Consider the following 52,767-nt stretch of genomic DNA (forward strand, 5'->3'; position numbering starts at 1 on the left):
AAGCCTAAACATTGCTGAAGCCTTTTCTTGGTTAATTAACCTTTGCGCCAAAAGCAAATACGATAAATTTATGTCATAAATATGCTTAAGCAATTCAACCGTACTCATCTCTTTACATCCCGTCCGATTATATTGAACAAAGAGGATCTTCCTAATGAAAGATCCCGAGGAAATTAATATAAATGTAATATTAAATTTCCAGGCCCCATTTTATGAACATGACACGTAGTAACACTACCTTGTATTACTTAGTTACGGTCATTTTCAAAAGTAGCGAAAAAAACATTTAAATTAAAAGTAAACTTTAAATGCTCGCCAATATAGCTCGTTAAGAATAATCCTAACGCGACAACTTTACTCCTTAACGATTAAGTTATTCAACGGATAAAGTAGTCCAATTTAAATACTATGTGAGTCACATCACAAAAAGATAATCATTATTATGGAATTAGTTCATTAACTATTCAAGTGATAAAAGTAATAAAACTCTGTGTAAATTAATAAGCTAATCTACCCAAATTAAAATATTAATGATAATTTTTTATTTTATACGATCTATTAAACTTATAAACCTAAAAATACAGCATAAAAATTTGACAAATCCACAATTGAAGATTTTTTTGATCACAGTAACATATATTGCAATATCTACTCCTCATCTTTATCTAAACAAGCTCTTCCAGTTTAATAAATATTTCTACAGATATTATTTTTTTCATCATTTACTTAAACCCTCAGAAATGATCACTTTTTATTTACAATTTGTTTGAAAAATAGACTGTCATAATTATTTCTAGTTATTCTTTTTTTTATCTTAATTTAACCATTAATTTTTTCTTTTAAAATCAAAATGATAAATCCATGCTTTTATGATTCAGAAGGATAAGTCATATAAAATTAAATTCTTAGTTATGCACCATCCCCCTTAAATCATTGAATATTTATTTCCATAAGATTAAAGTTTCACGTGTAATAGTATAAATATACTTATGTTTAAAGATAACCTTTTAACACTTAAATTACAGAACTCTTAATAAGAGTTTTATTGACTGTAAATTAGTCACGACTAAATAATATCACCATATAAGTAAGTTTTATTTATGAATTATAGTCTATTTTATAAACAGGCAATATTTATGTTAGCTGGTTTTTTAATATTAAAGATAGAAATAAGAAAAAAGAAATTTAATAGTAAATATTTTCATACCAATCAAATTAATAAATTAGAATATAAATACAATACAATATTTGGCTTAAGAAAAATGTAAGAAATACTGAGTTAATTTATAAAAATAAGCCCTATTTAATTAAATTAAAAAAAGACAATTTAAAAATAAATATTTAAAAACAAAATTACATATATTGATAAAATAAATTGCAATAAACTATAGACATTATATTTAATGAAGAAAAATAAAAAAATTAAGAAGATCTTAATTTTTTATATTATAAAATTTACCTTTTTTATTATAAAAAATAGACTGAAATTGAAATATTAATTTCAGTTTTATAAAAAAAAGATTTAGAGTTCCCTAATATAAAGTGATTAATTCACAAAAGAACAGAATCGAATATAAATTTTGTTTCTTCTATTTGAGATTACAGCAAAATGTTGAAAAAGCCTGTACAGACAAACACACCATGCCATACTTAACACTTGTATACACAACCCTTTTAAATGTAAACAAGACAAAATGAATACGATCAAAATAACATCTTATTGATTACTCCATTATCATTAATACAAACTATAAAATATCAAATGTTACTTTTTATCATTGAAACTAACTTTCACCGTAATTTGTTTTACTCCTAGAAATGATGAGTATTGTTTCACTTTTCCTCCCCTTCAGTGTTCAGAACCTTCATTTCAACCTAGCTAGCACAAGTCTTAATGCATTATAGAGCTAAAAGTGCTGATATTAAGTAACACTATTGCTTAACAAAAGTTGATGTTGACAGAGTTAGACACAGGCTGATATTTAAGCATCGTTATATTTTTATTTAGATAGCTAAAATACATATCTAAATATTCATCTCTACTTATCACTAATTTAGCCCGTATTATTACTCTTTTTTTGAGTAATTTGGGGTTTTAAAAGACATTTTCTCTCCATAAAAAAGTAATAAAAATATTGATATATCTAAGTAATTTAGATCTATATCTCATTTATTAGATCAAGCTTAAAAAGCAATAACAAGGTTCCATCATTTATGCCCCAAAAGTGTTCTGTTTTTTGTGAAAAGAAAAATCAACAAAAATATTGTAACTTTATTTTTCAAATCGAAAATAATTGAGATTATTCATGCCGTGAATACAAATAGTTTGTGTATTGCTTTCAGTTCTATTGAAATGAGCCCTATCTTTTTGAGATTGCTATCGTGAAATGTTTATCATCTTTTTTTGATGACATTGTTTTTTAATTAATGGTAGTTCGAACTTGTTTTTATCTTTTTAAGTAAATCAAAAAAGGTCAATATCTCAATAATCCTTTATATTTATTTTCAGAATAAATGACAATGGCATAGCTATTTCACACTAAGATAATTCTCCTTCTGTAATAAGTAAGATTTACATCCTTGACAAAGTTACAAATAATAAAATCATGAAATTATTATTTTACACAAAGAAATGCTTGGTATGATTTTTCTATTCTCATTATAAGATTACTTATTGGTATCATTTTTCCTACATGCTTTTTACAAAAAAAATCACATTCTTTCAAAAAATTTTGCACACCACTGATGAGCAATTATAAACAGCATTACACTGCCATTCATCAGCTTTGCTGTAGCGGGCTAAACTTGCTATTTAACTACATTCGGCCCACTTTTTCTGGGCGCTAATTTGGTTAAATTAAAAATATTACTCAAAAATTGAAACTTAAACCAAACCTGATAAAAAACATTGATATATATTTCGCCAAATACATTGAAATAATTTGAGAGTATTATTTAGGTATTAAAAAAATTCCCAGTATAATCAATAGAAAACACGCTTTTCGACCCCAAATTCTATACTGCGCTAAGTCCCTTAATAACGACTTTTTGTCCTACAATACACCTAAGTACCTCATTTAATAAGTAAATAACTTGTGGCAAACGCTTACTTGATTTTGATGTTCATCGTTTATTCAAAATAAAATAAACAGTGATAAATCAAACCAATCTGAAATCAATAATTAATAAAAAAGGGAAACCATATCAAATACGCTTAAACTCCATTCAGTCATTTTCACTTAAAGCTCACAATATACGGGTTAACCACAATATAAATAATTGCATATTAATCAAATTACATAAAAATGGGTATTTAAAATAAAACGAGAATAATTCCTCTCTTTTTCTGTGTATTTCTAATTAGCCAGCTATGAATAAAAAGTCCTATTTTTTATTCCGCAGAGTAATAGTTACGTAAATAATAATTACATAAACAAAATACTTTATTTATATATGTCAGTAATAATACTTAATACATGATACAAATCTCACTACCTTCAATAAGGTACTTAGTTTTAAAATTAACCATTACGTTTATTTGCTCACAAACAATATGGTTATATGCTTATAACTTTCTATAATATTTATATTCTTTTTAAATTATTTTTTAATATTTTCCCTATATTAAGAAAACAAAAAACTCCCTATATAGAATATAGAGAGCCATCATAAGAAACACATTTAACGCAAACTATTGTTAGTTAAGCGGGGTGTTCAGCTGCAATTTTCCAATTAATAGCACTTACACTTTTTTCTAAGCTAACACGGCAGACAATAGCCTCTATCTCTTTTTGTTCAACGGGAGTTGCAAGCAGCTCAGCACAAACTTCTAGTTGGCTAGGCATCAATGTATCTGCACTACTCAAAGATTGTAATCGAACATGTAAACCATTTATTGCTTGCAAAATAAGGGTTCTCACTAAAACTTCATCTTCTTCATGACAAATAATTCGAATTGAGTAACGTTGCTCAATATCTATCGCTTGGTGTTGTGGCTGAGCATTAATACGTTGGGCGGCTTCTCGTAATAAAATATTCGCACAAAGAATTAGAAGTGTTGCTATAGTCGCCAATTGATACAAACCTAAACCACATAACACACCAATTCCGGCAGAACACCAAAGTGTTGCCGCGGTGTTTAATCCTCGAATATTCATTCCTTCACGCATAATTACACCAGCGCCCAGAAAGCCTATTCCCGAAACCACTTGAGCCGCTATTCGGCCAGGACTATCTGGTGAAGTCTCAATTGAACTTAAGATAAAAACAGCTGCTCCGGTGGCAACGAGTGCATTCGTTCTTAAACCAGCCATTCTTTGTCGCCATTGACGCTCAGCCCCAATCAAAGCACCAAGACACATGGCAATCACCAAATTTAAAATATAAGGTGTCATCGTCATGTTTATTTCCTCTACATGATGATTAAAAATAAGTATGAAAAATTTTCTCTAAATGTTCAGAGTATTGGAATTAACGTATCAACCTAGGTGGAGGAAATAGAGAGAAAAAAATGTAGCACATGCCTTTACCTTGTTTATTAGTAATATAAAGGAAATTTTTTGGGTAAGTGCAAACACCTGAATATATAAGAAAGGAATATTACAATGCACTGCCCACCAAAAATGGTAAGCAGTTTTAATGAAGAAAACAGCCTACCTATTGATTTGAACAAATCTATTTTGGGTTAACTGAGTTACCGTTAACCTACAACTTTGCGTATCCAAGGTGACTTCTCCTCACTAAAATTTAGCAAAAGTATAAGTAGCTGATTTAAAATTGTAAATGAACCGAACCTAAACACAAATCACTTTTCTTGTATTGGTCTAACAAATGTCCCTTCCCCACCTTCTTTTTCATTAAAAAACCAAATTCCTTTTGGATATTCAGGGAGTGACACTAAATACATAATACCTTCGTTAAATTCTTCAATAAGTAGGATGATCCCTTCACGATCGTCAACACCATCCGTTTTCACAACAACCTTATCATTAATCTGCATTTTCTCTCCTGATAAATATTATCATTCTCTTTTTCTTTATTTTACCCATAAAGAAAAAGCCTGCCACCATAAGGTGACAGGCTTGAAGAAAATTTTTAAAAGGCTTTAAATTACAGAGCTGTTACGTTAGCAGCTGCTGGACCTTTTGCACCGTTTTCAATTGTGAATTCTACGTTCTGACCTTCAGCCAGAGTTTTGAAACCGTTACCTTGAATGGCAGAAAAGTGAACGAATACGTCTTTGCTTCCGTCTGCTGGAGTAATAAAACCAAAGCCTTTAGACTCGTTGAACCACTTAACTTGACCTTTCATTTTGTCAGACATGTGACTTTCCTATATATCAATAAAACGTTGCCTTCTCGGCATCTACTGGCCTGAACTACCTATAACTTATGGGCACACATGAAGAAAACGGTCAAAAAGCGATGCTGTTTAAAACTCATTAACTTAGAATGTCAATCATAAATCAGGTCTGTATTGAGGCCTTACTCATTAACGCATGAGACAAGTTTAATAGCAATAGTTTTATGCGTCTAAAGATTAAAAAAATGCGAATTGCACATTAAAAATACAATTCTTCCTCTATTTTTATCACTGTGTATAAAATTTATTTGATATTTTATCTCTATTATTAACAGTGACTAAGAATAATCTTAGTGGCATTACAATAACAGTTAATGTCAGAATTTAAAAAAACTGTTCTACCTGCTTATCTTGTCTCCGTGATAATCTAGCAACAAGAAACAAGTTTGCAACATTCATCTCTTAAGGTGTTTACAATGAATGTATTAAAAGAAATCTTAGAGCGTGATTTAGACCGGATCAATAAAGCTGAAAAAAGAGACGGAAAGCCACACTTTAATAGTCAATTTTTGAAAAACCATATCTGGTTATGTATCAGCATGGTTCTCTCTTATATATTACTTGCCGCATTACTTATCTACTCTCCTTATTTTGGTATTATTTCACTAGTGCTGTTTACTTTGATGTTCCTGGTGATGGCCGGAGTGTTACTATTTGACATTAAGCCTATCTATAAATTTGAAGATATCGGCGTGCTTGATTTAAGAGTTTGCTATAACGGTGAATGGTATACTTTTGAGAAACTGTCTGATGAAGCAGTAAATGAAATTCAGCAACATCCCGCAATTTCGCCACAAATAAAAGAAGACATTCGTGAGATTATTAGTAAAAAACAAGAAATTCATTTTTATGATGTCTATTTGATGGCGTTCGATCCTGTCCAGCAATCTATTTCAGCATCACAATTATCTCCCCAATCTTGATCCATTCTCCGTGTTAACCGTAAAAACACGGAGAATAACTTCTATTATTTAACCACTTTGTCGATAAACCAACCAAACAGATATTTAATCCACTTTTAGCGTTGACACTCTGATATATCATCGTTATTATGCGCCTCGTTCTCAAGAAGAACACGCTTCCTCCATAGTTCAGTCGGTAGAACGGCGGACTGTTAATCCGTATGTCACTGGTTCGAGTCCAGTTGGAGGAGCCAAATTTAGAAAAGCCCGCGCTATCACAGTGCGGGCTTTTTGCTATTAACTATTTCAACAATATTTTTCTATTAAAATCAGCCACTTTCCCTCATTTTTTAATCTGTTTTTTCATTTCTATCGCATTGTGGCTGTTTAGGCTTCTTGTAAATAAGAGATAGCCCATAAATACGCTTGACTAAGTTTAACGGTACAAACCAATAATTTCTTGTTCTAAATGCTTTTTATACGCCTCAATATCTTTTTCAATTTGAGGTTGTTTTACCACATCAAACATTCCGAAGGTTTTTAATCCTTTCATACCTAAAAACTGATTTGCTTTGTGAAATGGAAAATACACGGCATCAATACCTTTTCCTTCAAAGAATTGCTCTTGTTCTTCAAAAGATTCAAATGGCGCATTCCAAGTCACAGAAAGTAAGTATTTTTTACCTTGTAGCAACCCTCCCGAACCATATTTTTTTGAAGGATCTTTTCGTGTGCGACCATCATCAATAAATAATTTATCGCTACCTGCACTAAATACATCATCAATATATTTTTTTAAGATCCAAGGCCCTTCCATCCACCACGCTGGCATTTGATAAATAATAACGTCAGCCCATAGATATTTATCAACTTCTTCATCATTATCGTAGCCATCATCAATACGAGTTGATTGCACATTTATCTGATGTGAAGATAGCAATGTTGTCGCAACTTGCGTTAAATGATCGTTGAGTTTTCCTTCAGAACCATCGAATTCTTTTGATGCATTAATAATAAATACGTTAGCCACTTCACACTCCTTTATATACCAAAATCTAATAGCATGACTGTAACGCAATCATTCATTATTGCTTTAACTCATTTCTCCATTATTCTTGCCTAATAATCCAAAGATACTCTTTCAGTGTCAGATTCTTTTAATCGTTGAATATCTTTTAAAGGAGCTAAGCCAAATAATCGATGATATTCACGACTAAATTGTGATGGGCTTTCATATCCCACTCTAAATGCAGCTTCAGAAACGTCTGCCATTTCAATTAACATAATGCGTCGGGCTTCATTAAGGCGTAGCCATTTTTGATACTGTAGTGGTGTCATACCCGTTCGATTTTTAAAGTGGAAATGAAATGAAGAGGTACTCATTCCTACTAACGTGGTCAAATCTTCAATACGAATAGTATTTCGATAATGCAGCTTAACCCAATCAAGAGCATGATTAATTTGGCGGCATTGAGGATGTTGCGATGCCAATAACTGCTGCCTTGCCCCACCATTTGATCGTAATAAGTAATAAAGGATCTCTTTTTGGATCAAAGGAGCAATAAAAGGCACATCTTCTGGTGTATCAATCAGTTTAATAAGTCTAGTGACTGCTTGTAATATTGGTGCTGTGGCGGGAACGACTTGTTGGGCTCTATGTTGATTGCTTTCTTGCAATAATTCAAATCGATTCTCTGCTAACAATTCAGGTAATAAAGAGAGATCTAATTTAAGTAAGATAGCTAAAAATGGCGCCTCTTTAGATGCTTCACAAACTTTAGCAAAAGTGGGTATATCAGATGATGTCAAAAGCATATTCATGGGACGATAACAATTTGTTTCTAAACCTATTGTTATTTGTTTTGCACCTTGAGCAGCAATAGCTAAACTTGGCTCATACATCCACCCTTCTGATTCTGTCGTTGTTGTATAGTGACACAGCGCTAATCCAGAAACAGCCGTATCCCAACCTCCTTCTTTATCTTTCGTATGGGAAAGGAGTGTTTTTTTAAATTCTTCGAACTCAATTAAAATCGGCGTTGATAAATCGGTGGTATTCATTATCTCTGGATCTTCTATTTAACCTCTGCATTACTTACATTGTATTATTAAACAGTATGAAAAACTTTCTTTTGAAAAGACCTCTTATTGTTTCTTATCGACTTTAGAATTACATCGCATAATAAAAATGTCTTATTGAACATAATCCCTACTGATAACCATTTATTTTTTATACATTTTTATCAAAAAAGAAACAACTTGATGCACTCTTGAGCAAACAGTATTTTTTTTCATTTTTTTACTTTACAAGGTGACAAAGGATAGCTATTATTCGCCTCGTTCTCACGAGAACACGCTTCCTCCATAGTTCAGTCGGTAGAACGGCGGACTGTTAATCCGTATGTCACTGGTTCGAGTCCAGTTGGAGGAGCCAAATTTAGAGAAGCCCGCGCTATTATAGTGCGGGCTTTTTGCTTTCTAACTTTTTATTTTCTTCTTTGGTTTTACTTGTCTCTTTTTCTTCAAGTTGTATCAATCGCTTTCTATAACTTAATGACTAATAAAAACACTCGTTTTCATGTTTTCCATTTTACCTAGTGTGATTTATTGAATTATTTTTATCTTAAAGTAGCTTTATTTGATTTAAAATCCATAAATTAGTTATTTTTTAACCACTTAAACTATTATTTTACTTTTTTTACTTTACAAAGTTCATCACCCTCGCTATTATCCGTCTCGTTCTCACGAGAACACGCTTCCTCCATAGTTCAGTCGGTAGAACGGCGGACTGTTAATCCGTATGTCACTGGTTCAAGTCCAGTTGGAGGAGCCAAATTTAGAAAAGCCCGCGCTATTATAGTGCGGGCTTTTTGCTTTCTATCTTCAGCATAATTCATTTCATTCTCTTCTCCGTTAATGTATTTTTTAAGATCTCCGTTTTTACAGTTGAGTACGTTATCTCTTTATTTTTATTCATTATTGCAGAAAATATCACCTCTTTATCAGAGCATCCGTTTTAGAAATGCACAAAATGTTGCTTATCTACGCACTTAAACAAATATCGAGGATTGTCCTTTGACATATCAAAACGACCGCTATATGATACACGCCACTTAGTGTTATTCCTCCATAGTTCAGTTGGTAGAACGGCGGACTGTTAATCCGTATGTCACTGGTTCGAGTCCAGTTGGAGGAGCCATTTCTATTTGTGTCACCCTCGTAACCTTTTGATTTTATTCTCTGTTTTCCCTTACAGCATTCTATAATACATAATAAAAAATACGATTAAATGGTAGCTATTTAATCGTTTTCGTATTAGCATTCGTTTCCGGCTTGACTACTTAGTCCAATCCAATCCTTGATCTTTCGATTTTCCTAAGACACACGGAGCCGGTATATGACCACTGCACAACCTATCACCCTCACTATTCGCCGTCCTGATGATTGGCATGTTCACTTTCGTGATGATGACATGCTAAAAACCGTTGTTCCTTATACCAGTCGTTATTTTGGCAGGGCCATTGTCATGCCAAACCTTGTTCCACCAGTGACAACTATTGAAGCAGCTCGCGCTTATCGTGATCGAATTAAAGCGGCTATTCCTGCTAGTGATAACTTCGAGCCTTTAATGACTTGTTATTTAACGGATAGCACGCTGCCTTCAGAAGTTGAACAAGGTTTTTTACAAGGTGTTTTCACCGCCTGTAAGCTTTATCCTGCAAATGCAACAACAAACTCAAGCCATGGTGTATCTGATATTACAAAGATTTATCCAATCTTAAGTGTGATGGAAAAAATCGGTATGCCATTGTTGATCCACGGCGAAGTTACTGCTTCACATATTGATATTTTTGATAGAGAAGCACGTTTCATTGATAGCGTCATGTCCCCTGTGCGCAAACAATTTCCTGAGCTAAAAATAGTTTTTGAACATATCACAACCAAAGAAGCGGCTCAGTATGTGTTAGAAGGAAATGAATTTCTTGGCGCCACCATTACTCCACAACATTTGATGTTTAACCGTAATCATATGTTAGTTGGCGGTGTTAAACCTCATCTCTATTGCCTACCAATTCTTAAACGTAATGTTCACCAAGAGGCATTAAGACAAGCAGTAGCATCTGGAAATTCTCGCTTTTTCTTAGGAACAGACTCTGCACCACATTTGCAACATCGAAAAGAGTCCTCTTGTGGCTGTGCGGGTGTATTTAATGCCCCTACTGCATTAGCCGCCTATGCAACCGTATTTAAAGAGCTTGATGCATTAGCGCACTTTGAAGCGTTCTGTTCACTCAATGGCCCACGTTTTTATGGGTTACCTGTAAATGAAGGCTCCATTACGCTAACAGAAAAAAATATTGAAGCACCTGCTCAAATTCTTTGTGGTAATGAAGCACTTATCCCATTCTTAGCGAATGAAAATATTCACTGGGATATTACTGTCGATTAATCTCACCCCTTGATATTTTTCTAAAATGCACCATATAACATTTGTTCGACTGTTAATGGTGCATTACTCTTTTATCAGAGCCAGCACACATTTTTTTGTTCCAACAAAAATTTATCTTTTTAATCATGATAAATCTCGTATACTGAAAAGTAACCACATTGCGTGGGAGCTTCTCTCTTAGTCAAAACCGGCTGTATGATTAGGAGGTATTATGAGTAGAAAAAATGAAGTTATACAGACACATCCTGTTGTAGGCTGGGATATCAGTACCGTTGACATCTACGATGCCATGATGTTGCGTTTACATTATCTTCCTGAAAACGAACATCATCCAGAAAATGCAGTTGTAGATAAGACACTTTGGCTCACAACAGACATAGCTAAACAGTTGATTCATATTCTTCAAGCAGGTATTGATAAAATTGAATCATCTGAAGATTCTGTTTCAGACAACACCAAGCACTAATAAAAAGATCGACAAAAAGATAGCGAACGCAAAGCAGGAGTACAATGTACTCCTGTTCTCATTTTTATCATTCCGCATAATCATTTCTTATATACTATCTATTTATAAATTTCATATCATAAAAAATAATTAACAACATTAATAAATAAATCATCATTTAATACAAGAGTAATAATAATTATTTTATTCGATATATCTTAAAAAAAATAATATATATGCCGAATTGACATAAAATGAAGTTATCTTTATTTTAATAAATTAATAAAATAGTAACAAACAAGGAAGTTATTTGTGAAAATATTAATTATTGATGAATGTTTCTTTACTCGTAACGGTATAAAACATTATTTCTCCAAAAGAAATATAAGACATGAAATTATTGATGCATCATCTATACAAGAAGCTAATAATTATATTAATCATTCTATGCCTGATATTATATTCATTGATCTTACTCGATATTGCCGAGAAATAGCACACTGCCAACATTTGCAGCTCTTTTTCATTTCAACAAGAAATTGCCGACTTTATCTCTACATTGATGCAAATTACCCTGACAAAGAAAGACCTATCGCTTTGACAAATAACTGTTTTATTCTGCCTAAAAGAGTGCTTCCTTGGGTGCTTGAAAAAACGTCTTTATTCACATCACGATGCCAAGTATTTTTTCCAACATATAAACACTCTATGTGCTCTATTTTCAGCACACAAGAACAAAAAATTATTAATTACTGGATGAATGAATTACCCAATCACCAAATAGCTAAAAAGCTATGTATTAGCAATAGTACGGTATATTCACACAAGAGACATATTACTGAGAAAATTAATGTAAAAAATAGAATTGAGCTATTTTTCATATATAACATTTTAAAGTACATATATGAAAAGTAGTCTTATGTTTTTATATTATAAAATAGACAGAAGAAAAAAGGAGTCCGATTCCTATTATTACTCTCTGTAAGCATGGTGACGAATAGGCGTGTTGGTCACCTTAAATTTATAATAATATTATGTATGTAGGGTACATGTGATATTAAAATAATTAAACTAATATTATATCTATTTTATAATATAAAAAATAAGCTATTTACTTTGTTATCACTTCACTCTCCATTTTGAAGAGTGAAGTGATGGATAAAAACTCAAGATAAATAATTAAGCGATACGTTCAATCTTAGCAGGCAAACCTTGACGAACAGAGGCACCAGATACCCAGTCTAACCAAGTGTTGGTTATCTCTCTTGTTGGATCAGCAAACCCTAAATCATTAAGATTTATACCATTACCAATACCTTTATCCATCGGTAAAGGTTGTTCATCTAAGTAATGTTGACGGGAGCCTAATTCTTGATGCCCATAGCCATGCTCAATCGCTAAAACACCGGGCATCACACCATCGAGTAAACTAATCTCAGCTTCAACTTGCCCACCAGGTGTTACAATACGAACCTTATCACCATGGTTAACACCCCATTTTTTACCATCTTGAGGATTAATTGCGACCAAGTTACTCGGTTTCACCATTCGTAAACGTTGTATCATACCCGTTGAACTACTCACCACATGAGACTTAAAGGACATTAATTTTAATGGCCATTGATTTTCAGGATAGTGCTGGTGAATATCGCTACCATCTGAAAGGCGTGGTGGATAATAAGTTGGGCAACCACTATAACGTTCACCCGTTATTGCATGATGGTTTTTCGCAACTTCTTCATTCCAAATTTGTAATGGTTTCTTCCACTGAGGTCCCGTTTCATCACCATTCCATGCTTTATCATAAGGCGCAAAACGACCACCTCGAGTGTAAATATATGCAACACGTAATACTTCTTCATTTTTTAATGTGGAAGTCATTACTGGCAAAATTCGATCAACACCACTTAATAAAATATCTTCATTAGTTGCAGGAGCAACCGGCTTTTCACCCATAAACGCCATATTAGCCGCAACACGTAAATAGTAATCTTCTGCACTGTTGATTGGATAGAAATTTCCATCCATATCTTCAATAGCTTTATCACCAAAACCTGGTAAATCTAAGGCTTTTGCAACAGCAATACAGAATGTTTCCATTGAGATTGGTTGGCCTTCCGCTGTTTTAGCAACACGAGGTTCAATAATCGGCCAACGTGCAGTACTTGCTTTCACTTGAACACCAGACCAAGGCGCGCTAAATCCCCAACTTTCAAAGTTGTGTGTATCAGGTACGATATAATCTGCCAGCGCAGTTGTTTCATTCATAAAGGCATCAATACCGATAATTAAAGGCAGATGCTTTGGATCTTTAAGGCGCTCTTCCATTACTTGACGAATACCAGCAATCCCATAAACAGGGTTGGTCATATTCGTGATCCATGCTTTTAATGAATAAGGATAACCCGCTAATGCAGAACCCAATTGCTCAGTTAATTGCCCCGCAGCAAACGGATACCAAGGCGCTTTGGCAGGGTATGGAGATTCTCCTTTCTCTACACGCTCACGATATTCATCGGATTTTTCATAGGCTGCTTTACTACGTGATAACACCATGCCTTTTGGCTTCACTTTACCTTTAAAGCTATCCATTTTGTAACAAGGGCCATCTGTTGCGCCATTAAATTTACCGCCACCAACAGATACCCCACCTTTAAGGTTTAAGTTACCTATTAGTGCATTGAGCATAATCACGCTCCAAGCAGTATAAAAACCATTTCCTCCCATCATACCGCCATGAGAGATAACAGCAGCCTTTCGCCCGTAAGCGGTGAATTCACGGCCTAATGCAGCAATGGTCGTTTCTGGTACTTTACAGCGCTCGCTATATTCAGCCAGAGTCATACGTTTAGCCGCTTCATCAAGTAATTGAAAACTTGATTTTACAGTCACTTCTGCGCCTGTTTTTAAAGTGACTTTATGCGTAGCAAATAATTGTGCTTTATCGACTTGTGTTGCGGGAACTAATTCACCATCTAGCGATAACACTAAGTTTTGTTCTTCCCCTTCAGCAACATCATTCAAATGTGCCGTAGTGAGCATTTGTCCTGAAAGTGGATGTTTTTCATCACTGATCACAAGGTGAGTCGCATTTGTCCAGCTCTTCTCACCCACATTTTTCATTGAAACTTCGCTTGGTACTGACAGATAGTCTGCATTGTAACGCTTATTTTCAATGATCCAGCGGATCATTCCCATCACTAAAGCAGCGTCCGTTCCTGGCTGAACAGGAACCCAATGCCCATGATCATTAGCTAATGTTGTTGTTAATGGTAAAGCTGGTGCAACAACCACATAATTAAACGAGTCACGAATACGTGCATTAGCTAACTGGCGACCTTGACGTTTAAATGGGTTACCTGATTGTGCTGGTGATGTTCCTAAGAACAGTGCAAATTCAACGTAATCCCAATCTGGTTTAACGTGGGCGTTTTTATCTAAATCGTTCATTAACGCACCAGAGCCAGCACGATACGCTAACCCACAATAAGAGCCATGAGCGCCAAAGTTTTTACTACCAAATGAGTTTTGAGCGAAACGACGAATAAATGTATCACGTCCATCATCACCCGCATTTGTCATTAATAATTGGTTAGCTTTAGGACCTAATGAGGGTTGTTTGGGATCAATCAGAGTGTCTAAATCACGGATCGCACGTAAACCATCAACATGACCTTCTCCGAATAAATCACCACCTTCAACAATTTCTTGGATCAATTGTTCAAAACTGATGCGTTTCCATTTACCTTCACCACGTTTACCAACTCGTTTCATCGGCTCTAGAATACGTGTTGGGCTATCAAGGCTTTCCATCATGGTTGCACCACGCGCACAGGCCGTAGAGCGATTTTCTAACCCACTTTCACCACCCATTTTTTCAAATGCTTCTTTAATTGGCATGTTGTAGCCAAAATGATGATCATGAGAAAGTGGATGATAAGGGTTACCTGCAATACGTAATACTTTATTGTTTGCTCTATCAACACGGGCACGAACACCGCATTGCGTCCAACAACCAAAACATTGGGTCATACAAACCGATTGATCAGTATTCGCTTGCCATTTGCTCTCTTTAACAACCTTACCTTCAGGTAATAATGAGTTGCCATTGATCCTGTCAAGTGTCACTTTACCTGATGTGCCATCAACTAAACCATCTACGGCACGTTTAGCAACATCACGGTAGCTGGCAGCAAATGCGGCAATACCACCGATAACCAATCCACCTTTAAGCCATTGACGTCTTGTAAACTTAGCCATGCTGCACTCTCCTGACAACCCAACGAATACTTTCTCTAAATATGATGGTTAACGCTATCCACAATCCAAATGTTCCGACGATTGCCATCAGTCCATCATTGCCTAGCGTAAATTCATAAGGATTTGTAATAATGTTATATTTTGGAATATATTGCGCTCCCATCAACATTAACCAGCGTAATACCCACGCAAGCCCCATTGATACAAATGCCATAATGGTAATAAATGCAATCGAACGGGCTTGTTTTGCCATCAAAAGTCCCATTGCAACAGAGATAACCCATAGTGCGATAACGCCCATGGCACTCCACCAGCCAAGACTTCCCATGGCTAATTGTTGTCTAATGGCCTGACCTGAGATCGTATCGCCAGCAACCCAAAAACCCGTACATACTGCTAATAACATTAATGAGCTTACAAACCACATCGCTAATTCACGTTGATGTACAGGTTCACGACGCGTTCCTAATGCCAACAATGTTGGTAGCACTTGCATTGCACTAAAGAACAGTAATATCGGTAACCAATAGGTATACAACACAGGTCTTGCTTTTAAGATAGAAGCTTCGCGACCTGTATATAACAGCAAACCAATTGCAGTTAATGAGCAAGCTAATGCAACCCAACGTGTTAATTTATATTCACGTTTCCACACTAAGCGAACAACCATTGCCGCAAAGTAAAGCATGCTAAACGCCGAGAACAATGGCAGCAATATTGAACCCCATGCCATCCACGACCACGGTGTTGGATAAGCATAAAAGTGCCATACACGCGCTGTTTGGTGTAAATCTGCAGTTAAAGCAAGCGGTGCTGTAATACCTGCGGTCACTGCAATAAATACCGCTACGGCTTCTAAACGTTGATTACCTGCACGGCCTTTCCAACACTGCCAACAGGCGTAAAGTGTTGCGCAACAAGCAATACCAATAAAAAAGAAATACTGCACAGCCCAAGGCAACCAAAAATATTCTTGCGGGATCGCAATGACTTCTTGAATTTGAGAGACTTGCGGGATCATGAGTGAACCTCCTGCTGCCATAATGCTGGTTGTCCTTGACCTGCTAACGGTTGTACAAATGCATCATCGAGGCCGAGATAGAAAACTTGTGGTAATGTGCCACTTTCTGGTTTTAATACTTTCAGCTCTTTTTCATGTGTACGCAGCATTTTACTGATAGTGCTATTAGGATCTTTCATATCACCAATAATACGCGCGCCGCCAACACAAGATTCGACACAGGCAGGTAATAAACCAACTTCAAGACGATGCGCACAGAAAGTACATTTATCCGCAGTTTGTGTTGAGTGATTAATAAAACGGGCATCGTAAGGACATGCTTGAACACAATAAGCACAACCAACACAACGTTCATTATCAACAACAACAATCCCATCTTTACGTTGGAAAGTTGCTTGGACAGGACAAACTGGCACACAAGGTGGTTCATCACAATGGTTACATAATCTAGGTAGCAAGACGTTGGTTATCCCCTCTTGCCCCTTGATAGCAACCTGATATTGGTTTACTGTCGTCCTAAATTGCCCTTGGGGTGTTTGATTTTCAATATTACAGCTCACAGTACAGGACTGGCATCCTACACAACGGCGTAAATCAATCAGCATGCCATAGCGTTTATCTTCTGAGCCTTCACGACGCTCAGGTGATAATTTAATGCCGGCTTCAGCTAAAGGAACCAGTGAAGCACCTGCAGTAAGGACCCCTAATTGTTGTAGAAATTTTCGTTTTCCAAGATCCATATTTGTCTCCAGCATCACTCAACAACACAATCTCACAATGAGTGAAGGAAATAGAAAGTAAAAAGTATGTGTTTTGTTATAAGTGCATTGTAAAAATTACTGAAGACAACACCTATTGTGGTTTACCACATACCGGGTATGAACTTGATCCAAAACAATATTTAACATTAGATATTTATGACGATAAAACAGACAATTGGGATAAGAAATGCAGTAAGTATCGGATTATTACTGCTCTTTTTTGTACTTCCTCTACATGCCATTGCAAAAGAGTGGAATATTGGCGTCTTGGCCTTACGGGGTGATGCTTCAACACAAAGGCACTGGTTACCTCTTGTTCAAACATTAAATGAACAATTACCTTCAGAAAATTTTGTGTTAGTTCCCTTAAACCTGGAAGAAATGAAGCTAGCAGTAGCGAAAAAAAAGGTTGATTTCTTACTAACAAATCCTGCGCAATTTATTCAATTGGATAATGCTTTTCCATTACGCTGGTTACTCTCTTTACGCTCTGGTTATGAGCCTGATAACACGACACGAAATGTGATTGGTAGTCTGATTTTAGTGCGTAATGACAGCCCAATTACTTCTGTTCACGAGCTCATAGGAAAGCGTGTTGGCGCTATTGCACCCGATGCTTTTGGTGGTTATCTTTTAGGTTATAAAACACTACGCGAAGAAGGTATCGATCCCGATAAAGATTTCACTCTACGTTTTACCGGTTTTCCTGCCGATGCCTTGCTTTATCTCTTACGAGATGAAGATATTAACGCGGCAATTATTCCCGTCTGCCTACTAGAAAATATGGATAATGAAGGGTTGATTCGAAAAAGTGATTATCGCCCAGTCATTTCCTATCAAACTAACACTCCGTGTTTAACCAGTACCCCCCTGTATCCTAATTGGTCATTTGCAGCATTAGACACTGTGCCTGATGAGTTAGTTGATAAAGTGACTCGCGTTTTACTCACTGATGACAGTAAACCCATGAAATGGGGAGCCCCTGCATCACATACACAAGTTGAAAACTTACTCAGGGAAGTCAACCAACATCCTCGACAACGCCAACTTTGGCAGGATGCAAAAAGCTGGGCAATTCAACACCAATTTATTATTGGTCTTTCGTTGGCTGCTATCTTTTTTCTTATTTTAAACCAAGTGTGGATTAGCTATTTAGTAAGACGCCGTAGTCAACAATTAGAGCATGCTCATAATCGATTAAGGCAGCAAAAAGAAGAGTTAGAACACGCTCAACGCTTAAATATATTGGGGGAGATGGCTTCAGGATTTGCTCACGAACTTAATCAGCCTCTTTCCGCCATAAAAAGTTATGCACAAGGTAGTGTTATTCGCCTTAAAAAAGAAAATGAGTCACACCCGCTATTACCTGCATTGCAACAAATAGACAAGCAAGCACAACGCGGTGCTGATATCATTAGAAATCTACGTTTATGGGTTGGAAAACAGACACCTAACACAGATACGATTACGCTTTCTCATCAGAATATTGCGGAATGTATCCACCATATTTGGAAACTTTTACGTGTAGAAGAAAAATACCCACAAGTTTCACTGAAAACCAATGTTGATGAACATGATACTCTGTGTTTACCTGAAACCTTATTAGAGCAAATTTTATCGAATTTAATCACCAATAGCCTGCAAGCGGGTGCAAAGCATTTGAAGATAAGTTCACACAAAGCACCAGATAGATTGCTTGTCGTTATTGAAGATGATGCAGGCGGAATGAGTCATAGTCAGCTTGAACAACCTTTTTCTCCATTCCAAACAACAAAAACGGAAGGACTTGGATTAGGTTTAGTGATTTGCCAGCGATTATTGCTTTCTCAAGGTGCAGATATTCATATTGAAAATCAACAAAATGAGCAAAATAATGTCGGATTAAAAATCACGCTTATTTTCCCTAATAAAAATAAATAACGGAGAAAAAATGCCCACTATTCACCTTGTTGATGATGATCTTGCTGTCACTGATGCTTGTCAGTTTTTATTAGAAAGCTTAGGTTATTCAGCCCATGTTTGGAATGATAGCGAATTCTTTATCAACAACGTCAATCTCTATCAACAAGGGGTTGTACTGTTAGATATGCGAATGCCAAAACCTGACGGTAGACAAGTCCACCAGCATTTAATTGACAAGCACAGTACACTTTCTGTGATTTTTTTAACAGGACATGGTGATATTCCTATGGCCGTTGAGGAGATCAAAAAAGGCGCTATTGATTTTTTACAAAAACCCGTTGATAGCAATGCACTGTTATCCGCCTTAGATGCCGCATTTCTTGAAACAAATACCCGTTTTACTGCGCATGATATTCGTCGTCGCTATGCATCATTAACCCCAAGAGAAAAAGACATTGCTTATTATGTTATTCAAGGTTTAATGAACCGGGAAATCGCTGAAGTTGCTTGTGTTTCAATAAGAACTGTTGAAGTTCATCGAGCCAAAGTGATGGACAAAATGGCCGCTAAAAATATTGCTGAATTGGTGACTGCGTTACAAGGCATTGAAATAATTTCACCTAATTTATGACAAAATTTCTTATCTGCGCCAAAAAGTGTCACAATATAAGATATTCATTGGAAAAATAGTAAATAGATAGGCTTATGATAAAGTCACCTCCATTTAAAAAATCATTTTTGCAGCCTAAGTATTGGCTGACTTGGTTTGGGATCGGATTACTCTATATTCTGGTTCTACTTCCTTATCCTGTCATTTATTGGCTAGGTACACGCCTAGGTCGTTTATCTAAAGTTTTTTTAAAAAAACGTGTCCAAATAGCGGAACGAAATCTTGAACTTTGTTTTCCACAAATGCCAAAAAGTGAACGCGAAGCTTTAGTTAATAAAAATTTTGAATCTGTTGGTATGGGATTGTTTGAGACTGGAATGGCTTGGTTTTGGCCTGAATGGCGAGTTAAGCGCTGGTTTAAAGTCAGCGGACTTGAAAACATTTCAGCGGTTCAAGAAAAAGGACAAGGCATCTTACTTATTGGGATACATTTTCTTACTCTTGAGCTAGGTGCTCGTATTTTTGGTATCTATAACCCAGGAGTTGGTGTTTACCGCCCTAACGATAATCCCGTTATGGACTGGCTACAAACATGGGGTCGATTACGTTCTAATAAATTTATGATCGACAGAAAAGATGTCAAAGGCATGATCCGTAGCTTAAAAGCGGGAGAAATTGTTTGGTATGCACCTGATCATGATTATGGTCCACGTAAAAGTGTTTTTGTACCTTTGTTTGCCGTTGATAAAGCGGCAACAACAACGGGAACTTATATTCTGACAAGAACCAGCAAACCTGCATTAATTCCATTTACGCCCAAACGCTTACCTGAAGGTAAGGGTTATGAGTTAATTATTTCTCCGGCTGTTGCCGATTTTCCTGTTGATAATGAGGAAAATACTGCTAAGGCGATGAATAAAGTGGTTGAACAAGAGATTTTACGTGCGCCAGACCAATATATGTGGTTGCATCGCCGCTTTAAAACCCGCCCAGAAGGTGACGCTTCTTTATATAATGAAATAAAGAAAGTACACTAATCACAAAGTGGCTGTTTTATTCCAAAGCAGCCACTTTGTAATATGACAACACGCTGAAACAACAATAATAAAATCAACAACAGCACAAGCTGTAAACTCCTGCAAAAACACATTATAAGAGCAAGACCTATCGCACTTATTCTGTATCATGGCTATATTCTTATTCACTATAAATAAGAAGACCGATGCGTTGTCACAATATTCAACATCACCACGGTTATGTTCAGCCTATTTTCTTGGTTTACTCTCTCGTTCTCGGCTAAAGGAGTAACATGGATCTCAAGCCCCGAAATAATTCTTGGAAACGTAATCTTTATATTGTCTGGTTTGGTTGTTTTCTAACTGGTGCAGGTTTTAGTTTAATTATGCCTTTTCTTCCTTTATATGTTGAAGAATTAGGTATAACCGATCATGAAGAGCTTAACCTTTGGACGGGTGTGGCATTTAGTATTACTTTTCTTTTTTCTGCTATCGCGGCCCCTTTCTGGGGAAAATTATCTGATAGGAAAGGTCGAAAATTAATGCTATTACGCTCTGCCCTTGGCATGGCAATTGTCATGGTATTAATTGGTTTTGCACAAAATATATGGCAGTTACTGGTATTACGTGCCTTGCTAGGTGTATTAGGTGGCTTTGTTCCTAATGCTAACGCATTAATTGCAACTCAAGTTCCTGTCAAAAAAAGTGGTTGGGCATTAGGTACTCTTTCAACAGGTGCTGTAAGTGGCGCTTTAATCGGTCCTTTAATTGGAGGAATGCTTGCCGACCTCTATGGTTTACGCCCTGTATTCTTTATTACTTCAGCAGTTTTATTTATTTGTTTTCTAGTCACCCTCTTTTTCGTGAGTGAAAACTTCACACCGGTTTCTAAAAAAGACGCACTAACTACAAAACAGGTTTTTTCATCACTTAAAAACAAAAGACTCGTTGTATGTCTATTTTTCACCACAATGATCATTCAAGTGGCAACGGGTTCAGTTACCCCTATTTTGACACTTTATATCCGTGAATTAACAGGATCAGTCAGTAACCTTGCCTTTATCAGTGGTGTTGTTGCCTCCGTACCCGGTATTGCTGCACTGATTAGTGCCCCTCGCTTTGGTAAGCTTGGTGACCGAATTGGCCCTGATAAAGTCCTTATTTTTACCCTCGGCCTCTCTATTTTTATGCTAATTCCAATGGCACTAGTCAGTAATTATTGGGAACTTGGTGCATTACGATTTTTACTTGGCGCAGTCAATGCGGCTATGTTACCTGCAGTGCAAACGCTTATTCTCTATAACATTACCCCAGCTATTGCGGGTCGAATTTTTAGTTATAACCAAGCACTAAGGGATGTTGGAAATGTTACAGGACCGTTAATGGGTGCTTTTGTTGCTGCAAGCTATGGATTTAGAGCTGTTTTTTATTTCACCGCAGCGGTTGTCTTTTTTAATCTAATTTATTCTTGGTTAAGCTTTAGAACGCCACAAGAAAAGTAGTCAGAAAACCCACAAATAAGATCAGTTAATAGTTTTTTTTCTTCAAAAAATTACACTTTTACATTTAAAGGCCTAATTGTTACTTTTTTTATTCTATTTTTTGTAATTTATTGTTTATTAAGAATATTCTCAACACCTATTTGTTAAGACCTCTAAAATTTTCTTGTCCTCTTTTTTCAAAAAATTGCAAGGTTAACTATTGCAAAATGAGATTTTTATCGACTTTTGCACCAAAAAATGGTTTATAAAGTATTAAATATACTTTTAGTCACTAAATTCTGACAAAAGTATGTTAAAAATATATTAATTAAATGCGGTGAATATTGATAACAGAATGAAATAGTTTTGTTTCATCACTTGCTAATATTTTGTTCTTTTTACTTGCAAACGACCTGTAGAGGTTTTTTTTGGGAATTTAAGATGCAATCTACTCACTCAAAATCTAGCCGAACTTTCTTTGGCCACCCATATCCATTAAGCTCCCTTTTCTTCACTGAAATGTGGGAACGCTTTTCTTTCTATGGTATTCGCCCATTATTAATTCTATTTATGGCGGCAACCGTTTATGAGGGTGGCATGGAAATCCCCAGAGAGCAGGCATCTGCTATTGTGGGTATTTTCGCAGGTGGTGTTTATTTAACATCGCTACCTGGAGGTTGGCTGGCTGATAACTGGTTAGGTCAACGCCTAGCTGTATGGTATGGCTCTATCTTTATCGCATTAGGGCACCTATCCATCGCACTTTCTGCGTTTTGGTCAGAAGATCTGTTCTTTATCGGTTTATTACTGATTGTATTGGGCACAGGATTATTTAAAACCTGCGTCACTGTAATGGTAGGAACCTTATATAAAAGGGATGATACTCGCCGTGATGGTGGATTCTCCTTATTTTATATGGGGATCAATATGGGCTCATTTATTGCACCACTCATCACCGGTTTCTTAGTGCGTGATTATGGCTGGCATTGGGGCTTTGGTATTGGTGGAATTGGTATGCTTGTTGCGTTACTGATTTTCCGCTTTTACGCAGTACCGACCATGCGTCGCTTTGATAGTGAAGTAGGTTTAGATTCAAGCTGGGATCGCCCAACGGTTGTTCGTCGTAATGTCGGGCAATGGGTTTTAGCGTTATCTGTCGTTCTTATGGCAATTGTTGGCCTTATCATTTCTGGTGTTATTCCTTTTAACCCAGTTGCTGTAGCTAACTTTATGGTCTATGTGATTTCCGGTAGTGTTATCGCCTATTTTATCTATTTATTCCTATTCGCTGGATTAAGTAGTAGTGACCGTTCTCGCTTATTTGTTTGTTTCCTTTTATTGGTTTCAGCCGCCCTTTTCTGGTCTGCATTCGAACAAAAACCGACATCATTTAACTTATTTGCCAATGACTATACAGACTTAAACTTTATGGGCTTTGAGATCCCTGCAGTTTGGTTCCAGTCTGTAAATGCCTTGTTTATTATTGTTCTTGCGCCTGTCTTTAGTTGGTTATGGCCAATGATGGCACGTAAGAATATGAATTTAAGCAGCATTACTAAGTTTGTGATTGGTATTTTATTTGCAGCGGGTGGCTTTACCGTCATGATGTTTGCATCTGAAAGCGTTATCGCAACAGGACAAGGTGTATCACCACTTTGGTTGATTGGTAGCATCTTATTGCTGACATTAGGCGAATTATGTCTAAGCCCAATAGGCCTTGCAACAATGACTATTTTAGCTCCAGCAAGAATGCGTGGGCAGGTCATGGGATTATGGTTCTGTGCAAGCGCATTAGGTAATTTAGCCGCTGGTTTAATGGGGGGAAATATTCGTCCAGACAAATTGGATGTAATGCCTGATTTCTTCTCTCATGTTTCTATCGCACTGGTTATTTGTGCCGTTGTTCTTGCTGCACTGATTATTCCAGTTCGTAAGATTTTACAAAGCGCAGATAGCAAAGAGAAAGCACAAGCTTAATTTCAGTTGCTCATTATTGAAGCCATGCCTCATTTACTTAGGCATGGCTTTTTGCTTTTATATCCTGTTATTTAAAGGTGATTTTTATATATTGCACCTAGTATTTAAAACACTTAATCTCATTATCTTCTATTTATTGATAATTTATCACTAAGGTAATGGAATGACTGTTCTTCCTATTTATTATGTTAATGCCTTTTCTTCTACACCTTTTTCAGGGAATCCCGCAGCTGTCGTTTTGTTAGAAGAATGGTTGCCAGATGCCACCTTAATTACACTTGCTAGTGAGATTAATTTACCTGAAACCGCTTTTTTAGTGGATGATCACATTCGCTGGTTTACACCCAAAATAGAAGTACCATTATGTGGACATGCCACATTAGCCACCGCATTTGTATTAAAGACGATCAAACACGCTCCAGATAATTTATTTAAATTTCATTCACTTTCAGGTGAGCTCACCGTCTCTTGCCAAGATTCATTTTTTACGCTTGATTTTCCAACCATTCCAGCAACGTTAAATAACGGCATAAAATCACAACTCGAAACACAACTTAATTTAACCATCAATGAAGTTTGGCAAGCGCGTGATAGATATGTTTGTTTTTTATCTGATCCTGAACGAGTGATTAATTATCAACCGGATTTTACTCAAATCGCACAGTTAGATTTACCTGGCGTTATTATTACTGCTAAAGGCAATGAACCTTTTGATTTTATTTCTCGTTTCTTTGCACCTGTAAAAGGGGTTAATGAAGATCCCGTTACTGGTACGTCTCATTGTATATTAGCTCCTATTTGGAGTGATAAGCTAAATAAAAAACAATTACACGCAAGACAAGTCTCCAAACGAGGTGGAAATATCGACTGTGAATTAAAAAATGGCCGTATTCTACTTACCGGTGACGCGACTCTTTTTCTAGCAGGCGAAATTACCTTTTAATTACTGACGACATTATCAGCCATTCATCTACTTTGCTTTCAATTTACTCTATTTTATACTGTGGGGAATATCTCCCTACAGTATCAAAAAGAAGAAGGCTTTATTGTTATGTCTATCTCTGACTTATCTCCTGAACTGCAAGATAAAATCAAAAATTCAGTTACTCGCGTTTCTAAAGTTATCTTTCCAACCACAACTAACCATCACTCCACACTCTTTGGTGGTACTGCATTAGCTTGGATGGACGAAGTGTCATTTATTACCGCCACACGCTTTAGTCGTAAACGCCTAGTGACTGTCTCAACCGAAAAGATTAACTTTAATCATCCGATCCCATCAGGCACGATTATTGAACTAGTCGGTGAAGTTATTCGTGTTGGACGTACTAGCTTAACGGTTAATGTCTCAATTTTTCTGGAAGATATGTATGCGGAAGGACGAGAAGAAGTGATCCATGGCCAATTTAATTTTGTAGCTGTCGATAATGCCGGCAAACCCACGCCATTATTCGACAAATAGCCTCTTATAAAGAGTACCATCTCTCTTTTGACCTACCTTAATTAAAAAGTACATGATTTTATTATGTCGTAAATTATTCTTAGTAATAACAAGACATTAAAATAATTAATTCAAATGGATATTTTTCAATCAATGATAAATATTCAATAAAATCAAATGGTAATAAGATTACTAACATGTAAGACAAGAGTTATCCACAGTTAATGTGGATAACTGTATACAACAGAGAATTAGAGAACACAGATCTTTATTACTGAAAATTCAATCTGACAAACTGTTAATTTCATTCCTATTTTTGCACTTTCAGCAATAACTATATCAACAGAGTGTGAATATCTTCGGCCCACTTCAAGCGCCAAATCGATGGAAGGTTCAATGAGCAATATTACGCCAACATCCTCATTATCCCCAGAGAGGTCAGTAAGCGATCTTATTTGAATGAGTGGTTTCATTATATTGTTAGCAATTTCTTGCGCTTTATCTGTTGCGGCTTGATTTACTCTTACTTGCTTTTCTATACAGCCACCACCAGAATGAAGATAGATCATAATAGTCTCATTATAAAAACAAAGGTCGTTATCCTTATTATTCAAATCGACGGCATAAAAGCCAGTCAATCCTATAAGAAAAAACGACCTTATTTCTCATTATTATCCTAAGCAATATTATTTAGTAGACACTTACCAGCCATAAGAAACACCACCACCGACAACACCGCGATCTTCCGTATTCCATGAAGCTGAAACACGAATAATTGCACTTTCTGTTATTTGATACTGAGCACCTGTTGCAAGTGCATTAGCATCTCGATAATTACCAACCCCCACACCTAAACTAAAAGTGTGAGCCGTCACATAGGGAATATTCGCCATAGCTGCAACGGAAGCGATACCAGCACTTGCTCTCTTATCTGCCTTATCAATTTTATTATCCATATTTTTTAGTGCAATATCGTTATCAATAAAGATATTTTTAATTTTATTATTGGTATATTCATTTGCAATAGAGATAGAGTCATGTTTTGATTTTTCTATATATTCCTTCAACGATTCATCTCTATCACTAATAATGCTATTAGTGATATTAATATACTCATTTCCTTTTTGAGTAATATACTTCTCACGCTCCTTTATTATTTTTTCATTATTTTTTCCAATAAGCCCTTCCATACCCGATGCTATTTTACTAATTTCTATATCCGTATAAGTATTAGCATTTTTTTCTGATGCTTTAACTTGCCCTTCTGTTGATATTGTAATTTCATTTCTAACATTATCAATATGCTCAACTATTTTTACATCATGCTGATTAACTTTAAAATCAGTATACTCTTTACCACTATTTTCAACTTCAATAAATCTATTATTTGTGTAATTTTTAATATCCGTTTCAGACTCACTAATTTTATTATCAGTATAAGACTCAACACCGGCTTTCATATCTGAAAGTTTATCTTCGGTATAAAGGTAGAATTCATTTTTTTCTTCATTGATATAATTAATAATTGTATCTTGATATTCGTTTATTTTACTATCGGTATATTGATTTGATTTTTTATTTGCATCATCAGCCAATGCCTTTGCTTTAGATTCACTTTGTTTTAATACAGCTTCACTTGCTTTAGAGATATCATTTTGTATTACTTTGTTATTTTCATTTATTTGAGTTGTGGTTGCTTTGAGTAGAGTATTTTTTTCTTGCTCAATTTTATCATTGATGACGACATTATTGTCACGAATACGCTTATCAGCTTCAATAAGAATATTATTTTTCTCTTCTTGCAGTTGAGAAACATTCACCGCATCTGTATCTTGTGTTCCTGCTGCAACATTAATAATTTGTCGCTGATTTTTATCACTACCTATTGATAGCGTATTATCTCGATTATTACTGCTTTTATCACCTAATATAATAGCATTACTTGCTGTTCCTGATGACTTACTCCCAATAAGGACCGAATTTTCAGCGCTATCTGAAAGGCGGCTTCCACTACCTAATATCACCCCATTTTCCGCATTATTTATTGCACCTTTACCTATACTAATTGCATCCTTACCTTCACTATAAGCTTGAGAGCCAATAGATAGTGAACCTTCACCAATAGCCATTGCCCCACTTCCTAATGACAATGCATTATCCCCTATTGCCGTACTTTTATGACCGATTGCCGTTGCATTTTTACCCTCAGCGCCAGCATTAGCTCCAATCGCTGTTGATTGGTCTGAATGTGCCCACGTATTATATCCAACTGCTGTCGCCTCATTACCATCGGCTTTACTATCTCCACCTAATAAAGTGGTATTATTGGCATAAGAAAATGTAGATGAAAATAATATAATAGCCAATAATTTCATCTTAAAACTTATATTACAAATCATATTTATATCACTCCATAATTAATAAACTCATACATAGAGTAATATGTATTTTATTTTTTACACATTATATATCTTACAAAATAATTTAATTACCCTTATGAATTTCATTATAAATGAATAATAACATTGATATATAATTATATAATCAATAAAAAAATAAATTACTATTTTTTATTTTCAAAATAAAATCAACCACTAAAGAAAAAAGACAAATAATAAAAAAATAAGAATGGTTTTTAATATTAAAAACAAGATCTATTTTAATAAAATTAAAATATTTTAAATTTTGAGATAAAGATCAAATAATAATAACGCTATTTTTTTATATTTTAATGGCATTATAAATTTATATTACAACAATAGCTAAGTATAAATCCCTAAACATTTTTATGTTTAGGGATTTATGTTTATTCAATAAAAGTCGCTTCTGCGATTAATAATTTATCAATTGAGGATTGACATAAATAAGGCCTAAGAGCTTCAAATTTCTTCTCTGACCATTGATAAATTTTTAACGATAAAAGTTGCTCAATCACATTTGGATCAAAACGGAATTTAAGATGTTTCGCTGGCGTTCCACCTACAATACTATAAGGCTCCACATCTTTGGAAACAACACTATTAGCAGCAACAATAGCCCCTTCACCAACAGTGACTCCAGGCATTATCATTGCACGCATTCCTATCCATGCACCATCCTGAATATGAGTATCACCTTTACCTATATAAGCTTCTTCAATTTTATCCATAAAAGGATATAGAGAGAACCAGTCCATACGATGAGTATGGTTTCCGCCCATTAATATAACGGCTTGTGCACCAATACAAACATAGTCACCGATATATAATTTATCAATTTCCCATAATGGTTCCCATTGCAGGCTAACTTCATCACCATAAAGATAGCGCACAACAGAAGCTTCAAAACCCTCATCCCAACAATCACTGTAATAACTATGTTGTCCTTTGATGATAATGTTTTTATTTTTTACTGTTTCATGTAGATATTCTACACGTGACCAATGCTTATTTTTCATAATATGACTCGCTATAAATTAATGAGTCATCAAAGAATGCTTAATTCTCTGATGATGTGTTCGCATTCAAAACACATCGCCTTAAGCTATCCTAGGTTGAAGTAATAAAGGATTTTGTTTCATTTTACTTTATTATCCTGTCTCTTTATTCAATAAACTTATACCACTATTGTTATCTGTCATCATAAGCTTTATTGACGAAAAAACCACGGATAATCTACATAACATTTTATGACTATCCATGGTTTAAGAAATGACTATTTAAAAAAATCTTTACTACCATGAGGCGCACAACGTAAATATTGAGGCGCTACTTTTATGGTTTGCTTCAGTTTTTCTGCCGCATGCCAAGGCCAACGAGGATCGTATAAAATACCTCGACCTAGTGCAATAAAGTCAGCTTGCTCTGTTAATAAAATAGCTTCAGCTTGTTCTGGCTCGGTAATAAGTCCAACCGTAATAACTGGCAATTGTGTTTCATTATAAATAGCCTGAGCAAATGGCACTTGATAATTAGGGCCTAGTTTAATATTTTGCTTATCAGATAAACCACCAGAAGAAACATGAATATAATGGCAACCTAACTCTTCAAGATGTTGCGTTAAAGCAACTGCGCTTTCCAGATCCCAGCCACCGTCAACCCAATCTGTTGCAGAAATTCTCACGCCAACGCAAACATTATCAGAAACAGCATTTTTCACCCCAACAAAAACATCTGCTAATAACCGACTACGATTATTAAAATCACCACCATACTGATCTGTTCTATCATTTGATAATGGGGATAAGAATTCATGTAATAAATATCCATGAGCGCCATGAATTTCAATAACATCAAAACCTGCTGATTCTGCTCTTTTCGCTGCCTCAATAAAGGATTGCTTTATCTCTTCAATTTCTTCAATAGTCAGAGCATGAGGCTGATGATTTTTTCCAAAAGGAATTGCTGAAGGTGCAACTTTTTGCCAACCATAAGGAGAATCTGGTGCTAATGATCCGCCACCATTCCAAGGCAAATCAGTTGATGCTTTGCGCCCCGCATGGGCGATTTGTATACCAATTTTAGCAGAGGAATATTGCTTAATATTATCAACCAGTTTTTTTAATTCACTGCCATGCTGATCAGACCAAATGCCTAAATCTTTATAGCTAATACGGCCCCTCGGTTCAACAGCAGTTGCTTCCACAATCACAAGCGAAGCACCTGATAATGCAAGCTGCCCATAATGCATAATGTGCCACGTTGTCGGATAACCATCTTGTGCCGAATATTGGCACATTGGCGCAACAATAATACGATTATCTAACTGATGGGGGCCTAATTTTTTAGGGGAAAACAACAAACTCATATAAAGCCTCCTGCTACCAATAAGAATTTATGCAAAGAAAATTACTTTGCTTATAAATAAATGGATTTAATATACAAGTTTAAGGCTATCGGATCTTATCCATCAAGGCGATGCCCTACTTCACATTGTGATGATAAATACTTTATTTCTTAGTTATTATTTATTCTTACCTAAACCTTATAGTTATTAAAATAATATAAAAGTTACTCAATAAACTATCACCTTATTTTAATCTGCTACAACGTAATAAGATATTATTTGAAACGTATAAAACAAGAAATGAACAAGATGAAAAAGATCAGCACTAAATGCTGATCTTTTTTCTAATTAGTCATTCGATTTTGCAGGCTTAACCAGTAACAGAGAGAAACGTCTTGCGATAGGCAACACAAATAAGACGGTTGGAAAAGCAATCATCCAAGAGATCCCCCAAGAGCTTAACCATGGGGAGATAACATACATACCCATTCCTAACGATTTGACGGTACTAATAAAAGCAACAATACCTGACATAATAAAAGAAAGGAAAAAAGGAACAAGAAAAATCATTGCTCGAGTAGGCAGTTTAGGAATACCTAAAAAATAATTTTTGTCATGAAAAGACATAGTGAAAGACTCCAATAATACGATTGTACAACGGCACATAACTGCCAATACAACAGGCTAAAACTAAGTTATATGCGTTGATTAACGTAAACGCTTACGAGTCTTATTGACTAAACTGTAGGCTAGTTTATTAATAAATATTTTTTTGTCAACTAAATTATTCTATTCTCATCTAGAGAATAAATGATATGAGATAAATATAGGTTTCTTTTGTTTTATATAAAATTTATTTATATAATTAAACAATTAAAAATAATAGAAATGAGAAAACATTATCTTGTTTTCTCACACTTTTTTACCAATCTCTTGTTGCAATTAATTCTTCTATATCAGCATTTTTAAAACCATATTCATCAGCAATAATACCAAAATCTTCTGCAATACACTCTCTTGCAACTGTTTCAATATCACTACCTTCTTCACAAAACTCCTCAGCAAGATCATTAAATTGATCTGTTGTTTTTTGAGTTAAAATATAAAGCTCTGATAAATCTTTAGGTGAAGTTGCTTCAATTTTAAAACACAGTGTTTTAAGTAAATCTTGTCCTTTTTTTACCAGGTGAGCTGGATAATACTCATCATTTTCCATCTCTTTTAAAAAAGAGTGTGAAGCCAAAACTGAATTTTTGATCATGGTGAAATCCTATTTAAGTATTTACCTTAATGACATTAAATACATGTCCTTTTTCTGGTAAGGATATATTACTTTCTTTAATTAAATGATTCATTTCTGTTACACTGAATTTATACAACTTTAAGAGTAAATAGAAAATAGGCAATAAAGTAAAATGACTAAAAAAATACGAATTATTTTTCTTTTTTTGACTATTGCTTTGCTTTCTTTTTTTATTCTTAATGCCTATTTTAAGCACTCCCCTTTAGCAACATGGAAATTTTATGGCAATAATGGTGAATACATTACAGGTCATTACTACCCACCAGCAAAAGACAGTGCAACAGATCTCATCATTTCAATTCCAGAAGTTCCAGAAAAAAACGGTTTAAAAATAACAAAATGGGATAATTGTCATTTAAAATTAAACAATGATAACAAAATATTGGATATCTCTTATTTTACAAATGGGCTCGTTCAAGCCTCATTTTCCACCGATAATCCAATTTCTATACCTCTAATAGAGCTTAATTTTTATCAGCCTGATGATATGCATTGGTCGATAACTCGTTTAACTGATGGCACTTATAAAGGCTGGATCTGGGATAATGTCGCTAATCAATTAATTCCCATACATTACCAATCTGATAGAACAACATTAATTGAAGGCACTAACTATACACTGATGCCTGGTAGTTATTGGCTATTTCAGCGTTGGGATAATGGAGTATTAGTGGAAGAATACAATTTAGATGATTTACCAGCAAAAGATAACTTTATTCCTGAAAGCGATAAACAACGTCTAGAACACGCAAAAGCAGAATTTCAGAATATAGCGAATGAACTAGCAAAACCGTTAAATTTACCATTTGATTTACATTTATGGGATAACTCATTTTGTGAGTAACAACCACCATGTGAAATGCTCCCAGAGGGATGGGAGCATTTCTGACACAGAATGATTTAATTTATACTAAATAACACCATCTAATTTCATATAAATTCCTTTTAATAAAAATCAAATTCCTTTTAAAACACGAAGTTCTATTGCAAGAGTATAGATGAATAGAGTAAATAATTTAAATCTAATAAAATGTTGTACAACAGGGATATAATAATTCCATTATTTTATTTCAATAAAACAATAAAGCATCATTTTAATAGACATATTAATCAATGAAATTATTTTTTTATATTTATATTATCTTAAATACGCCATCACATTTAATCATTCTTAACTAATGTTATATTTCATTTTAAAATAGCAAGCATCTTAGGTAAATCATTTAAGTTAACTTAGCATAATAATGTGAGAATATACTACCTATAACAAACCAAGAATAATAATTCTAACTTAATTCGTTTTTAAAAATTAACATTAAATGCCTTAAAATAATAAAATACAAAACAAAATTATCTAGAAACTCCATTCATATTAATACTTTATTTTTGAAGTCGCCTATTTTTAGTAAAAAAAAATATTAAATAAAATCTTATCTTACATTAAGAGTTCATTAATCAAACTTGATTTTACATTTTATTATATTGCTCAATTTTTATTTGGCTCTTATACTTTCTTAAGACGATTTTAGATAGGTATTATTATGAATATTTTATTGGTTGAAGACGATCTACAACTCGGTAAAGCGCTTTGTCGCGGGCTTGAAATTGCCGGTTTTCACCCATGTTGGGTTAGGTTACTTGCTGATGCTCGTGTTCAACTGAGCCAGCGCCCTTTTGATTTAATGCTATTAGATTTGGGTCTACCAGATGGCGATGGACAAGATGAACTTATTGCACTTAGAAAGAATGGCGAAAAAATTCCGATCATCATTTTAACGGCTCGAACTCAAATCGACAATTTAGTACAAACTTTAGATTCAGGGGCTGATGATTTTTTACCGAAGCCTTTCGCTATGCCTGAACTTATTTCCCGTGTAAAAGCAGTTAGCCGTAGAATGGCTGGTTTTTCATCACAAATATGGTCTATTGGGGATTTACAGCTTAATCCTGCAAACCATCAAGTCACCTTAAATGACGAACTGCTTTTATTATCAGGTAAAGAATATCAGTTGTTATACGAATTAATGCGTAATACTGATAATGTAGTGCGTAAATCTGAGTTAGAACAACGCCTATTTGGTTTAGATGATAAAATTGAAAGTAATTCACTTGAAGTCCACATGCATAATTTGCGTAGAAAAATAGGAAAAGAGCGAATTATCACTGTGCGTGGTGTGGGTTATTTATTAAAAAAAGATGCTAACTAAATGAAGATCCGTTCTTTCTTTATTTACACCATTGTTCTTCAAATTATCTCTATTGTTATGCTTTGGGGCGTATGGTTAGCTTGGATACAATTTGATTATCTTGCTGAGTTTGAAAAAATTTATAATAAACAGCAAGAAATTATTGCTGAGGGTTTTGCTAATACCTTAGAGAGTGTTGCTGACCAACCTGAAGTACTCAAAGAAATCGCACATAACTTACAGGGTATGTATATCGACGCTATGCTTAATGGTGAAGATGATGAATTACAATATTTACCTTGGTTTATCGCCTTAGATGAAAATAATACCCTTATTTATACTAATCGCCCTGAATTACCTATTCCAACCAGAGTGCTTTCATTAGCATCCGAAAAAGTCTCTGTTGCAGGAGAAAAATGGATACTCTCTTTTAGTTGGGGAGAAAAACACAAAATAAAAGTGTTTATTGGTGAATCCGTTGAAGATAGGGGTCATGTTATAGGTAACCCTGTTGAAGGAACATTTGTGCCCTTTCTGTTTATTCTAGCAACAGTTATTTTTGCTATTTTAATTACAGCTTATTTTAGCTTACGTCCGTTAAGGCAAGCTGCAGAACTAATTTCTAATCGTAAACCTCGTAACTTAACGCCCATTAATGTCGGTCAACAATTTAAAGAGATACGTCCAATCTTTAAAGAATTAAACCAGTTAATGGCAAGAATCGATGCAGCTAATATTCGTGAAAAACAATTTATGGCAGATGCCGCCCATGAATTAAGAACACCTATTGCAGCCGTTATTGCTCAATTACATCTACTCTCTTTAGTAGATGATCAACATGAGCGCGAAGAAATTATTGATGATATGAAACAATCACTTGATAGAGCCGCAGCTCTTTCTCATCAAGTAATTGATTTAGCACGATTAGAATGTGATGATTTTCCACTTAAAATAGAAACCCTTGATATCTATAACATCATTGGGAATGCAATAGCACAACGTGTTCCCTATGCAATTAGTAAAAATATTGAACTATCACTAAATGAAGGGCATCCATTGCCCCTTAAAACTGATAAACAGGCATTACTCTCTATATTTAATAATCTACTTGATAATGCTATTAAATATTGTCCTAAAGGTAGCCAAGTAGAAGTTACTATTGAAAATAGATATGCAGAAGGGGTTAACATTTTTGTGCGTGACGATGGGCCAGGAGTGGCAAAAGAACATATTAATGCCCTTTTTTCACGTTTTTATCGTGTTCCTGGTTCAAATGAAACGGGTAGTGGCTTAGGCTTATCTATTGCACAAAACCTCGCTAATAAAATTCAAGCCTCATTAATTGTGACTGAAGGACTTAATAATAGAGGTATCGGTTTTATTATCATGCTGCCGTTAGAAATAAAACCATCAGAAAATGATTAATTACTTATTAATTAACAAAATATTAGAAAGGAGGCATTAATGCCTCCTTTTCTTTTATCACCGTAGCGTTAATTGTTGATTTATTCCCAAAGCTTTATTAGCCAACGTAACCCAGCAGTCACTATTGCGGCACTAAGCACAATCATAATAAATGGCTTTTTTTGCCAAGTGAAAACACCCGCTACCCCAACGCCAATAATTTTTGATATATCAGCAAGTTGATTGCCATCAAAAAATGTTGAGGTCGTTGCCACTGAAAATAAAATAACAATTGCTGATAATGAAAGTATCTCTTTTACACGAGGCGAAACACCAGACCTATTGTTAAGCAATATTCCGGAAAGACGCATTGCATATGTGCCAACAGCAAGAATAATAATTCCTGTAATAATAGATGCGGTGGACATTAAATTCTCCTTAGCACAAATAACACGCCAATTAATGACAACAAAACGGGTATCCCTACAGGTAAAAATAGTGTTGTTATAAGAGCAATGGCACTACCAATAATCGCAGTATTACGTGTTAGTTTATTTTTTAATGCTGGTAAACTTAGTGCCAAGATAATAGCGGGAAACATCGCATCTAACCCTAACATCTTAATATCAACAATAAATGATCCTAAATAAACGCCTATCATAGTTCCTAAAGGCCAAACAAGTAAAATGCTCAACCCACATGCCCAAAATGCAAGTTTATTCTGTTCAGCTGTTCGTTGAGATAAACCAAATACAACACTTTCATCATTTAATATATGAAAGCCTAATAATGATTTAAGCCCTTTTCCGGGTAAATCTTTTACAGCCATACTGAAGGGAATATGTCGTGCATTAACCATCAATCCAGCAAGCGCTGCATAAATTGCACTTCCTCCCATCGCCACTACACCAATAAAAAGAAACTCAGAAGCACCGGCTAAAACGAAAATGGATAACACTAATGGCACCCAAAAATCAAACCCTTGTGTATGAGCCAAAGCACCATAAGAGATACCAACAATACCATCTGCTAATGAAACAAGCAGAATGTCTCTAAGTACGTTATTATCAAGCCGACTGTTAATTTGCATAGAATATCGTATTTTTTATTGAACATATCGTTCATTATGTTGAACGGTTTATTTTTTTGCAAGATGATTTTAAAGGAAGCTATGATGTCATCGCCTTGTGCGCCTATTGAAATTATTTCTCAGGCCCTTGCCCGAGAGAGAAAAAAAGCGGGCCTTTCGCTTGCTGAAATTGCAAGACGAGCCGGTGTTGCAAAATCCACATTATCTCAATTAGAAGCAGGCCAAGGAAACCCTAGTATTGAAACACTCTGGGCGATTTGTGTTGCATTAAACATTCCGTTTTCTCAACTTATTTCAGCACCACAATCTGAAATCAAAGTTATTCGCAAAGGTGATGGCTTTAAAATTAGCGCTGAAAAAGCGTATTACCATGCTTTTTTACTTTCATCCTGCCCAATAGGGGCAAAACGCGATATATATACCGTAATTGCTCAACCGGGAAAAGATAGGGTGTCAGATCCTCACAGTAAAAATGTGACTGAACATATTATTATTATTAGTGGTAGTGCAATGGTGGGAACGCTAGATAATCAACAAGAATTGCAACCCGGTGATTATATTTGCTATCCCGGTGATGTTACTCATGTATTACGGGCTTTAGAGCCAGATACAACCGCTGTAATGATCATTGAACATCATAATTAATACAATAAATGATAAATTTACCGCACTGTTATATTGCAATAAAAATCTAAAAACAGTGCGATAAATTTTATTAAATATATTTGTCTATTCAATTATTTTTTAAGTACTTTATCAAGGTAGATCTCACGTAGACGTTGAGACAAATGCCCAACTTTCCCCTGATTTATCTCTTCATTATCGATTGAAATTACAGGCCAAATTAACGTGGTAGCTGAGCTAATAAAAGCTTCTTTTGCTTTTTTAGCTTCATCAAGCGTAAATAAACGCTCAATAACTTTAAGCCCCTCTTCTTGCGCTAATTGAATAATTGCTTGGCGCGTGATACCTGGCAAAATGTCCTGACTCAAAGGTCGTGTAATAATTTCATTATCATGATTTACAATAAAAAAATTACTTGAACTACCTTCTGTTATATAGCCATCTTTTATTAAAATAGCATCATCAGCACCTTGCTGATGTGCATAATGTTTCGCTAAACATGCGGCTAATAATGCAACAGTTTTAATATCACAACGCTGCCAGCGAATATCGTCAACACTGACTACCGAAATACCTTTTTTGGCATTAGGATGATTAATTACTGTGGAGTGCTGAACGAAGGCAACAACTGTAGAAGGAATAGATGAAGACGGAAAATCAAAAAAGCGAGATGAATCAGTACCTCGGGTTATTTGTAAATAAATAAGCCCTTCATGCAGATGATTGCTTTCAATAAGTTTTTGATGAATATCGATTAATTGTAATTTCGTGATAGGAAGGGATAATCCTAATTCTTTGCACGAACGCTGTAAACGTTGGAAATGCCCGTCAAAGTCAATGAGTTGACTATCAATAACTGCGGTAACTTCATAAACCGCGTCTGCAAATAAAAAACCACGGTCAAAAACAGATATTTTAGCCTGCTCTTTAGGTACAAACTGATTATTTAAATACACAACATCAGACATTTTACCTCCGTTATAACTTTTATTAACATTTAACCTTAGCCACTACCTTACTCCTTCAATTTTATATTTCAAAGATGATTTATCACCTTCCCTACCTCTTTTTAATTATAGTTTTATTTAAAGAAGTCATGTTATATAAGCAAAAATTGCTATAATTTAACTTATATCCAAAATATAAGCGTAAAGAGGTTGCTATGTTAGATATTAATAAAAATAATTTATCTCAGCTAACAGAAAAACTGGTTAAAAGACAATGTACCTTAATGAACATTATCGCCACATTGGGCTTTATTGCAGGTTTTATCTGTATTATTAACCCTCTCTCTTCTGGTGTTGTTATCAGTGTATTACTCGGTATCGTTTTCTTTGCCTGTGCAATATCCAGCATTATTGGTGGCTTCAATTCTCAAGTCTCTTCAGGCTGGTCAATGCTCATCACATTATTAGCTGGTTTTATTTATCTTTTACTGGGCTATATTTTTATTACTGATCCGCTAAACGGTATGCTTAGCCTGGCTTTTTTTATCGGTTTTCTCTTTATTTTTGCGGGGATATTGCGCCTAAATATCGGCTTCAAGCAAATTAAAGATAACTTTTATGGGTGGTTTAATATCTTGGTAGGATTTTTAGATCTCGTTATCGCCTATTTTTTACTTGCGTTTGGGCCTGAAACATCCGTAGCTCTGGTAATGGCATTGATTGGTATACAGCTTATTTTAAGCTCACTCACCATTTTATCGATAACCAGTGCAATAAAAAGAATGACTCGTTAATAGGCTATACAATAATCATATTTTTATTAGTTTTTGCTAAGCAAAGAGCCACATAATGTGGCTCTTGAGCAGAAAACTATTCTCTATATTAAGTGTGAATATTAAGCACAAGGCAAGCGCAGAGATACTGTATACATATTCTCACCACAAAGATAACAATTCCCTGTATTCTCAAATATCATCACTTGGATACCTAATTGCCCCACTTCAATATTAGGCAGTGCATCAGCCAAAATACTTTCTAACACTGGTTCTAGTATTTCAACCATATTTATAGGTTCATTATTTGGTGTTATATCATGCAAGAAGTTACCTAAACGAGGATCATCTGCATAAATTTCCAATGTTGAACGATACACTAACGTTCTTTCACTGCTATTCATTTTAGAATAACCATTAAAAATGATAACCATTTTCTGGATATGCATTTTTGCAACACGGTTTTTAATTTGTAAACATAAAGAAGGTACAAGCCTAATATTGACAGAATTAAAATAGCGATCGCAAATTTGTGGAATAGTGACACTAACGCAAGGTTTAGGTGCAATATTTTTAATTTGCTTATTACACTCTCCCGTTAAAGAGTTATCAACAATAATACGCTCACGGCGAGAAAAACAAATATTATCGAATATATCAACAGTGAAGAAAGAGATGTAATGGATACCATTTGTTAATGCTTGATTTTCCAATCTAACAGAAACTGCAGATTTATCAGTGCAAGGCAACATTTTTAATTGGTCATTAAAATAAAAACCAACCTGAGTACTTTCACTAATATCTCGTCCTAAAATAAGATTTGCATTCACACAATAATTTTCACTGTAATAACTTAAAATCCCATTTAATGTTGCAGGCACTTTCGGAGAGGGTAGCTTCTCCGTGGTTAATTCAACATAATAATCTCTTGATTTAATGGGCTTGGTAGGCTCGTCACTATTTTCAGATTCAGCATGAAAAATGGCAATTTGTTTTGGCTCACTCTTTTTAAACCTTACTTTAAAATTCGCAATACCATATTTATTCGTTTTGCCAACATTAACCATTTCGCCATCTGCGTTATAAATTTCGGGTTCAACATCAAGAGTACTATTATCAACATCATAGACTAATTTAACTTCTTTATTTGACGCATCCTCCCCCTCTTTATCCTGTAAATGCACGACAAAGCTTTTAGAGACACTTTCCCATTTACTTGGCCACTGCATAGACTCAGAACGTATTGTCAGTAAATCATCAAATCGCTCACAGTTAGTCGTTGTGCAGTCAGTATTAGGATTGGCTTTTGGCGGTGTAACGCGAATTTGTATCGGTGTTGCGTAATATACGATATTTTCATCATCTTCATCTTTTAATATCAATTGTAATGACGCCACACCATTACGATTTCCCGTTAATGAGATCTCTGTTGTATTGTTATCAACTATCGTAATGTAGACATCTTTATTATTGGGTAAAATTAAAATCCCTTTCGGGCTGGTACGCCATTCCGCCAAACGCAAATTAATCCCAGTTATAACAACCTCATATTTAATAACTCGATTTATCTTTACTTCATTATCCACTTCATCAGGCGATGCCTTGATCTGATTAAATTCAATCTTCACATCCGCATCAACAGCTTGAGCCTGAGCACTATAGGCAGGCGGCTGAGACGCTAGCGTTTCTTTCTCACCTTGTAAGATTTTTTGCAAACGTTCTTCTTTTGTTTCGATATCCATTGAGTGATTTCCTTTCTTTTTCCGATTCCATTTTTAGCTTAAAGCAAAAAAAATAAGTGAAAATCACAATAGAAAAAAGTCAACTGAGTATTGTTAACAAACGGAAATAAAAAACAATTAATAAACAATAAGATAAATAGGTTCACCAATAAGGCACCACTGCTTAAATAGGCAGAAAATGCCTTCAGCATAAAAAATAATTTAAAATTTAAAATATTTTTGTATAAAGCTATTGACTGTTATGAAAATGTGATTAAAATCAATCTTAGAAAATATTTGTGACGTGAATCACATTTTATTAATAGGATACTTAATATGAAATCAATGACTTCTTTTATTACTCACCTGCACCAAGTTGTTGTACAATTATCATCAACTCGCTTACTGTAATTATTTGATTTAAAATAATAAACAGCTCAAAGCCAGAAATAGTTCTCTCATCGCAAAAAAGACTATTTCTGGCTTTTACTCTATATATTTTCTTTTTCCTTACCTTATTTACCCGCGCACCTTTCGTAACAAAAAATTCACCTTCTTGAACTAAGATCTCTTTTCTGTACTCTTAATACACAATACACATTAACTATGAGGATATTTTATGCAGCAGCAACTGCTTACATGGATACGTCAATTCAATGAAGAATACGCTCAAGTCGCTTCTTTATTACTCGTTTTAGTTATTATTTTTCTTGTTGCCCTTGTTCTTCATTTTATTTTACACAAATTAGTCCTACCTCGAATTTCGAGCGCCATCAATCAATATGACCAAAAATGGCAAGTTTCATTAGAAATAAACAAACTATTTAGCCGTTTTGCTTTTTTAATCCAAGGTGTCGTTGTTAATATCCAAGCACTTGTTTGGATGGGTTCAGGTAAAACACAAGAAGTCCTCACCACCAGCGCCCAAGCTTGGTGTTTAATTTTCGGCTTATTGATGCTTTTCTCTATTATGGATCTGTGCATGCAGATCATGAGAAATTCATCCTCCTTTGGCCGATTACCGTTGAAAGGTATTTTTCAAAGTTTAAAACTCGCCGCTTCAGTCCTAATTGGGATAATGATTATTTCCCTACTCATTGGAAAATCTCCCCTTATTTTACTCAGTGGTTTAGGGGCAATGACGGCAGTATTAATGTTGGTGTTTAAAGATCCCATAATGGGATTGGTGGCTGGTATTCAGTTATCCGCAAACAACATGATAAGCTTAGGTGATTGGTTAGAAATGCCTAAATATGGCGCTGATGGTGCGGTTATCGATATTAGTTTAACAACCGTTAAAGTCCGTAATTGGGATAATACTGTTACCACTATCCCAACTTACTCACTTATTTCAGACTCATTTAAGAATTGGCAAGCTATGACAAAATCGGGAGGACGTCGTATTAAACGAAGCCTTGCTCTTGATATTAATAGCATTCATTTCTTAGATAAAAAACAACTTGATGATTTAGAAAAAGCTCATTTATTAGCGCCTTATATCAAAAATAAGGAAAGTGAAATTAGTGAATTCAATGCGACTTTAGGCAATGAATGTCAAACACCATTAAACCAACGTGGCATGACCAATATCGGAACCTTCCGTGCATATGTTGAAGCGTATTTAAAAAATCACCCTAATGTTCATCAGCAAATGACCATTATGGTAAGACAATTAGCACCAACCTCAGATGGGCTTCCTATTGAAATTTATGCGTTTACCAATACAACTGTTTGGGTACAATACGAGGCGATTCAATCCGATATTTTTGATCATATTTTTGCTATTTTGCCCCAATTTGGTTTAAGAGTGCATCAATCCCCAACGGGAAATGATGTAAGAGCACTGAGATTTCCTGTAGAGAATAATCAGCAATAAATCATTTTTATCGAAAATCAGAAAGGAGATAAATTCTCCTTTTTGACTTTTTGTATTAACAAATATTTTGAATCTCTTATTTTGTTATCATATTAACAATCTTGTTTAATTATAATGTATTTAAAATCGCTATGTTATTTTTTATATATCGATTGATTGTTAAATCCTATTTAATCTATATTTCATTTACCACTAAAGTGGTATTTATCAAAAAATGTAACCATTTGTTTAATAATTATTTTTTTAGATAACGTTATTAACATTTTTTATATTGATATAAATCATTATAGGTAGAAGGGTTATAACTTAACATATATATACAACTTTACTTGTTGTGAAAAATGTTAGGGTAATGTCAATGTCAAAAATTAAAAATAATACTTCTATTACTGAAATGAGTCGGCGTGGATTCATTCAGTCTGCAGCAGTTATTTCTGGTGCTGCTGCTGTTGCAGGAACGGTTTCATTACCATTCGCTGCTAATGCTCAAACCCCCCAGGGTATTCGTCCTGATGAGACTTCAGAAACTATCAAATACAGTGCATGCTTAGTGAACTGTGGTAGCCGTTGTCCATTAAAGGTTCATGTGAAAGATGGCGTTATCCGTCGCATTTCTAATGAAACTATGTATGACGATTCAACATTCGGTCTTCACCAAATTCGTCCTTGTCTGCGTGGTCGTTCTGTTCGTTGGAAAACCTACAATCCAGACCGTTTAAAATATCCAATGAAGCGTGTTGGTAAACGTGGTGAAGGTAAATTTGAACGTATTTCTTGGGATGAAGCCACATCAATCATCGCCGAAAAATTAAAATACACCATCGAAAAGTATGGTAATGAAGCAATTTATTATCAATACGGTACAGGCTCTACCGGCGCAAACTTACACGGTAGAACCGCATGTAAACGTTTATTAAGCACTGTGGGTGGCTTTTTAAGTGATTACGGTACTTATTCTTACTCTCAATTAACAGGTATCGTTCCTTATGTTTATGGCGATATGTTGGAATCTCTGTTAACAGAAATTGAGAATTCAGATCTCGTTGTGATGTTTGGTCATAACCTTGCTGAAACTCGTATGTCGGGTGGTGGCCAGTTCTATGAAACGCTAAATGCGTTAGATAAGAGCAAAAGTAAAGTTATCATCATTGACCCTCGCCGTACTGACAGTGTGACAACACTGGGTGCAGAATGGATACCAATTTATCCAGGTACCGATGCCGCATTAGTTGCTGCACTAGGTTATGTGATGATCCAAGAAGGTATCACCGATGAAGATTTCTTACGTGAATATTGCGTCGGTTGGGATAAGCAAACACTTCCAGCATCAGCACCTGAAAATGGCTCTTACAAAGATTACATTTTAGGTAATGGTCCTGATGGTATTGCTAAAACTCCTGAATGGGCGAGTAAATTAACCGGTATTTCTGTTGCACGTATTATCCAATTGGCACGTGAAATTGGTGGTGCAAGAGCTGCGTGGATCTCTCAAGGTTGGGGTATTCAACGTACTACCAATGGTGAACAAGCCTGCCGTTCTATTATGATGCTGCCATTAATGTCTGGTCATATTGGCCGTCCAGGTACAAATACTGGCTGTTGGGGCGGTAACGTTGCTTATCCTGTAGCAAGCTTTGCACTTCCTAACCCTGTAAAAACGCTGATCCCAACATTTATGTGGTCTGAAGCGATTGCACGTGGCGAAGAATTAACGAGTAAAAATGCAGGTGTTAGAAATAAAGATAAACTCGATACTGGCATTAAATTTATGTGGTGTTATTCCAGTAACGTGATTGGTAACCAACACGCTGATCTGAATAAAACCCATGATTTGCTGCAAGATGAATCAAAATGTGAGTTTATTTTAGTGTGGGATAACCACATGACACCTTCTGCAAAATACGCAGATATTCTACTACCAGACGTAACAACGGTTGAAACAAACGATCTTATCAATAACTCTTACGCAAGTGGTGCTTACCACTATGTTGTCCGCTTACAAAATGCGATTAAACCACTTTGGGAAAACCGCCCTTGCTATGATGTCTTAACCGACATTGCAGAAAAAATGGGTACCAAAGCACAATTCACCGAAGGTCGGACTTACGAAGAGTGGATTGAATATTGCTATAACCAAATGCGTGAGAAAAACCCTGCATTGCCTACTTTTGCAGAAACCAATGATATGGGGATTATCGATCGTAAATTACCTAATCGTAATCAATACGTAGCACTTGAAGCATTCCGTCAAGATCCTATCGCTAACCCATTAAAAACAGCGTCAGGTAAGATTGAAATTTATTCTGAAAAATTAATGCAAGATACTGAAGGCTGGGTTTTACCTGAAGGCGACCGTATTCCTGCTATTCCAGAATATTGTAAGAATGAAGAAGGTGTTGAAAACGTTAAGCTTAAAGAAAAATTCCCTCTGCAAATGACGGGTTTCCACGATAAAGGCCACGTTCACTCAAGCTATTATAACGTTGCTATGTTACGTGAAGCTATCCCACATCAATTCTGGTTAAACCCAATTGATGCGCAAGAACGCGGATTAAAATCAGGCGATATCGCTGAAATTTATAATGAACGTGGTCGCTTAAATATTCTTGTCAAAGTTACTGATCGTGTATTACCTGGTGTGATTGCAGTACCGCAAGGTGCATGGCGTTCACTTGATACAACAGGTGTAGATACAGGTGGATGTATTAATACATTAACAAGCTGGCACCCTTCGCCGTTTGCTAAAGGAAATCCACAACATACAAACCTTGTTGAAGTGAAACGTGCATAAGGAGTTAACTCATGAAGCAATATGGTTTTTATTTTGACTCCACTAAATGCACTGGCTGTAAAACATGTCAAGTCAGTTGCAAGGATGAAAAAGATTTAGATTTAGGCCCTAAATTCCGCCGTGTTTATGAATACGGTGGCGGTAGCTGGGCAAAACAAGACGGGATCTGGACACAAAACATTTATAGTTATTATTTATCCATTTCTTGTAACCATTGTTCAAACCCTACTTGCGTTGCAGGTTGCCCAACTGGCGCTATGCATAAACGTGAAGAAGATGGTTTAGTGGTTGTTAACCAAGATATTTGTGTTGGTTGCCGTTATTGCGAATTGCGTTGCCCTTATGGTGCGCCACAATTCGATGAGAAGAAAAAACTCATGTCTAAGTGTGATGGTTGCTATGAACGTGTAGCACAAGGCATGAAACCGGTTTGTGTTGAGTCTTGTCCTCAACGCGCACTTGATTTTGATGATATTGAAGTGATCAGAGCGAAACATGGCACAGAGTGCGGTATTGCACCAATGCCAGACCCAAGCCTGACTAATCCAAATATCGTTATCAAAGCACACAAAGAAGCAAAACCTTCTGGTGATAAAACCGGCTCAGTTCAAAATGCGGCGGAGGTATAAACCATGCATGAACTTCCTCTAGTCTTTTTTACTGTTTTAGGTTCTTCAGCAGCAGGCCTGTTTCTTATTGCTTATATCAGTAAAAAATTAGGTCAGATTGATGAGAACCAACTGCGTAATGCCAATATTTTAGCTTTAGTCTTAACATTAATTGGCTTAGGTATTGGTGGATTACACGTTGGTCAACCACTGCGTTTTTTCAATATGCTCTTAGGGGTTGGCCGTTCTCCAATGAGTAACGAAGCCTTTCTAAGTGGTGTGTTTACGGGATTTGCTTTTGCAACTGTCGCACTCACTATAATGAAAAAATGGAAAGGTTTACGTGAAATTTGTAATCTACTTACTGTTATTTTTGGTTTAGCCTTTGTTTGGTCAATCCCTCAGGTTTACCACATTCCAACTATTGCTAACTGGAATACAGATTACACTACCTTGCAATTTTGGATGACTCTCTTAGTAGGTGGCGGTGTACTGGCAATGGCAACAGGCGCAAGACGTTTAGGCGCACTGTCCTTTATTATCGGGGCTATTATCACTTTTGCTACACGCTCAGGTTATGTCAGCTTCCTTGGCTTTACCGGCCCTCAACTGAGTGCTGATCAATCTCTTTTTTGGGGATTCCAATTAGCGGTATTAGCATTGGGTATTGTTATCGTAGGATTTACTGCCCTAAAAGCACAGGCGTCAAAAATGACACTAGTCACTTGCGCCACTGCGGTGATTATTGCTGAGTTATCAGGCCGTATCGCTTTCTATAATTTATGGCATATTACAATGTAATATCAATTTTATGGCTGATTAATCAACCATAAAAAAGAAACCAAAATGCATACCTTTTTAGGTATGCATTTTTTTAGAATGAAGAGCCAGGTTGCTGTAAAAAATCTAATTCTTCAGGTGTCGATGTACGACCTAAAATTTGATTACGGTGAGGATAACGACCATATTTATCGATAATTTCTTTATGTCGTAATTCATATTGATACGTATTTTCGTCGTTAAGTTGAGAAAATAATACGACTGCATCTTGGTGTATTTTAGCTGATTCTGAATGCATAAATGGCATTATCATAAATTTACGCTTAACGGGAGTTAGCGTCAGGTATTCAGGTAAACGAATAGCTTCCTGCGCTAAAATTAAAGCCATATTATCTTGTGCAAAGGCTTTTGGTGTATCACGCCAAATATTACGAGAAAATTGGTCAAGGATAATTATTTCAGCTAAGCGCCCTTCTATAGTTTCACGCCATGATGCAAGTTCACCACGACTTGCACTTAAACATAATTCACCAAACCTACGGCTAATTTCTTTATCAAACTGCAGATCTTTTTTAAACCATTGCTCTGCTGTGCATTCTTCAAACCAAAACGTCAAAGTTGATTGATAAGGGATCATAAAAACCACCACACTTGTTGTTTATTAATCAAAACAGCGTTTATTTTCATTAAAATAAACGTCATTGACGGGTTACTACTTTGATAAGTTACCATTTTAATATAGTGACGGCTATTAACCCCAATCCGAAACAGATATAAAAATAAATCCCCTTTAAACATTGAAAAGGGGATTTAAAATGCTTCCTAGCTAACGCTTAAATCCATTAAGTCGCGCCATCCATAAGCTAATTTATCTACAAGCATGTATAAATGACATTCATTTCATTTGTTACATTCTGTTGATATTGTGATGTAATATAATTAACCCGTACATTTTACAACCATAGAACTTATCTCTGCCTCACTACCCTGCCTTAAAAATCAGCATTTGCAAATTTCATTATTTATAGTGAAGCCACTAAAAAAGATCTATGCCGTCTTGTACTGTTTTTTTAGTGAGTATCATTTCAAGACAATAAAGATTGTTATAAGTAATAATTTAAATCAATAACTTACATTTCATTTTTTGATTTTTCGGCTTTAGCCTTGTTATTATCTTGTGTGATTACATCTAAAAGAAACCAGAGATCAAAAGTGAGATGAATGTTTAAAATTTGCACATTAGTAATGACATTTATTGAAAAGTTTGCCCTATTCCTCTGTTTCTTTAACAATTTTGGAGTACAATTGCCACAGTCTATTTACTGAATGATCTGTTATGTCTGCTATCTCTGTTATTGGAATAAGCTACCTTATTGGAGCTGTGATCTCGTTTATTATTACTTTCTTTTTAACCAAAGATCCCAGTTTTGCTATGCGCCTTCTCAGTGCATTATTAATCGCACTCACTTGGCCTCTTAGCTTTCCTATGGCGCTTATTTTTTCTATTTTCAGCTAGTTTTTAATCTTATGTTTAATAAACATAGTTATATTCTATTAAATTAGAATAATAACTATTTACTGTTTTAAATTTAAATAAGAAATTAATTATTTTATAAAAATAACACTTTTAGCTTAGATTTTATTTAAAAAAGAATATCTAATTGCTCGTTACTTTATTCAGCGCAAACAACATTTACCGAGCAATATCATAGAGTTATAAATAAGCTTCATTTTTTTAAAAATAAAACGTTATTTTAGAACCTGATATAAAATAAGTGTTTTTATAAATTTACATTAATTATAAAAAATAAGATAAACTCACTCAAAACCATCTATCTCTAGATGGTTTTTTGTTTAAATACTTTGTAATAATTTATTATTTTTTAATAAAACAGTAAATTATTTCAGGATCGTTTTCATCAAGATTTTCAATACAACCGCTTTCAATAAAGCCTAACTTAATTAACATATTTCGCATTGCATGATTAGATTTATTGGTTGATGTAAATAGCTTATCTCCTTGTGTGTTTTCTTGAAAATAAGTGATCAAGTATTTTCCATAACCTTTTTGACGATACTTTTTATCTATCATCACTAGTTCAATAAATGGCTGATTAAAAAAGTGATGATGAATAACACCATAACCCACAATCTGCGCATTCACTTCAAGAAGATAAACAGCTTGGCTATCAAGCCAAGCTTTAATTTCTTCAATACGTGAAGCATCCTGTTGAGCATAGGTATCTAACTCAATAAGGGCAGAAAGATGATGATGTGTAGCGGAGATGATTTTCATGATTTTATTGTTAAACTGTCTCTAATATTTAGAGGTTAAGTTTATATTATCAAATTACTTTTTGCAGGAAAATCTATAACTAGAATTGGTATAGTTTAGAACTTTTTCATAGCTCACAACCACTATAAGATTAGCGAGCTAGTTATAAAAAACTAAAATGAATAATATAGACTTAATTTGGTTCCTCTGGCTATTCTATATTTTCACCATCATTTATATCATACCCTTCTATAAAATATTTTATTAATTTATTCCTTCTTACTTTTTCATCTGACGAAATAACTCCCAACTCCATAGAGCAATCTAATAATTTTAATGCATCAATGACCCATTTTAGATTTCTTCTTTTATTTCCTTTTGTAGCTAAAACCAAGTTATCATTATTTATTAAACCAATCAGTATTGGATATCCATTTTCATCTGCTTGAATTTTTTTATTACCATTCTGAGCGATGCAAAGCTCAACATAATATTAATTAGTTATTTTTATTTCATAAGTCGTATAAAAATATTTTCAATTAATACACTCTTGGCGAATATAATCCTGTAAACCTAGAATGATCTGTTCTGACTGCGCAATTCGTTCTCGGAGTAACCAATAATTTCGGATAGCGGTGTCAGTAGGTCTGGCGGTGTTTGCATCATCCAAGCTGGAGGAGGAAGTGATTGACGCTTTGGAGCACTCTGCGTTGATGTACACCCGCTCAGGAATACGCTCACTAATATCACGCAATCGACCAATTTCATTTTTCGCATGAACAAGTTCCTGTGTATGCTGATTATCAAGTTGATTAAGTCGATTAATTCTTAATTGATAATCTTTATTCTCTGCAATTTGTTGAATAAGAGATTGATAGATATCATCGTATTCACCTTTCAAAGATTTATTTTTATCAATTAACCAAACCAATCCTGTACCTAGGCATAAAATAACTATTACCATTATTCTCGATAAATAAGTCATAATAATAACCAAGCCTCTTCAAAGACTTTTTCGGAATAAGGTTGGTAGCCAAGTTCAATATTAACAATCGCTATTGCTAAAGGAATGGTGACATTTTTTAATTGTGTATTAATAGGAGTGTCAATTCCGATACCGATCTCTTTTGAAGCACGGTTAATATAGTCTATTGTATTATTTTCGTTAGGTGGAGCATAACGATTGATAATGGTTTTAATAGTATTTAAGCCATATTTTTTTTGGTACGTTTGCAATAATTTGTAGATGGCTCTTATTCCATATTCTGGTGAAATAAATTGGCAAAAGTCTTTATCTGTTTGTTCAACAGATAACCCTTGCCATTTTGAACCATGTCGGATATTGCCAGGGTTATTATTACGCTCACCTCGCGCTATTTTAGCCATTTTTAACTCCTGCTCTTCCTTTTAAAAGTTTGCTCACGGAATCTACTCCGATATAACCAATAAACACACTGGCTAAATAAGCAAACTCATGATTAATATTAAATAAAATTAAGATGTCTTTTACGAACCAAGCAAACATTGCACACATCAGCCCATCTATAGAGGTTTGTTTCCATCCTCCGCCGTTATATAAACCTCGAAGAATAGCCATTCCTCCAGCTAGAGAGGCTGATATTCCTTGTTCTTTCATTGAAGAAAGGGCAATAAATATCTGTTCCCATAAATCTGGATTTTCTTTCATTGTTTCTCATGGCTTACCTCCAAATAGGAGGAAATGTAATAAATAAGAGACTCATCTACCGCGCTTAAATTTAAGTACAGTTTTAACATGAGTATGTTTATGTTTTATTTATCTAATTAGATAAATGGCGGATATAAAAAAAGACCACATTGTGGTCTTCAATTGAAAATAAGCTTTAACAAATATTGTTACTTTGTATTTGTTAAGAAAATGCAGATACAAAAAAACCCCACCGAAGTGAGGCTCTTTATATTCTGCTGTGAGGTCTTTAGATACAAATCTCTCACTATGGGGATAGTGTATGTTTATTTTTCCTGAAAGTCAATAATTAGTTGCTATAAAAATAAATAAAGATAGAAAATTATCACTTAACAGTCACTTCTTGAAGAATTTTTTCTGACAAAGACTCTTCTTTAAAGCATTCTTCCACTAAATGTTCAAATAATACCTTGTAGTTACTGTATGCAACTGTTTTAGAAACACTCACCACCGTTTGTACTTGCGCTAATACTTCACTGAATTTTAAACGAGGATATCCGCGTCCTGCACATTTACTACAAGGTTTAAAAACTGATATACCCTGTTTTTCACTCTCTTTTTTATCTAAAACTTGACCACGGCCATGACAACGACAGGCCAAGCGAATTTCAGCTTTCCCTTTACAAGTAGGGCAAACAACTCGAGTTGTTTCTCTCACTTCTCGGTAAGAAGTATTACCTATAGGTTTGGCTTTAAGTTCATTTTTAAGGTTTCGCTCAAAGCCTTTAACTATTTTTGATGTATGGCTTTTGGTAGTGAAAACATCAACGTCAATAAATCCATTACTGCAATCAGGACAAACTTTTTTGCTTGCTGCACTTCTTGCATAATCTTGAAAGGCATAATTGGCAATAATATGTAAAACCTTGGCTTTATCATTTTCAGTTAGTTTATCAATGGCTTTATATTGGTATGCCTGAGTTAACGCGTATTGATAAAGACTTTCTATTGCTTCATCTGGGTGACTAATATTATGTTTAGCTAAAAACAACTCTATGCCCATCCGCCCTTTTCGCGTAACTAGGCAAATTGATGTCATCACATCAGTCACAGAAAGCGAATCTACTGCTTTAACAGTTCTTACATCACTTAATACAATGCTTTTTGGTGAAAAATATTTAGGTAAGTCTGCTAGTCTCATTTAATGCTCCTTTTGATTTCCTATCATTACTAATTTGGTCATCCATGTACCACGACAAGGCATGGCATTTATGCATCTAAATCACCCGCATTTTACGGCGTTATCTCAACGTGATTTTTACTTACCACTCTTGCATTGGTTTATTTAGTTACTATTTTGTACTTTTCGTACTTTTATTAACTACTGGTTAATGCTATATTTTAACCAAAGTAGCGTCAAGTGGTAAGAGATATTAACCAATGGTTAAAAATGATAATAAAACGGAGTTCACAAAAAGGCTTCAAGAAGCATGCTTAGATTCAGGAATTGCTGGTCGTGGGCTGGGTAAAAGAATTGCAGATGCGTTAGCTCAACAAGGTATAAAAGTCAGCGCCCCTGCAGTATGGAAATGGTTAAACAGTGAATCGATTCCTGATCCAACTAACATTTTAGCATTAAGTCAATGGTTAGATATTCGACCAGAATGGTTAGAATATGGGCGAGGAGCAAAAAGAAATGACGGCGTTTCAGTAAATGAAATGACTCCGGTTGATGATTGGGATAATAATACACCGATAGAACGAGATGAAGTTGAAATCCCCTTCTATACTACTATTGAATTAGCTGCCGGTTTCGGAAGTTGTACCACTGATAATCAAAAGGTGGAATTGTTGAGATTTTCTCGTTCTACGTTTAATCGCTATGGTGTACAACCTAGTGATGCCGTTGCTTTTAAAGTGCATGGCGACAGTATGTCTCCTGTTATTCCTGATGGCTCTATAGTAACTATCAGCACAGGACATACAAAAATTGTTGATGGTGGTATTTATGCTATTCAACAAGGCGATCTTTTAAGAGTTAAAATTTTACATCGACTCCCCAATAACACTATTATCATTCGTAGTTATAATACGATTGATTATCCTGATGAACGTTCCACATTAGAAGAAGTGAAAATCTTGGGGCGTGTATTTAACTGGTCGGTTATGGGCTGGTAATCATTGTAATACCTAAAAACACCACCATCTTTTTATGAACTGACCCCAGTTTATTGGACAGTTTAAATTAGTTAGGTTAAAGACTGAGTTCGGTATTGAACCGGACTCAGTCCTTTTAATTTTATCTTGATCCGTTCCGTATTGTAATACTTGA

48 protein-coding genes and 4 tRNA genes (1 of these 52 running past the window's edge) are annotated in these 52,767 nt (G+C 35.1%); 26 read left to right on the plus strand and 26 right to left on the minus strand.

Features of this window, described 5'->3' with window-relative positions:
* From flhD to cspE, 4 genes are all read right to left on the minus strand, one after another.
* Positions 1–108, minus strand: the beginning of a protein-coding gene (flhD, locus tag DK866_RS04070; RefSeq protein ID WP_036935704.1) for a flagellar transcriptional regulator FlhD. It extends 243 nt beyond the left edge of the window; the window shows 108 of its 351 coding nt (coding positions 1–108); it begins with the start codon at positions 106–108; its stop codon lies beyond the left edge, outside the window.
* Between the two features lie 3,593 nt (positions 109–3,701).
* The gene (locus tag DK866_RS04075; RefSeq protein WP_072068540.1) at positions 3,702–4,400 is read right to left on the minus strand and encodes an MgtC family protein; all 699 of its coding nucleotides are present in this window, start codon (positions 4,398–4,400) and stop codon (positions 3,702–3,704) included.
* Positions 4,401–4,804: 404 nt separating this feature from the next.
* Positions 4,805–4,999 (minus strand): protein DsrB, encoded by a 195-nt coding sequence (dsrB, locus tag DK866_RS04080; RefSeq protein WP_109407827.1) that lies wholly within the window; start codon positions 4,997–4,999, stop codon positions 4,805–4,807.
* 110 nt (positions 5,000–5,109) lie between these two features.
* Complete coding sequence (gene cspE / locus DK866_RS04085) at positions 5,110–5,322, minus strand: transcription antiterminator/RNA stability regulator CspE (RefSeq protein ID WP_004243573.1); 213 nt, start codon at positions 5,320–5,322, stop codon at positions 5,110–5,112.
* Positions 5,323–5,777: 455 nt separating this feature from the next.
* On the opposite strand from cspE, the gene DK866_RS04090 reads away from it, so the two are divergent.
* On the plus strand, positions 5,778–6,284 hold the full coding sequence (locus DK866_RS04090; protein WP_072068542.1) for a YlaC family protein: 507 nt from the start codon (positions 5,778–5,780) through the stop codon (positions 6,282–6,284).
* A gap of 157 nt (positions 6,285–6,441) precedes the next feature.
* A tRNA-Asn gene (locus DK866_RS04095) sits at positions 6,442–6,517 on the plus strand.
* A 182-nt stretch (positions 6,518–6,699) separates the two neighbouring features.
* On the opposite strand, the gene DK866_RS04100 is transcribed toward DK866_RS04095, so the two are convergent.
* Positions 6,700–7,293, minus strand: coding sequence for an NAD(P)H-dependent oxidoreductase (locus DK866_RS04100; protein WP_109407828.1), 594 nt, complete (start codon positions 7,291–7,293; stop codon positions 6,700–6,702).
* An 89-nt stretch (positions 7,294–7,382) separates the two neighbouring features.
* Positions 7,383–8,324, minus strand: a complete 942-nt coding sequence (locus tag DK866_RS04105) for an AraC family transcriptional regulator (protein ID WP_109407829.1) — start codon at positions 8,322–8,324, stop codon at positions 7,383–7,385.
* 297 nt (positions 8,325–8,621) lie between these two features.
* Between DK866_RS04105 and DK866_RS04110 the strand changes: the two genes are divergently transcribed.
* The 6 genes from DK866_RS04110 to DK866_RS04135 all read left to right on the plus strand — a co-directional run bounded on the left by DK866_RS04110 (position 8,622) and on the right by DK866_RS04135 (position 12,073).
* A tRNA-Asn gene (locus DK866_RS04110) sits at positions 8,622–8,697 on the plus strand.
* Between the two features lie 323 nt (positions 8,698–9,020).
* Positions 9,021–9,096, plus strand: a tRNA-Asn gene (locus tag DK866_RS04115).
* Between the two features lie 290 nt (positions 9,097–9,386).
* Positions 9,387–9,462, plus strand: a tRNA-Asn gene (locus tag DK866_RS04120).
* Positions 9,463–9,660: 198 nt separating this feature from the next.
* The gene (gene pyrC, locus DK866_RS04125; RefSeq protein ID WP_109407830.1) at positions 9,661–10,713 is read left to right on the plus strand and encodes a dihydroorotase; all 1,053 of its coding nucleotides are present in this window, start codon (positions 9,661–9,663) and stop codon (positions 10,711–10,713) included.
* Between the two features lie 211 nt (positions 10,714–10,924).
* Positions 10,925–11,179, plus strand: coding sequence for a biofilm formation regulator BssS (gene bssS, locus DK866_RS04130; protein WP_064720401.1), 255 nt, complete (start codon positions 10,925–10,927; stop codon positions 11,177–11,179).
* 291 nt (positions 11,180–11,470) lie between these two features.
* Complete coding sequence (locus tag DK866_RS04135) at positions 11,471–12,073, plus strand: response regulator transcription factor (RefSeq protein WP_109407831.1); 603 nt, start codon at positions 11,471–11,473, stop codon at positions 12,071–12,073.
* A gap of 264 nt (positions 12,074–12,337) precedes the next feature.
* Here the strand turns inward: DK866_RS04135 and ttrA are convergent, their stop codons facing one another.
* From ttrA to ttrB, 3 genes are read right to left on the minus strand one after another with little or no spacing between them, the layout of a single operon-like run.
* Entirely contained in the window at positions 12,338–15,418 is a 3,081-nt protein-coding gene (ttrA, locus tag DK866_RS04140; RefSeq protein WP_109407832.1) for a tetrathionate reductase subunit TtrA, read from the minus strand.
* Positions 15,411–16,439, minus strand: coding sequence for a tetrathionate reductase subunit TtrC (gene ttrC / locus DK866_RS04145; RefSeq protein ID WP_109407833.1), 1,029 nt, complete (start codon positions 16,437–16,439; stop codon positions 15,411–15,413). The genes ttrA and ttrC overlap by 8 nt, the downstream gene beginning before the upstream one ends.
* Entirely contained in the window at positions 16,436–17,179 is a 744-nt protein-coding gene (ttrB, locus tag DK866_RS04150; protein WP_072068548.1) for a tetrathionate reductase subunit TtrB, read from the minus strand. Before ttrB ends, ttrC begins: the two co-directional genes overlap by 4 nt.
* Positions 17,180–17,356: 177 nt before the next feature.
* On the opposite strand from ttrB, the gene ttrS reads away from it, so the two are divergent.
* The 7 genes from ttrS (at position 17,357) to DK866_RS04185 (ending at position 25,648) form a co-directional block, all read left to right on the plus strand.
* Positions 17,357–19,120, plus strand: a complete 1,764-nt coding sequence (ttrS, locus tag DK866_RS04155) for a tetrathionate respiration histidine kinase TtrS (protein WP_109407834.1) — start codon at positions 17,357–17,359, stop codon at positions 19,118–19,120.
* Positions 19,121–19,130: 10 nt separating this feature from the next.
* Positions 19,131–19,733, plus strand: a complete 603-nt coding sequence (gene ttrR / locus DK866_RS04160) for a tetrathionate respiration response regulator TtrR (protein WP_075673842.1) — start codon at positions 19,131–19,133, stop codon at positions 19,731–19,733.
* Positions 19,734–19,807: 74 nt separating this feature from the next.
* Positions 19,808–20,749, plus strand: coding sequence for a Kdo(2)-lipid IV(A) acyltransferase (locus tag DK866_RS04165; RefSeq protein ID WP_109407835.1), 942 nt, complete (start codon positions 19,808–19,810; stop codon positions 20,747–20,749).
* A 272-nt stretch (positions 20,750–21,021) separates the two neighbouring features.
* Positions 21,022–22,230, plus strand: a complete 1,209-nt coding sequence (gene mdtG, locus DK866_RS04170) for a multidrug efflux MFS transporter MdtG (RefSeq protein WP_072068552.1) — start codon at positions 21,022–21,024, stop codon at positions 22,228–22,230.
* Between the two features lie 420 nt (positions 22,231–22,650).
* Entirely contained in the window at positions 22,651–24,186 is a 1,536-nt protein-coding gene (locus DK866_RS04175) for a peptide MFS transporter (RefSeq protein WP_109407836.1), read from the plus strand.
* Between the two features lie 163 nt (positions 24,187–24,349).
* On the plus strand, positions 24,350–25,129 hold the full coding sequence (locus DK866_RS04180; RefSeq protein WP_109407837.1) for a PhzF family phenazine biosynthesis protein: 780 nt from the start codon (positions 24,350–24,352) through the stop codon (positions 25,127–25,129).
* Between the two features lie 108 nt (positions 25,130–25,237).
* Entirely contained in the window at positions 25,238–25,648 is a 411-nt protein-coding gene (locus tag DK866_RS04185) for an acyl-CoA thioesterase (protein ID WP_072068555.1), read from the plus strand.
* A gap of 230 nt (positions 25,649–25,878) precedes the next feature.
* Here DK866_RS04185 and DK866_RS04190 read toward each other — a convergent pair whose 3' ends face one another.
* The 6 genes from DK866_RS04190 to DK866_RS04215 all read right to left on the minus strand — a co-directional run bounded on the left by DK866_RS04190 (position 25,879) and on the right by DK866_RS04215 (position 31,652).
* Positions 25,879–26,196, minus strand: coding sequence for a hypothetical protein (locus tag DK866_RS04190; protein WP_109407838.1), 318 nt, complete (start codon positions 26,194–26,196; stop codon positions 25,879–25,881).
* Between the two features lie 132 nt (positions 26,197–26,328).
* On the minus strand, positions 26,329–28,002 hold the full coding sequence (locus DK866_RS04195; protein WP_244179651.1) for a YadA-like family protein: 1,674 nt from the start codon (positions 28,000–28,002) through the stop codon (positions 26,329–26,331).
* Between the two features lie 431 nt (positions 28,003–28,433).
* Positions 28,434–29,063 carry a CatB-related O-acetyltransferase gene (locus DK866_RS04200; RefSeq protein ID WP_109407840.1) on the minus strand — a complete coding sequence of 210 codons (630 nt, stop codon included), beginning with the start codon at positions 29,061–29,063 and terminating at the stop codon, positions 28,434–28,436.
* 257 nt (positions 29,064–29,320) lie between these two features.
* A complete protein-coding gene (locus tag DK866_RS04205) occupies positions 29,321–30,412 on the minus strand; it encodes an NADH:flavin oxidoreductase/NADH oxidase (RefSeq protein WP_109407841.1) in 1,092 nt (363 codons plus the stop codon).
* 327 nt (positions 30,413–30,739) lie between these two features.
* Positions 30,740–31,018, minus strand: a complete 279-nt coding sequence (locus DK866_RS04210; RefSeq protein WP_109407842.1) for a DUF2798 domain-containing protein — start codon at positions 31,016–31,018, stop codon at positions 30,740–30,742.
* 295 nt (positions 31,019–31,313) lie between these two features.
* A complete protein-coding gene (locus tag DK866_RS04215; RefSeq protein ID WP_109407843.1) occupies positions 31,314–31,652 on the minus strand; it encodes a DUF5713 family protein in 339 nt (112 codons plus the stop codon).
* Between the two features lie 154 nt (positions 31,653–31,806).
* Here DK866_RS04215 and DK866_RS04220 point away from each other — a divergent pair, with 154 nt between their 5' ends.
* The 3 genes from DK866_RS04220 to DK866_RS04230 all read left to right on the plus strand — a co-directional run bounded on the left by DK866_RS04220 (position 31,807) and on the right by DK866_RS04230 (position 35,305).
* A complete protein-coding gene (locus DK866_RS04220; protein WP_109407844.1) occupies positions 31,807–32,538 on the plus strand; it encodes a hypothetical protein in 732 nt (243 codons plus the stop codon).
* Positions 32,539–33,235: 697 nt separating this feature from the next.
* The gene (locus DK866_RS04225) at positions 33,236–33,901 is read left to right on the plus strand and encodes a response regulator (protein ID WP_109407845.1); all 666 of its coding nucleotides are present in this window, start codon (positions 33,236–33,238) and stop codon (positions 33,899–33,901) included.
* Positions 33,902–35,305 carry an ATP-binding protein gene (locus DK866_RS04230; RefSeq protein WP_109407846.1) on the plus strand — a complete coding sequence of 468 codons (1,404 nt, stop codon included), beginning with the start codon at positions 33,902–33,904 and terminating at the stop codon, positions 35,303–35,305. It abuts the gene before it with no gap.
* 80 nt (positions 35,306–35,385) lie between these two features.
* Here DK866_RS04230 and DK866_RS04235 read toward each other — a convergent pair whose 3' ends face one another.
* The gene (locus DK866_RS04235) at positions 35,386–35,712 is read right to left on the minus strand and encodes an AzlD domain-containing protein (RefSeq protein ID WP_109407847.1); all 327 of its coding nucleotides are present in this window, start codon (positions 35,710–35,712) and stop codon (positions 35,386–35,388) included.
* Positions 35,712–36,374 carry an AzlC family ABC transporter permease gene (locus DK866_RS04240; RefSeq protein WP_109407848.1) on the minus strand — a complete coding sequence of 221 codons (663 nt, stop codon included), beginning with the start codon at positions 36,372–36,374 and terminating at the stop codon, positions 35,712–35,714. Before DK866_RS04240 ends, DK866_RS04235 begins: the two co-directional genes overlap by 1 nt.
* 84 nt (positions 36,375–36,458) lie before the next feature.
* On the opposite strand from DK866_RS04240, the gene DK866_RS04245 reads away from it, so the two are divergent.
* Positions 36,459–37,019 (plus strand): helix-turn-helix domain-containing protein, encoded by a 561-nt coding sequence (locus DK866_RS04245; RefSeq protein ID WP_109407849.1) that lies wholly within the window; start codon positions 36,459–36,461, stop codon positions 37,017–37,019.
* Between the two features lie 92 nt (positions 37,020–37,111).
* Here DK866_RS04245 and DK866_RS04250 read toward each other — a convergent pair whose 3' ends face one another.
* On the minus strand, positions 37,112–37,966 hold the full coding sequence (locus DK866_RS04250) for a D-amino-acid transaminase (RefSeq protein ID WP_109407850.1): 855 nt from the start codon (positions 37,964–37,966) through the stop codon (positions 37,112–37,114).
* Positions 37,967–38,160: 194 nt separating this feature from the next.
* Here DK866_RS04250 and DK866_RS04255 point away from each other — a divergent pair, with 194 nt between their 5' ends.
* A complete protein-coding gene (locus DK866_RS04255; protein ID WP_109407851.1) occupies positions 38,161–38,739 on the plus strand; it encodes an HdeD family acid-resistance protein in 579 nt (192 codons plus the stop codon).
* Between the two features lie 101 nt (positions 38,740–38,840).
* Here the strand turns inward: DK866_RS04255 and DK866_RS04260 are convergent, their stop codons facing one another.
* Entirely contained in the window at positions 38,841–40,460 is a 1,620-nt protein-coding gene (locus tag DK866_RS04260; protein WP_109407852.1) for a hypothetical protein, read from the minus strand.
* 598 nt (positions 40,461–41,058) lie between these two features.
* Between DK866_RS04260 and DK866_RS04265 the strand changes: the two genes are divergently transcribed.
* From DK866_RS04265 to DK866_RS04280, 4 genes are all read left to right on the plus strand, one after another.
* Positions 41,059–42,315 (plus strand): mechanosensitive ion channel family protein, encoded by a 1,257-nt coding sequence (locus DK866_RS04265; protein WP_109407853.1) that lies wholly within the window; start codon positions 41,059–41,061, stop codon positions 42,313–42,315.
* A 358-nt stretch (positions 42,316–42,673) separates the two neighbouring features.
* Complete coding sequence (locus DK866_RS04270) at positions 42,674–45,106, plus strand: DMSO/selenate family reductase complex A subunit (protein WP_109407854.1); 2,433 nt, start codon at positions 42,674–42,676, stop codon at positions 45,104–45,106.
* 11 nt (positions 45,107–45,117) lie between these two features.
* Positions 45,118–45,735 (plus strand): DMSO/selenate family reductase complex B subunit, encoded by a 618-nt coding sequence (locus DK866_RS04275; RefSeq protein WP_023581764.1) that lies wholly within the window; start codon positions 45,118–45,120, stop codon positions 45,733–45,735.
* Positions 45,736–45,738: 3 nt separating this feature from the next.
* A complete protein-coding gene (locus DK866_RS04280) occupies positions 45,739–46,515 on the plus strand; it encodes a dimethyl sulfoxide reductase anchor subunit family protein (protein WP_109407855.1) in 777 nt (258 codons plus the stop codon).
* A gap of 73 nt (positions 46,516–46,588) precedes the next feature.
* On the opposite strand, the gene DK866_RS04285 is transcribed toward DK866_RS04280, so the two are convergent.
* On the minus strand, positions 46,589–47,131 hold the full coding sequence (locus DK866_RS04285; RefSeq protein WP_109407856.1) for a DUF924 family protein: 543 nt from the start codon (positions 47,129–47,131) through the stop codon (positions 46,589–46,591).
* Positions 47,132–47,830: 699 nt separating this feature from the next.
* Here DK866_RS04285 and DK866_RS04290 point away from each other — a divergent pair.
* Positions 47,831–48,010, plus strand: coding sequence for a GhoT/OrtT family toxin (locus DK866_RS04290; protein ID WP_109407857.1), 180 nt, complete (start codon positions 47,831–47,833; stop codon positions 48,008–48,010).
* Positions 48,011–48,370: 360 nt separating this feature from the next.
* Here the strand turns inward: DK866_RS04290 and DK866_RS04295 are convergent, their stop codons facing one another.
* From DK866_RS04295 to DK866_RS04320, 5 genes are all read right to left on the minus strand, one after another.
* Positions 48,371–48,790, minus strand: coding sequence for a GNAT family N-acetyltransferase (locus DK866_RS04295; RefSeq protein ID WP_109407858.1), 420 nt, complete (start codon positions 48,788–48,790; stop codon positions 48,371–48,373).
* Between the two features lie 514 nt (positions 48,791–49,304).
* Entirely contained in the window at positions 49,305–49,754 is a 450-nt protein-coding gene (locus DK866_RS04305; protein ID WP_109407860.1) for a lysis system i-spanin subunit Rz, read from the minus strand.
* Complete coding sequence (locus DK866_RS04310) at positions 49,751–50,155, minus strand: structural protein (RefSeq protein ID WP_109407861.1); 405 nt, start codon at positions 50,153–50,155, stop codon at positions 49,751–49,753. Before DK866_RS04310 ends, DK866_RS04305 begins: the two co-directional genes overlap by 4 nt.
* The gene (locus DK866_RS04315; RefSeq protein ID WP_109407862.1) at positions 50,148–50,456 is read right to left on the minus strand and encodes a phage holin, lambda family; all 309 of its coding nucleotides are present in this window, start codon (positions 50,454–50,456) and stop codon (positions 50,148–50,150) included. Before DK866_RS04315 ends, DK866_RS04310 begins: the two co-directional genes overlap by 8 nt.
* A 364-nt stretch (positions 50,457–50,820) precedes the next feature.
* Positions 50,821–51,636, minus strand: a complete 816-nt coding sequence (locus DK866_RS04320) for an antitermination protein (protein ID WP_109407863.1) — start codon at positions 51,634–51,636, stop codon at positions 50,821–50,823.
* 239 nt (positions 51,637–51,875) lie between these two features.
* Between DK866_RS04320 and DK866_RS04325 the strand changes: the two genes are divergently transcribed.
* Entirely contained in the window at positions 51,876–52,613 is a 738-nt protein-coding gene (locus tag DK866_RS04325) for a S24 family peptidase (RefSeq protein ID WP_109407864.1), read from the plus strand.
* A gap of 71 nt (positions 52,614–52,684) precedes the next feature.
* On the opposite strand, the gene DK866_RS04330 is transcribed toward DK866_RS04325, so the two are convergent.
* Positions 52,685–52,767, minus strand: an 83-nt coding sequence (locus DK866_RS04330; RefSeq protein ID WP_162556974.1) for an IS3 family transposase, incomplete at its 5' end; no start/stop codon positions are given.

The sequence above is a fragment of the Proteus genomosp. 4 str. ATCC 51469 genome (assembly GCF_003144375.1).
Classification (GTDB): domain Bacteria; phylum Pseudomonadota; class Gammaproteobacteria; order Enterobacterales; family Enterobacteriaceae; genus Proteus.

Excerpts from the sequence above, each read along its gene's own strand:
- DK866_RS04230 (WP_109407846.1), top strand. The coding sequence starts at position 33,902 with ATGAAGATCCGTTCTTTCTTTATTTACACCATTGTTCTTCAAATTATC.
- DK866_RS04310 (WP_109407861.1), bottom strand. The coding sequence starts at position 50,155 with ATGGCTAAAATAGCGCGAGGTGAGCGTAATAATAACCCTGGCAATATC.
- DK866_RS04200 (WP_109407840.1), bottom strand. The coding sequence starts at position 29,063 with ATGAAAAATAAGCATTGGTCACGTGTAGAATATCTACATGAAACAGTA.
- DK866_RS04295 (WP_109407858.1), bottom strand. The coding sequence starts at position 48,790 with ATGAAAATCATCTCCGCTACACATCATCATCTTTCTGCCCTTATTGAG.
- DK866_RS04210 (WP_109407842.1), bottom strand. The coding sequence starts at position 31,018 with ATGTCTTTTCATGACAAAAATTATTTTTTAGGTATTCCTAAACTGCCT.
- DK866_RS04185 (WP_072068555.1), top strand. The coding sequence starts at position 25,238 with ATGTCTATCTCTGACTTATCTCCTGAACTGCAAGATAAAATCAAAAAT.
- DK866_RS04305 (WP_109407860.1), bottom strand. The coding sequence starts at position 49,754 with ATGACTTATTTATCGAGAATAATGGTAATAGTTATTTTATGCCTAGGT.
- DK866_RS04240 (WP_109407848.1), bottom strand. The coding sequence starts at position 36,374 with ATGCAAATTAACAGTCGGCTTGATAATAACGTACTTAGAGACATTCTG.
- DK866_RS04165 (WP_109407835.1), top strand. The coding sequence starts at position 19,808 with ATGATAAAGTCACCTCCATTTAAAAAATCATTTTTGCAGCCTAAGTAT.
- ttrB (WP_072068548.1), bottom strand. The coding sequence starts at position 17,179 with ATGGATCTTGGAAAACGAAAATTTCTACAACAATTAGGGGTCCTTACT.
- DK866_RS04325 (WP_109407864.1), top strand. The coding sequence starts at position 51,876 with ATGGTTAAAAATGATAATAAAACGGAGTTCACAAAAAGGCTTCAAGAA.
- DK866_RS04280 (WP_109407855.1), top strand. The coding sequence starts at position 45,739 with ATGCATGAACTTCCTCTAGTCTTTTTTACTGTTTTAGGTTCTTCAGCA.
- DK866_RS04255 (WP_109407851.1), top strand. The coding sequence starts at position 38,161 with ATGTTAGATATTAATAAAAATAATTTATCTCAGCTAACAGAAAAACTG.
- DK866_RS04215 (WP_109407843.1), bottom strand. The coding sequence starts at position 31,652 with ATGATCAAAAATTCAGTTTTGGCTTCACACTCTTTTTTAAAAGAGATG.
- DK866_RS04250 (WP_109407850.1), bottom strand. The coding sequence starts at position 37,966 with ATGTCTGATGTTGTGTATTTAAATAATCAGTTTGTACCTAAAGAGCAG.
- bssS (WP_064720401.1), top strand. The coding sequence starts at position 10,925 with ATGAGTAGAAAAAATGAAGTTATACAGACACATCCTGTTGTAGGCTGG.
- ttrS (WP_109407834.1), top strand. The coding sequence starts at position 17,357 with ATGACGATAAAACAGACAATTGGGATAAGAAATGCAGTAAGTATCGGA.
- DK866_RS04320 (WP_109407863.1), bottom strand. The coding sequence starts at position 51,636 with ATGAGACTAGCAGACTTACCTAAATATTTTTCACCAAAAAGCATTGTA.
- ttrR (WP_075673842.1), top strand. The coding sequence starts at position 19,131 with ATGCCCACTATTCACCTTGTTGATGATGATCTTGCTGTCACTGATGCT.
- dsrB (WP_109407827.1), bottom strand. The coding sequence starts at position 4,999 with ATGCAGATTAATGATAAGGTTGTTGTGAAAACGGATGGTGTTGACGAT.
- DK866_RS04205 (WP_109407841.1), bottom strand. The coding sequence starts at position 30,412 with ATGAGTTTGTTGTTTTCCCCTAAAAAATTAGGCCCCCATCAGTTAGAT.
- DK866_RS04190 (WP_109407838.1), bottom strand. The coding sequence starts at position 26,196 with ATGATCTATCTTCATTCTGGTGGTGGCTGTATAGAAAAGCAAGTAAGA.
- DK866_RS04270 (WP_109407854.1), top strand. The coding sequence starts at position 42,674 with ATGTCAAAAATTAAAAATAATACTTCTATTACTGAAATGAGTCGGCGT.
- DK866_RS04315 (WP_109407862.1), bottom strand. The coding sequence starts at position 50,456 with ATGAAAGAAAATCCAGATTTATGGGAACAGATATTTATTGCCCTTTCT.
- DK866_RS04220 (WP_109407844.1), top strand. The coding sequence starts at position 31,807 with ATGACTAAAAAAATACGAATTATTTTTCTTTTTTTGACTATTGCTTTG.
- ttrA (WP_109407832.1), bottom strand. The coding sequence starts at position 15,418 with ATGGCTAAGTTTACAAGACGTCAATGGCTTAAAGGTGGATTGGTTATC.
- DK866_RS04285 (WP_109407856.1), bottom strand. The coding sequence starts at position 47,131 with ATGATCCCTTATCAATCAACTTTGACGTTTTGGTTTGAAGAATGCACA.
- DK866_RS04090 (WP_072068542.1), top strand. The coding sequence starts at position 5,778 with ATGAATGTATTAAAAGAAATCTTAGAGCGTGATTTAGACCGGATCAAT.
- ttrC (WP_109407833.1), bottom strand. The coding sequence starts at position 16,439 with ATGATCCCGCAAGTCTCTCAAATTCAAGAAGTCATTGCGATCCCGCAA.
- DK866_RS04245 (WP_109407849.1), top strand. The coding sequence starts at position 36,459 with ATGTCATCGCCTTGTGCGCCTATTGAAATTATTTCTCAGGCCCTTGCC.
- DK866_RS04260 (WP_109407852.1), bottom strand. The coding sequence starts at position 40,460 with ATGGATATCGAAACAAAAGAAGAACGTTTGCAAAAAATCTTACAAGGT.
- DK866_RS04105 (WP_109407829.1), bottom strand. The coding sequence starts at position 8,324 with ATGAATACCACCGATTTATCAACGCCGATTTTAATTGAGTTCGAAGAA.
- DK866_RS04225 (WP_109407845.1), top strand. The coding sequence starts at position 33,236 with ATGAATATTTTATTGGTTGAAGACGATCTACAACTCGGTAAAGCGCTT.
- DK866_RS04235 (WP_109407847.1), bottom strand. The coding sequence starts at position 35,712 with ATGTCCACCGCATCTATTATTACAGGAATTATTATTCTTGCTGTTGGC.
- cspE (WP_004243573.1), bottom strand. The coding sequence starts at position 5,322 with ATGTCTGACAAAATGAAAGGTCAAGTTAAGTGGTTCAACGAGTCTAAA.
- DK866_RS04180 (WP_109407837.1), top strand. The coding sequence starts at position 24,350 with ATGACTGTTCTTCCTATTTATTATGTTAATGCCTTTTCTTCTACACCT.
- DK866_RS04195 (WP_244179651.1), bottom strand. The coding sequence starts at position 28,002 with ATGAAATTATTGGCTATTATATTATTTTCATCTACATTTTCTTATGCC.
- mdtG (WP_072068552.1), top strand. The coding sequence starts at position 21,022 with ATGGATCTCAAGCCCCGAAATAATTCTTGGAAACGTAATCTTTATATT.
- DK866_RS04290 (WP_109407857.1), top strand. The coding sequence starts at position 47,831 with ATGTCTGCTATCTCTGTTATTGGAATAAGCTACCTTATTGGAGCTGTG.
- DK866_RS04075 (WP_072068540.1), bottom strand. The coding sequence starts at position 4,400 with ATGACGATGACACCTTATATTTTAAATTTGGTGATTGCCATGTGTCTT.
- DK866_RS04275 (WP_023581764.1), top strand. The coding sequence starts at position 45,118 with ATGAAGCAATATGGTTTTTATTTTGACTCCACTAAATGCACTGGCTGT.
- pyrC (WP_109407830.1), top strand. The coding sequence starts at position 9,661 with ATGACCACTGCACAACCTATCACCCTCACTATTCGCCGTCCTGATGAT.
- DK866_RS04175 (WP_109407836.1), top strand. The coding sequence starts at position 22,651 with ATGCAATCTACTCACTCAAAATCTAGCCGAACTTTCTTTGGCCACCCA.
- DK866_RS04265 (WP_109407853.1), top strand. The coding sequence starts at position 41,059 with ATGCAGCAGCAACTGCTTACATGGATACGTCAATTCAATGAAGAATAC.